The organism is uncultured Holdemanella sp. (genome assembly GCF_934754935.1).
Lineage (GTDB): Bacteria > Bacillota_I > Bacilli_A > Erysipelotrichales > Erysipelotrichaceae > Holdemanella.
Genome location: NZ_CAKVJB010000011.1, coordinates 1 through 57,671 on the forward strand (window position 1 = coordinate 1; position 57,671 = coordinate 57,671).

The window sequence follows — 57,671 nt, forward strand, 5'->3', positions numbered from 1 at the left end:
GACATACATTGACTACTTGTAATAATCACAAAGCAACTCAACACATTTACGCTTCAATTCCATTTGTGGATGTACGTAGATGTTCATTGTGATTGACACGTTGGAGTGGCCAAGTAATTCACTTAATGATTTGTAATCACATCCACATTCAATACATCTTGTTGCGAATGTATGCCTTAATGCATGGAATTTGAGATGTGGTAGTTCAAGCTCTTTAAGAAGTCGATTGTAATACAATCTGTACTTATTCGGCTCTATTGGTTTATCTCGATTTGTTAATACGTAGTTATCTTCTTCGCCTTGAAGAAGGATTGCATAGTGCATTATCCATGTATTCAATGGAATCATTCGAGCACTGGAACGTGATTTAGGTGGTGTTATTGAAAGATGGCTACCATCTTCTTTTGTGTATGTTCGTATCATGGTTTTGTTTATGTTCAACAATTTAGTCTGTACATTTATATCAGACCACTTCAAAGCGCACAATTCACCTATGCGTATTCCTGTATGGATGCATAAAAGGATTCCAAAGTTTTTACAATTAATCTCAGATTGGAGGTGATTAATCAATGTTATTTGATTTTCTTTTTCAAAAATCTCTACCGCCTTAGAAGGATGGTATGGTAGTTGAATATCGACTTTGAATGGAAGTGTAAATTTTAAAACCTGAATAATGTCTTTGGCATATTTGAATGATATACCACCTTTTCCGTCTTTACGGCCATTTTCAAGTTTTTGAAGAATAAACTCCTGCAGAATATCGTTGTTTAACTCCTCAGTCTGATAATTGCCTAGTTTTGGCATAATGTGATTGTGGATCACATTACAATAATTCGTGTAAGTACTGTATTTTAGATAGATTTTCTTTTCCTTTAACCAGGAAATTAATTTGTCAGAATATAGCATTTTTTGTTTTACCTCGCTTTTCATATTAATAGGAGGATTTTATATGACGAAGGTTCATGAAATCAATTTAAACACAAAGTTGTGGAATTTCTTTACAGAACATGACTTTATTATTCTAGATTTAACAGATAAAGATATTAATGAACAAGATTATGTATTGTTCAAACAAGTGTCATTAGACGAAGGAAAAGAAACCGATACAGGTTTGTTTAGAATGACACAAATCAGAAGCATCACTACAAATGATGGATTTAAAGAAGGTTATGTGATGCTTAATTTAACTAAACTTTAGAAAAATCGACCTTGTGAAGTCGTTAAACTCACACATGGTACACAGACTGCAGCTTAGCTCGTTCAGGCAGTCTTTTTTTGTATGCAAAAAGGAGGAAGTAAAATGAATTTTGCAGAATTAAGTCAATATTTTGTGTTAGTGGTAGTGGTAGCTTGTTTGATCGTGGGTTACATTTTGAAAACATCGTTTGAAAGCTTTCCGAACAAGTATATTCCTACTGTATTAGCTTTCGTTGGATTGGTGCTTAACTTAGCAGTAAGCGGCTTAACTATTGAAAATGCAGTGTATGGCGCATTGATGGGTTTAGCTAGTACAGGTATGCACCAAGCTTTTACTAGGTTTGTTGAAGGTAAAACAGAACAATAAAGGATGTGGCTTGCAAGATGGACTTCGTAATTACAAGCCAACAAATTGTATGGATTTGTGGATTTATCGCTTCAATATGGGGAGTGGTAAAAATTGTTAAAGAGTTAAAAAAGCCGAGTGATGATTTGCGTACAATGGTGCATCGTCATGATGAACTATTGCACAAAGATAATGAGCGATTAAATTCGCTTGAAAAGATTACACTTAATCAAGAAGGAATTAATCGCAAATTAGAAGAACACACTCGACTACTATCTGAGCATGACGATAGGCTAGACGATGATAAAGAAAGAAGTAATTTATTACTTAAAGCAAACATTGCAATTCTAAATGGTTTGTTGTCTGAATCAGATAAAGATAAATTAGTTGAAACTAGAAATGAAATTCAAGATTTTTTAGTTGATAAAAATTAGGAGGTATTAATGATGAATGTTGTAAAAAATTTAGTAAGTCCAAGTTTATATTATTGTAAATGTCCTTATGCGATGAATCCGACTCGAATTGTTGTTCATAACACTGCGAACGATGCGTCCGCTAGAAATGAAATCCAGTATATGATCAATAATCGAAATGAAGTTTCATATCATTATGCAGTGGATGATAAAGAAATTGTTCAAGGTATTCCTGAAAACAGAAACGCTTGGCATTCTGGTGATGGAGGTAATGGAGTAGGTAATAGACAAGGTATCGCTATCGAAATCTGTTACTCAAAGTCAGGTGGAGCAAGATTTGATGCTGCAGAAGTCTTAGCAGCTAAATTCATTGCTTCCAAATTAAAAGAAAAAGGATGGGGAATTGCTCAAGTTACTAAGCATCAAGACTACTCGAACAAATACTGTCCACATAGAACATTAGATAAAGGATGGCAGCGTTTTTTAAATATGATTCAAGCGGAATTAGGACAAACTACTCAAAGTTCACCAAGTACACCAAGCACTCCAAGCGCTTCAAGTGGTGAGAAGTACTCAGTTAGTACACCTATCTGTACAAATACATTAAGTGTAAATTGCAATGGTACAGGTAAAGTTTATAAAGGTGATTGGAATGGTACGATTGGAAGAGTAATCAAAGGTGCTAAATATCCGTATCGTGTTGATCGCAACGGTGTAGCGATTGGGTGGACAAATGATGCCGGTATTGATTCAGACCCTCATATTCCTGGAGGTAGTACTCAATCAACACCGACTGTATTAAACAGTGTTCCTTCTGATTTTACCAAAGAAAGTGCTACATTCTATCCAAATACAACATTAAAGATCAGAAAAGCACCTACAGAAAAAGGAATTGATACAGGATTGTATTACAGTCAAGGAATGTCTGTACGATACGATGGATATGTAAAACGTGAAGGATTCGTTTGGATCAGTTGGATTAGTGCATCAACAGGCGAACGCAGATGGATGAAAGCAGGCGTGTTAAATTCAAAAGGATATAACACTAATCCATACGGAAGATTCGTTTAAGACTTAATAAAAAAAAGTGTCAAATTTATAAAATAAGACACAGAATTGTACATAATGTACAGAAAATGATTCAAAATATCGAAAAATGACACAAAACCTAAAAACTATTTTTAATGACTACTTGAGCCTATGCATTTGTGCGTAGGTTCTTTTTTTTGTTGTGTTGTGAAATTATAATAAAATTGAGATATAAACTATGTCTTGATTATATCTTGAAAAAAATATATTTTATTAAAATACATTATATCTCATGAAACGTGCGCCTATATATAAAGCATGAATAACACTTATAAACGCAATATCTTTCTACGAAAAATTTACTAACTAAGCAAAATATGCTTTATATAAAGATAACATAGATGAGCACGTTTTTTGTTGACAATATGCAAAATGTCATTTAGAATACTTATGTAAATTGACCCAGGGTCGGAAGAAAGGTTACATCATAATGGTGTAGCCTTTTTCTTTACTCAAGTATTTAATCATAGTTGTGAATCGCTTTTTGTTTGTGCTATCGCGAAGAGCTTTTGTTTTCGGATTGTAGAAGCGGATTAGTATTTCTAAGCTATTACAATGCATTACGCAATTACGAACAGAGATTAGAGTAAAGAATTTCGAAATAAAATCCGGTGTTTTATCTACACTAAAGTCAATTCCAACTTTTTTACAATCCTTAAAGATTTTGTCTTGCTCTTTATATTCTAAGCCGCAATATACTGTCAGAGTTTGCCCTAAAGACATTCTGTCAAAGAAACAGTATACGTCATGATAGTTATTGATATTAGCTTTTATTTCATCAATGTGTCTATTCATGTGATTGATACGCTCTTCGTTATAATGATTATTATTAGGTATTCTCGTTCGAACTGCATCTAAAAAATTTAAGACGTTACTTTTTGATTCCAATGTGTATGAAGTTAGAACTCTGTAAGAAAATATTGATTTAAATACAGTTTCAAATAAGATGATATTTTTCGAAATGATTGGATATTTTTCTCGTTCACTTTTATATAATTCGTAATATTCACTAAATTCTACATCTCTTTCATACACATGATTTCCATCCACTTTAATTACTTCTTTTTTGCTGTTTAATTTTGCGAAGTGATGTTTATATGGTGAAATAACATTTATATAATTATACTTGAATAAAATATCTTTCGCACTTTTCTCGTCGATAATATTGAACCGAACTCTTTTATTACTTTTTAAATATTCAATCTGTTCTTCTAATGTTTTAGCAGATTTATACCTTGCCATCATGCTCCTCCTTTTTATAATCAAAAACCCGATATAATTACATACTAGAAATTACTTATTATCCGTATTAACTTTTTCATATTCCATTTGTGTTGCATTAAAAAAGCTATCAAGATTAACTCAGTAGCTTTCAATAAATAGGCTCTAAGGCCATAATTCAATTTTATCTAAATTGAAAAGTACTGAATTGTCAATTTTATTGCTTTTTCTTAACTTGTGTGAAAGCCTCTATGATACCTTTATCAATTTTATCCATAACACTATTAGTAGCCTTCATTCTTTTATAATCCATTTATGCAAAAGCATAAAAGAAAAGCCACTGAAATAAATCAGTGACTTCCTATATGGCGCAAAGGCCGTTGTGTAATAATCAATGGCGCTAAGGCCGTTGTTCATAAGAATATTAACATCTCACAACTCTATAGTCAAAAGATTTACTTTGTAAATAATTCTATTAATTTATTGTCAAGTATTGTCATGATTTCATCTGAAACTCTAATTTTCAAAATGGGATCATATTTGTTTATTGGTTTTTGATATATCCACTTTATTTCGACGAAGCTGAATTAGAAAAATTCTTATCGCAGCTTCTTAAACCGTCTATATGTTCGAATAATTCAGGTTTTATAGTCGCACCAAGCGGATCTAAAATAAAGTCAATCCCTTCACGTCTAGCAAGTTTTGAAGCTGAGACGAAATCACTATCACCAGAAATTAATATTATTTGATCTACCTGTTGTTTATATGAAAGGGAAGCAATATCTAAACCAATCTTCATGTCTACTCCTTTTTGGTCAATATTAAGGATTATATCTGTTTCAGATAAATCAAAAAAATTTAGAGTGCCATTACACAGCTTTTTGAAAGCTTTTTGGGACAGATTATAGTTTGCTTGTTGAACGGCAAGTTGTCCTAACCGAATCGCAAACTTACGTTTTTTCTTTAGTTCTTCAAAGAAGGCGTTTGTCCATTCATAAGTTGGAGATTTACCTAAATTTACATTTGATTTCGTAAATGGATTATATATTGTTTTATCAACAGGTTCACAGTCGTAATAGAATATTCTATATAGTGAATGATTTACTTTTTCTCCATTGATACGTTCAGTTAAATGTCTTCTGCAATATACATCTAATTCATCAGCTCTTTCTTTTGGAGTTAAGTTACCTAGACATGCATAAGCTCTTCTTCTGTAAAAACCACCATCAACAAGAATAGCTGTTTTAATTCCATCGTTATGATTCATTTTTTATATCCTTTCCAAATGAAAAAAGGCCTTAGTCACAACCTAATCCCTTATACTGGGGGTTCCGACTAAGACCGAGTTAACTGATTACTTAACATATCCGTTAAGGTAAACCTATCTTAGCAAAACCATAATTGGGTGTCAATGATTAATTTGTTAAATTAATCACATATATTTATACCTATTATTGTACGATTAGATTTAATATAAACATCTTATAAGCTATGCAATATATTTATATTATTGAATAAATATAAAGTGTTGCGTTCATTGTGATGTTTGCTTTGAAACTTTATATAAAAGAAATTTATCACCTATATTCTACTACAATATTTAACAGATAGATATTTTAAAATAAAGTGAATATTGAAGGTTAAATTCATCTAAATTAAATACGTATTACACAGTACTTGACAATCCAAGGTAGTGTGTATATTATAATAGCGAAGAGGTGATAAAATGCAACCAAGAGCTGTTATATATTGCTCAAAACATGGAGCTACAAAAGAATTAGCGCAATGTTTAGGTAAAAAATACAATCTTCCTGTGATTTCGATTGACCATATTTCTGGATACTCTTTCCAAAATATTCCAGTATATTTTTGTGGATGGATTCGCAATGGAAAAATTATGGGATTAAATAAAGCTTCTAAATTATTTATGTGTGTTCAAGTGATTGGTGTAGGTGCCATTGAATATAATGAGGCCTATGAAATGAAGTTAAAATATAAAAATAAGATTGTGAATCAAGATTTTAAATATATTCAATCAAGCCAAGGTTTATCATTGAACCTTTTAGAAAAGATGTACGTAGATGTGTTTCAACCATCTTTGATAGGAAAGAGTAAGGGTGTAGCGCATGAATACTCAATTTAAAAAAGGTGTCTTGGAATTGATTGTATTAAAGGCAATCGTGGCCGATGATCTATATGGATACCAACTTGTATCCAGAATCAATGAAGTGATACAAGTTAATGAAGGAACGATTTATCCTTTGTTGAAGCGTTTATCGAATGATCATTTATTAGAATCGTATTTAAAAGAATCAACAGAAGGTCCTCCAAGAAAGTATTATCATATCACAAGTCTAGGACTTGAAAGATATGAGACTTTATTAGAAGAATGGACAAGTTTTTCAGATAGTGTAAATACATATTTGAAGGGAGTGAAGTAAAGTGTTAAAAAGTGAGTTTTTAGAACTTTTGAATCAAAAATTATCATTGATCAATGATAAAGAAAGAGAAGATATTATCTTAGAATATGGAACATATATTGATGACAAGATCTCAAATGGCGTATCAGAAGAAGAGGCAGTAGCTGGTTTTGGAGATGTGGATGAATTGGCTAAAGAGATTTTATCGGCCTATAAAATCAACACAGATTCGATGGATCCATTATCAAGTAAGGCGGACAAAACAATCGATAAGGTTTACGCAAAGGTGGAGGAATTATTTTCTAAATTAGGTGATTTTTCGATGAACCAAATTTTCCATGTTATATTTGATGCCTTTGTGCTTGTTTTGATTTTGTGGATTGGAAAATTAATCGTGGTTGATGTGTTATGTCGATTAATCTTATCTATACTATTCTCTTTCTTTGTAGGATACCATATGATTACAGAATTTATGTTAGGCTTATGTCGCCTTCTATATTTATGTTTAGCTATCTATTTCTTTGTGAAAGTCATGTCAAAAAGAATTCAAAGATATCGTTTCAATAACCAAAATGTAGGTGTGATGGATGATATTAAGGAAACTTGGAATGACAATATCAAATCGAATGATTTGCCGCCAACACCAGATCGCCCATTATATCATGAAAGAAAGCCACATCATTTTGAGTCGGATGTATTAAAGGTGATACTGGTATTTGCCATGATTCCAGTCGCATGCATACTCATTGGTAGTGGTATTGGTTTAGTAGTCATGATTTATGTAAGTATGATGTATGCCACAACAAGTGCAGGACTTTATTGCATGGATATTGCCTTTGTACTAGGAAGCTTGGCTATTCTATTGATGTTATTTCGCGCTTGGCCAAAGAAGGTGGATACAAATGCGTAAATTAGGTGTATTACTTGTCGTTTCTATTTTATTGTTCGTATTTGGAGCTGGAACCTTTGTATATGAATTAAGTCAAATCAGTCCCAATCAAATTGATGTATCACAAGAAACACAGACAATGACAACTTCAATGCCAAATGCTTGTAAACTATACACAAAGACGTATTTAAGTTCCATTGGAGATGTGCATGTCGTTGTGGATGAAATGGTTGAAGATGATAAGCTACAAGATGATGCGTTGGTTATCACATACCCCAAAATGCTTCATGTGGTACAGGATGAGGATCAATTGGATATACAGATGGATGATTACGAGATGTCAAAGGATTTTCAAACCATCTTTAATACGTTTCGAACAAAATCCTATGATGAATATTTTGCGAAGAATAATGAGATTCATGTAAGTGTTCGTTATGGTAAGGCTTTAAAAGATAAAATCACATTGGTCGATGACTACTATTAAGGAACAGTACATACTGTTTCTTTTTGATTCTTAACAAGTGTGATAAAATATTGTTATGGTGAAAAATAATAAAGACTGGAGTCGTTTATTGAAAATGATTCTTGTGGAAGATAAAAAGAAATCCAATACACTTAAGGTGTTTAAAAAGAGTAAAGTGACTAACACACCTTTACATAGAAGACAGGATGTGAAAAGATGAGTGATACAAATACGATGTCAACAAGTGCAAGATTTGCCCAGATTGTATCTATATTAAGAAAACATCACATTCAAAAGGGAATGGATCCAGTAAAGTTTCGTATGATCTTAGAAGATTTAGGACCAACATTTGTCAAGATTGGCCAAATTATGTCAACAAGACAAGATCTATTTTCCCAACGCTATTGTAAAGAATTGATGAAACTTCGCTCTCACGTAACACCTATGCCATTTTCAATGGTTGAACAAATTATTCAAGATACATATGGTGATTTATTTCATGAAGAATTTGAGAGTATTGATGAAATATGTTTAGGCTCTGCATCGATTGCGCAAGTACATGCCGCAACTTTAAAGACAAAAGAAAGAGTTGTATTAAAGGTTCAACGACCAAATATCTATGAATGGATGGAACGAGATGTAGCATTATTAAGAAAAGCTGTAAAAATATTGAATCTATCCGACATTGTTTCAAGTGTTGTTGATCTAGATATGGTTATCGATGAATTTTGGTACACGGCCAAACAAGAAATGGATTTTACAAATGAAGCACAGTTTGCGGAGCGTTTCAAAAATGAATATAAAGACTGTAAGTTTATTGATGCACCTAAAATATATGATGAATATACACGAAAAAATATTCTCGTAATGGAATATGTGGAAGGTGTAGAAATTACAGATTCAAAAAAATTAGATGAACTCGGCTATGATCGAAGTGAAATTGCCGATAAATTGGCATTTAATTATATTTCACAAATCATTGAGAATGGTTTCTTTCATGCGGATCCACATTCAGGAAATTTAAGGATACGTGATAATCAAATCGTATGGATCGATTTTGGGATGATGGGAATCTTAGATGCGAACGAAAGAGAAACGATGAAATCAGCGGTTCGTGCCATCGCACTAAAGGATACACAGAAATTAGTCGATTGCATCTTAATGATTGGAGATTGTAAGAAAGAAATTGATTATTCTGCATTTTGTAACGACATGGACAAATTTGTGAATCAATATCTGAGTGTTCCTTATGCAGAAATTGATATCGCAAAACTAGTACAAGACATGTTTTCAATATGCCATGCCTATTCTATTTCTTTGCCAAAAGGCATTAGTATGTTAGCTCGTTCGATGATGACAATTGAAGGTACATTAACAGCTTTAGATCCAAACATGAATACCATGAAAATTGCCTTGAGCCATAAGGCAAGTTTGACGCAAATTGATTGGCAGAAAGAGATCAAGTCTACAGCTAAGCGTAGTATTGATGCAGTATCACACGCCATTGATATTCCTGTACAGGCTAGTGATGTATTAAGAATGGTTCAAAGAGGACAGATCAAAGTGAATTTGAATTTAATGGGTTCACAAGCTCCACTAGCTAAAATCGATCAGATGGTCAATCGATTGATTGTATGCGTGTTGATTGCAGCCTTAGTTGTAGGTTCGAGCTTAATTTGCACAACAAAAATGAAACCGACCATTATGGGCATTCCTGCCATTGGCTTTATTGGATATATCATTGCGATTGGAATGAGTGTATGGTTATTTTTCAAAATGTTATTTTTACATAGAAGAAACAAATCGTTTTAAAAAGGGGATATGAGATGAAAAAAGGAAAAACAGTAGTGGCATCTTTATTAATAGTATTTGTCACTTTAGGACTGGATCAATGGACAAAGTGGGCCATTGAAAAGTCAATCGCATTAAATGATTCGGTAGAAATGATCAAACATTTCTTTTACTTAACATATGTTCGAAATACTGGAGCTGGATTTAGTATGTTTGCAGGGGCTGGAATGGGCTTTTTTGCAGCACTAACTATCATCGCCTTAGTAGCTATGGTCTATATGTTTTTTAAAACAAATGATTCACGCTATCAAATTTGTTTATCTTTAGTTTTCTCAGGAGCTATTGGTAACTTTATTGACCGCATGAGCCTAGGATATGTTCGAGACTTTTTTAGTTTCTATATTTTTGGGTATCCATTTCCCGTGTTTAATGTAGCGGACATTTGCATAACCGTAGGAATCGCATTAATATTAATCAGTATGTTTGTAGATGAAAAGAAGGAGCAAGTCAGATGGAAACAAGAATCCTAAAAATAGATGAAGATATAAAATTGGATCGTTTAGATAAAGTATTAGCTGAAAAATTAGATTTTTCTCGTAAAAGAATTAAAGACTTATTAGATGAAGAACATGTTTTGGTCAATCATAAGGTAATGAAAGCAAGTTATAAAGTTTGTGTAGGCGATGAAATTGAAGTTTCCATTCCTGAACTCGATTCAACCGAAGTATTACCCGAACCAATTGATTTAGATATTGTATATGAGGATCATGATATCATTGTGATCAATAAACCAAAAGGTATGGTGGTACATCCAGCTCCAGGACATTATTCTGGAACTTTAGTCAATGCGTTACTTTATCATTGTAAAGATTTGAGTGGTATCAATGGTGTGATGCGACCAGGCATTGTACATCGTATTGATAAAGATACGTCTGGCTTACTTGTAGTTGCCAAAAATGACAAGGCACATGAGGCTTTGAGTCAACAACTTCAAGATAAAACATGTCATCGAGAATATGTGGCCATTGTACATAAACCATTTACACATGAATATGGTACGATTCACGCGCCAATTGGTCGTGATGAAAAAGATCGTCAGAAAATGGCGGTTACCGCAAACAATTCTAAGGATGCGATCACGCATTTTAATGTATTAGAAAACTTTAGTAAGTTTGCGTATATCAAATGTCAATTGGAAACTGGAAGAACTCACCAAATTCGTGTACATATGCAATATATTGAGCATCCAATTGCCGGAGATTCAAAATATGGTCCTAGAAAAACGATCCAGGCTAATGGACAATTATTGCATGCATGCGCCTTGGAATTTGTGCATCCAACAACACATGAAAAGATGCGTTTTGAAGTACCGTTGGAACCAACATTTGAAAAAGTATTAAATGAACTTAGAGAAGGTGAAGAATAATGCGTGATGATGTATTAAGTTGGGATCAGTATTTTATGGGGATGGCCCATTTGAGTGCTATGCGTTCAAAAGATCCAAATACGCGTGTAGGAGCTTGTATTGTCAATCCACAAAAAAGAGTGGTTGGACTAGGCTATAATGGTTTTCCTTATGGATGTGAAGATGATGAATTTCCTTGGGATCGAGATGGCAAGTTTCTAGAAACAAAATATCCTTATGTGGTACATGCCGAATTGAATGCGATCTTAAATAGTATTCAAGATTTACATGGATGTACACTTTATGTTTCTTTATTTCCATGTAATGAATGTGCGAAAGCCATTATTCAAGCTGGTATTACTTGTGTTGTATATGAAAGCGACAAGTATGATGGTACCGAAGGAAATATTGCCAGTAAACGCATGTTTCATGATGCGGGTGTAAAATTAATTCAACTTCCTTATGATATTGAGGTTGAAACAAAAATCAATAATCGTTAAGGAGTAACATTGGTTACTTCTTTTTTGCGTTTCGCGTTTTGTCAGTATATAATAAAAGTCAGAAATCTGAAAAGGAAATACGTATGAAAAAACAAATAAATCAGTTGTTGCCAACACTTTTAGTTATGATATTGATATTGGCATTAACTGTGACAACTTATAATATAAGTTTAAAACAAGAAGAAAAAGAATGTTACAACCGATTAGATAATGCGAGTGAATCCATCATTCAAAGTGTTCGAAATCGCATGAATGATGATTTGAATTATTTGCGTTTGATTGGGAAAGACTTTTCCAATGAAGATCATTTGCCTACATATGAAGAATACACCAGTCGATTAAGTACTTTTCAAAATGTATCTTTGTTTGAGCGCGTCGATTTATTGATGCAAAATAATACGATGTATACAATGCATAAAGATGTGCAACAAATTCAATCCAATGATTTTTTGACATTGAATGCAGATGCCGAATATATGGATCTAGTACATACAGATCCACTCACAAATAAAAAAAGTGTAAATTATTATGTGCCTATCCAACAAAATGATTCTGTAGTTGCGTATTTAGTGGGTGTGATTCAATGTGATACATTAGATGAGCAGTTCTATACGCAAATATATAATGGAAGGACACAGAATCTCATTATTGATACAACGGATGGTCAGGTTGTGATGGATAATCATGATGTTCTAGATTATGACACTTTTTCGACGAACGGCTGTAAATTATTATCGCCTAAGCAAGATGTAATTAAACAAATTAGTTCTTTAAAATCAGGGGTTGTGGCATTTGAACAAGAAGGTATTAAGAAATATCTGATTTATAAACCCATTAAAGTATACAATTGGGAACTCATAGTTATTGTGGATGAAGATGTGGCCTTTGCGAGTGCATTGACATTGAAAAAGAATTATTTGGTTATGGTCATTTGTGAAGTAGTGATTCTTCTACTATATTGTTGGTTCTATATCACAAAAGTTCGAAAAATTTCTAAAAAATCAAATGAATTTGAAAAAGACTTGAATGTTTCGCATACTTTGATTCAATGTGTTCGCAAGTTATCAAATGGCACAAATCAAAAGAATGCGATTGATGATATCTTGAAAATTATTTGTGAATTCTATCAAGCTGAAAGATGTTACGTATTAGATTTGGATTTTGAACACAAACAAGCTAACGGCATTTATGAATATGGAAATAGACATGATGATATTCATATTGATAAGATGGTCCGTTTATGTTTAGAACATATGGATCTAGTAAATCAATTTTTCGAACATCAAAAATCCTATTATATTGAAGATGTAACACAAGAAATCCCTTCTACAAGTCCAATTTATTCAAGTTTTGTTTCGCAAAAAATACAGAGTATTATCGTTGTACCATTTGTGGATGGTCAACAAATTAAAGGTGTTTTTGCGGTAGACAATCCTAAACAAAACTACTACCAAAAAGACTTTTTAGAATCTTTGTGTTTCTTTATTGAGATAGCTATGGCTCGTGAAAAAGAAAAGAAACATTTAGAGAATTTAAGTTATGTGGATTCTTTGACATATGCCCAAAATCGCAATCACTTTAATGAATATATTGAAAAAAATAGGCGTAAAGAACTTCATTTGGTTGGAGTCATTTATTTGGATTTAAATGGATTAAAAGAAATCAATGATAAAATGGGACATCTTGCAGGAGATACATTGATTATTAGTGCTTCTTATGTACTACAAGAAATCTTTGCGGATAACTCCTATCGTATTGGTGGCGATGAATTTGTGGTGATTGAACAAGATGTTTTAGAATCTGAATTTTATTCTAAATATGATAAATTACTTGCCCGTATGAAAGAACTCGAAATCAGTATTGCGACAGGATATGTATGGAAAGAAAATTGTTCAAATTTAACTGAAATTCTTCAAGAAGCCGATCAAAAGATGTATGAAGATAAAAAGCGCTATTATTCCATAGCGCAAAATGATCGAAGAAGGCGTTAGACACCGATTTTTTGAGTGTTTTTAAAATGAAGCTTTGCCACTTGGTAAAGCTTTTCTTTTCCAAATTTTTTCACAAATTCTTTTCCACAAGCATCTACTTTACTGCCAGCACCCTTTTCAAATTTAAAATCATATTTTTCTTCCATAAGATCCCAAGTTTCTAAAAAAGCATTTCTTGCAAGAATACTTGCACAAGCTACCGCAAGATATTTATTTTCGGCTTTGGTTTCAAACGTAATGCCACGAATGACTTCAGGAAAACCTTGTAGATAGCGATAGTAGCTCTTTTCTTGGACAAATTGATCGATGACAATCTGTTTTGGAAGTATATATCCTTTATGTACTAAGTTTACATAGGCCTGATTGTGTAAACGACACTTCATGTCCACCATGTTACAAGAATCGTGCATATCGTTATATTTTGAATTGGGTACAATTAAAATACTATGTGGACACACTTCTTTAATGATAGGCGCAAGCTTTCTAATTTTTGTATCATCCACTTGTTTAGAATCTTGTATACCTAAATGAGCTAATTTTTCTCTTGCCTCTTTTGTGACGATACAACTAGCCACTACAACAGGGCCAAAATAGTCGCCCGTACCTACTTCATCGCTTCCGGCTTGGTCTTGTGCTTCTTTTTGATTTTGTGTCTTTTCTTCTGGTTCTAACCAAGAAAGATCAGCTCCCTGAAATACAACTTTGCCACTTGTATAAGCTGTAATTGTACACTCTTTAGTCTTAATTTGATAATACGTATATTGAGGTGTACTTTCTTTTAATATAAAAGAAGATAATCGATTTTTTAATTGAAAGATTTCTTCTTTTGTCATATTTTTTGTCAATGTTGCCATTTTAATCACCTTATTTAGTTTACCATATATTTTGTGATAAAATAGGTGAGAACGGAGTATTTTATGAAACGAAATTTTAGAGATGAACTAAATCAGGCAATTGATTTCTCAAGTGTATTAACTCAGATTTGTGCGTTTTCAAGTTTTTCTTGTTCTAAAGAAAAAGTTTTAAATGCGTTGCCTCAATTTAATAAATTAGAAATACAAGAACAATTAAATTATGCCAAAGAAGCCATCCAGTTTGAACAAAAAGGTGGCTTACTGAATTTATCAGGAGCTAATGATATTTCTTTGCCAGTTTCAAAAGCCGAAAAACAGATGACATTAACAAGTAAAGAGTTGATTTCCATCTATCATTTTTTAACGGCTGTTAAGCAGGCAAAATTGAGTCTGGATTCTTCTGAATTTATAGAATTAACCAATCTAGCCCAATCGATGGATGGATGTACACGGTTAATGGATTCGATTATTTCCAAAATCGATTTAACGGGTAGTGTTAAAGAAGATGCCACACCTGCCTTAAAGAGTATGCATAAGGCTTTGGTAGATACGCGTTTGGCTTTGCAGGCTAAATCGAGACAGTTTTTAAAGAAGAATAGTTCAAAATTAATGGAAAATATGACGACGAGCGTATCTGGTCGTGTTGTTGTATTGGTGCGTGCTCAAGATAAAAATGCCTTTGGAGGTATGATTCATGGCCAATCGAGTTCGGGTCTTGCCTATTATGTAGAGCCATCTAGCTTTGTATCAGACAATAATGAAATTTCATCATTATTGATTCGTATTGAAGAAGAGAAGAAAAGAATTTGTAAAGAATTGTCATTACAGGTCAAGAAACATGCGTTGGCATTAACTTCAGCTTTAGAAACTTTAACAATCATTGATGTAGCTTTCACAAAGGCAAAATGGGCCATTCGTTATGATGGTTGTATTCCTTCTTTACAATCTAGGGATCATTCCTTGTATTTAGAACATGCCAAACATCCGTTGATTGATGAAAAGAAAGTGGTTTGTAACACATATGAATTAAATGATCAACAAGCTTGTCTTATGATTTCTGGTCCGAATATGGGTGGTAAAACTGTAACCTTAAAGACGATTGGTCTATTTGTGGCATTAGCTCATGCGGCATTTCCAGTACTTTGTCATAAGGCAATCTTGCCATTTTATCAATCGATGTATTTTGATATTGGAGATCATCAGTCGATTGAAAACAATTTGTCAACTTTCTCAAGTCATATTTCTAGACTTTCTCATATTTGTCAAAAGAGTGATGAGAATAGTTTTATCTTATTGGATGAAATTGGAAATGGTACAGATCCATTAGAAGGTGCGAGTCTTGCGGTTGCGATATTGGAATATTTGATTTTAAAAAAGAGTACGATCATTACTTCAACGCACTATTCGCAAGTCAAAACATATGGAAAAGCGAATGAACATGTCTTGGTGTCGAGTGTTGAATTTGATCCAGACACATTAAAGCCGACCTATAAATATATTCCGGGTGTATCGGGTGCAAGTTATGCGTTTCATATTGCCAGAGAATATCATTTGGAAGAATCGATTTTAAAAAGAGCTGATTTTTTAAAGAATGAAAATGAAAAGCAGACGGAAAAAGAATTAGAGAAATTAGAGAAACTTCAAAATGATGTATTGAAACAAAAGGAGCGTTTTAATGCGTTGATTGAGGATGCGCATCGTGTTCAAAAAGAGGCTTATGAAAAGGAAAAAGAAATCGAAAAGCGTAAGGCAGAATTGGATGCTTCATATCAAGAACAGTTAAATGAGATGCTTGAAAAGAAAAAGGCACAGGCCAAAGAAATTTTAACTGTACTTCGTAAACAGAAGACGGGTAAGCAGCATGAACAGATTGAAAAGATGCATGAGTTGGATCTTTTAAGTGAGCATGTAGTAGAAGAAGAACAGGAAAAGAAAGAATTCAAAGTGGGGGATTATGTAAAGATCACGGGTTTGAATTCGCATGGTGAAATTGTAGATATTCGAAGAAACGAGGCGACTGTTTTAACGAATGGAATGAAGATGAAGGTCAAACTTTCGAAGTTGGAGCCTATGCATAAACCGCAAATCAAAAAGACAAGTTATAAAGCGCATGTAGAAAGTGTATCGAGTCGCTTTCCATTAGAGTTGAATCTAATTGGTATGCGTGTGGAAGAAGGAATTGCGGCATTAGATAAGTATTTAGACCAAGCTGTTGTGAAACATATTAAACAAGTTCGTATTATTCATGGTATGGGTACGGGTGCTTTAAGAACAGCGGTTTGGAAGGATTTAAAGAAACAGCCAAATGTTTCAAAATTTACAAGTGCAGGTCCGAGTGAAGGTGGACTTGGAGCAACGATTGTCATATTAAAGTAGGGGATAAAATGAGTATTTCTAAGCATTTACAAGATAAATTGGCTTTACTTCCGGATGCACCTGGTTGTTACATCATGAAGGATGAGAATCAGAATATTTTGTATGTAGGAAAGGCAAAAGTATTAAAGAATCGTGTGCGTTCTTATTTTCATGGTACGCATAATAATAAGACGACGCGTCTTGTTTCGCATATTCGTGATTTTGAATTTATTGTGACGGGCAGTGAAAAAGAAGCTTTACTATTAGAAATCAATTTAATTAAGAAGCATACACCTCCATATAATATTATGTTTATGGATGATAAGACGTATCCATATATTGAAATCACAAAGGAAAATAATTTTGTGGTTCGTACAACGCGTAATATTAAAAGTAAAAAGAGTGAATATTATGGGCCTTATCCAAGTAGTCAATCGGCTTATGAAATTGTGAGGTTGATCAATCAAATCTTTTGTGTAAGAAAGTGTCGTCATATTCCGGATAGTCCTTGTTTGTACTATCATATGCATCAGTGTTTAGGGCCTTGTATAAATGAAATTGATCCTAAGGAAAATGAGAAAACGCGCAAGAAAATTAAGAAGTTTTTGCAGGGAGACACCAAAGAGGTGATGGATTCTTTGCAGGCAAAAATGCTGGATGCGAGTGAAAACTTGCAGTTTGAAAAGGCGCAGGAAATCTATAATACGATTCAGGCTTTAGAGCATGTGATTGAAAAGCAGACGATTGATTTTAAAGATCGTGCGAATCGTGATGTGTTTGGATATTATGTGGATTCTGGTTATATTTCATTTCAGGGTTTCTTTATTCGACAAGGAAAATTGTTGGAAAGAAATATGTCGATTACGCCTTTATATGAGGATGAGATGGATGCCTTTACTAGTTTTATCATGCAGTATTACGAAAAGAATGTAGTGCCAAAAGAAATCTTGGTGCCAGAAGGTACACCGGTTGATGTTTTAAAAGAGGCTTTAAATACGAATGTGCATATTCCAATTCGTGGTGAAAAGAAAAAATTAATTGATATGGTGTATAAGAATGCGAAAGAGGCGCATGAACAGAAGTTTCAATTGGTATTTCGTAAGGATAATGAGCTTAAAAAGGCCAATGATATGTTGTCAAACATATTTAATGCCGATATTCATACGGTGGAGATGTTTGATAACTCGCATATTCAGGGAACTTTTAATGTGAGTGGTTTGGTTGTCTTTAAGGATGGAATTCCAGATAAGAGTTCGTATCGTCATTATAAACTCGATGGCTATCGCAGTGATGTGGATAGTATGAAGGAAGTTATTTATCGCAGGTATTTTAGGTTGTTGAAAGAGCATTTACCGATGCCAGATTTATTGTTGGTGGATGGTGGTGCCGCTCAAATTTCAGCGGCTAAAGAAATTATAGATATGTTGCAGTTGGATCTAAGAATTGCTGGTTTGGTTAAGGATGATAAGCATGCGACACGTGCTTTGATGGATGTGAATTTAAATGAAATTCCAATTGATTCTAAGTCAAGCTTATTCTTTTTGTTGACGCGTATGCAGGATGAGGTGCATCGTTTTGCAATTGCGTATCATAGAAAGCTTAGAGATCAGTCGATGACAAAATCGATATTGGATACGGTGAGTGGGATTGGTCCTAAGCGTAAAAAGGAATTGTTGAAGCATTTTAAGAGTATGAAGCAGATGCGACTCGCAAGCATAGACCAGCTTAGTGAAGTGATTCCTGAAGATGTGGCTAAGATTCTTTATGCTCGTTTGCATGAGGAATGATAGTTTAGTATAATGTTTTGCGTGAGGTACTTATTTTGATTAGTAAAAAAGAAATGCGCGCACGTGTTTTATTGATCGTGGTTTGTTTTGCGGTAGGATGTGTTTGTCTTTACCAGATGGATAAGTCATATGATCCGTTAGCCAGGTATCCTTATACAACGGACAAGAATCGTGATGTGATTTTGAAATATTTAGATAGTAATGATATTGATTACTTAATCAATCAGCATATCACGCCTGATAAGTTTATGGATTTTATTGAGCTGGATGGTTTTAGTTTAAAGAACACGTTGTATTATAAAGAGGCAAAAGACACGCAGGATGCGGATAATGAATATATTGTCAATTTCGTGAATCGTTTTCGTAAGAATTTTTCGTATGATTCTTTAAAGGAATTGTTGTCTCACTATTCCTATATTGATTTAACGACATATTATGAAAATGAGGCTGTCTTATATTCGGATTTGCGTTTGGTGGCAGATCCTACAAATCCATATGTTGTCTTAAATCAGGAGAATACAGTATATAAATATGCACCGGAAAATTTAGTGGATTTTAATGGTGTATATGTTCAAAGTGCCATGGTTGATAACTTATCGAGTATGTTAGATAGTTATGCTTCGGTTATGGATGGCCAAGATCATTTGAGTGTTTCAAGTGGTTATATGAATTATGAACAAGTCTTAGATCAATATGTCAATGCTTCAAAAGAATTTGCGGGTGTTGATAATTATATGTATGGAGCTGGTAAAAATGAGCAGCAACTAGGGTATACAATTGTCTTGGATGGTCAGGATGAGTGGTTAAATCTTTGTAAGCAGCATCTAAATGAGGATATGGACTATACGCAAGTGGAAGAAGAATTGTCAAAAGAAAATAAGAGTCGTGTAGAATGGATCTTAGAAAATGCGTATCGCTATGGTTTTGTAGTGCGATATGGTAAGGGCCATGAAAAGAAGACGGGGCATTGGTATCAGCCGTTTGTACTTCGATATGTGGGTATAGAGAGTGCTAAGATCATGCATGATAGTGATAAGAGTATGGAACAAATGTCGTTTCAAGATGAATTGAATTAGGGGTAATTTATGAAAATTGTGGTTGTGAGTGATTCTCATGGAAGAAATGATATATTAAATACGATTCGTGAAAAACATCCGGATGCTGGATTGTTTATTCATTGTGGTGATTTAGAGAGTGATCCTATGTTTTATCCGGGCTATATCTTTGTTCGTGGAAACAATGATTATTTTGGCCGTTTTGAGGATGAAAGAATCATTCCGATTGGTAAGCATCAAATTTATGTTACACATTCGCATCGCTTCTCGTATTTTTCAAGGAGTGAACAGCTTTCAAATAGGGCAAAAGAATTGAATTGTGATATTGTATGTTTTGGGCATACGCACGTAGCTTATTTGGATGAAGTAAATGGTGTAACTTTATTGAATCCTGGATCTTTATCGCATTCAAGGGATGGAAGACCTTGTAGTTATGCGATTTTAGATATAGATGAAAATGAAATTCGGGTTGAATTTAAGTTTGAGCCTGAATGGTAAGAAAGAAGGAAATTTATGTACAAAATTAGTGAGCTTTATGATTTAGATCATACTTTAGCTAAGGATTATTTAACGCAGTTTGAATATCCTTGGCAAGCCTTGGCTGGAATCAAAGAATTGATTTTAGAATTAGGGAAAAACTTGGGTGAAGATTATGTGGAAGTAAAAGAGCATGTATGGGTTCATAAAAGTGCTCATGTATTTGAAAGTGCTTATTTAGGAGCTCCATGTATTATTGGTCCTGAGACGGAAGTGCGTCATTGTGCCTTTGTTCGTGGTAGTGCTTTGGTTGGGGCAAATTGTGTTGTTGGAAATAGTGTTGAATTAAAAAACTGTATCTTATTTGACAATGTAGAAACACCTCACTATAACTATGTTGGAGATAGTATTTTAGGTTATCATTCTCACTTGGGTGCTGGTGGTATCACAAGTAATTTAAAGAGTGCTCGTGATAATATCATCTTAAGAAGAAAAGATGAAAATTATAATGTGGTTGAAGAATTTGAAACGGGATTAAGAAAAATCGGTGCTTTCATGGGTGACTATGTAGAGGTTGGATGTAATTCTGTACTTTGTCCAGGAACGATTATTGGTCCTCATACAAATGTATATCCATTATCGCGTGTGCGTGGTCAGATTGCGGCAAATTCGATTTTCAAAGATGCTTCTCACATTGCTTTAAAAGATTAATCTTACGGACTTGTAATTTTACAAGTTCTTTTTAGTATGTTAATGTTTAGGTATGAAAAAGTTAGTTAAGTTTATATTTAAATTGTTGTTGATTCTAATTATTGGCTTTGTCGGAGTCTTTTTTGGCAAGGGGTATTGGAATTATTTACAACTTACAGAAGTAAAATCCGTCGATGAGGCAGTCAATGAAGTGATGTCGAGTCCTTATTATGTGGATTATGATGATATATCACCAGATTTGATTCGGGCAACGATTGCGATTGAGGATCGTCGTTTTTATGATCATGGTGGTTTTGATTATATTGGCTTGGTTCGTGCGGCTGTTTCTCAATTTGATGAAGATCTATTAACGAGTGGTGGTTCTACAATTACGCAGCAACTTGCCAAAAACTTGTATGGGATGTTTGAAAGTTCATGGGATCGTAAGAGTACAGAGTTCTTTGTGGCGCGTTATTTGGAGAAGCATTATTCAAAAAATGACATTGTTACTTTATATGTGAATGTGATCAATTATGGAAATAACTATACAGGTATTTATGAGGCAAGTATGGGTTATTTGGATACTCTTCCAGAGGATTTAACGATTGCGCAAGCTTCTTTATTGGCGGGTATTCCGCAATCTCCAAATAATTATGAATTGGTGAATCATTTTTCCCAGGCCAAACAGAAACAATATGCCGTACTAAAGGCAATGGCACAGTGTGGGTATATTTCTGAGAGTGATATTGAAACATATTATAATGCATCTGTTTAAATGGATGCATTTTTTATTTATTTTCTGAATGATAGAACATTTACAAAAATTTATCATATGATATACTTATGATAGTAAAAGAAAAAAATGCCATCATAAAACGGAGGTGAATCTCTTGATTGATGAATCTGAAATTAATGAGTATTTAGGTGAGGCAAAAAAACTGATTTTGGATGGTAAGTTTAGAATACCTTTAAATTCGAATCGATTAACAAATTTGTCATTATTTGATAAATGAGGAAAGTGTTAAATCAATATTGTTGAATTTAACGGTATATGACTTTTGTGAGAAGGTTCAAAATAAACACGCAAATTTTAATCATGAATGGCTATATTTTTTTGGAAAGGAATTTAATTTGATGAAAATAGTGAAAAGGTTCCATTGTATATTAAGTTTAATAAGCTTTTGATTGTGGTATCTTTTCATAAACAAAAATATCCACTGGTTTATTATTTTCAATAAAAGAAGGAGATAATTGTAGTATGCAAAGAGAAACTGATTTTTGTGTTGAGTGTAGAGAGATGACGTCTTATTCACTACAAAAAAGAAGTGTCATAAAAAATATTCGTGGAGAAGATTTAACTTTTGAGATTACTTGTGCTGTTTGTGATACATGTGGTGGATTTATGAGTGTTCCTGGTATTATCGATTTAAATGTTCACGAAATAGATGAGCAGTATCGAAAGTTAAAAGATTTAGTTTCAATAGAAGATATTCATACTTTGATGGAATTGTATAATATTGGAAAAGCTCCATTATCCATTGTGTTGGGGTTTGGTGAAATAACGATTACGCGATATTTGTTGGGGCAAGTGCCTTCAAAAGAGTATTCAAATATCATACGCAATGCGTTGTCGTCTCCGGTATATATGGAACAAAAGTTGTTGGAAAATAAAGATAAAGTTGCATTAGCTGCTTTTAAAAAATCGATGAATAGAGTAAGTGAGTTAAAAAACATGTTTATTATTTCAAATAAGATGATTGGTGTCATTTCGTATATATTTGAAAAATTAGATGAGGTAACTCCCTTAATGCTTCAGAAATTATTATATTATATACAGGGGTTGTCGTTTGTGTTAAATGGTAGAGAAATGTTTGAAGAAAATTGCGAGGCTTGGGTACACGGACCGGTTTATAAAGATGTGTATAATATATTTAAGCAGTTTGGTTTTAATGTGATTGATGATCCGAAATTTATTATGTTTGAAGGATATAAAAAATATTTAGATGATGAAGATAGATATATTATAGATTTAGTTGTAAATACATTTGGTCAATATGGTGGTAAGACTTTGGAAAAAGCGACACATAAAGAAAGTCCTTGGGTAATAGCTCGTAATGGTTATGGTGATGATATACCTTCTAATGAAGTGATCACAAAGGATTCTATTAAAAATTACTTTGTTAAAGTATGTAATGAGTATGATATTTCAAAAGAAGAAGATATTCATAAGTATATTTTAAAAATGAGTGATATTATTTAATGCATCTGTTTAAATGGATGCATTTTTTTCATCTTTTCTAGAATTTGTTGAAAAAATTACGTATAAGAGTATGTAGGTAATCTGGCGGTCTATATCTATTGCACCTAGTTGATTAAATATTCAAATCCTTCTTTGTCGTAAAAGACTAAGATGAAATTGTTTCTTGTCCTATGACACAAAAGTGATAATTCTTTTAAACATCAAACCAACTGAATTCAAAGATTTTTATAATTAATCATTGTTTAGTAAAGTGGTCAAACTACAAGGAAATATACAAATCGACATTATGATATTTATAACTCTAGGTGAACGGTTAAATGCCTACTAGAAAGAGGTGCTCATGCGTAGCGCAAATTTATTAAATGATTTCGCCTTTAAATATGTTTTTGGCGAAGATTGTAAAGAGGCGAATGATGCCTTAAAATCATTACTCACGGTATTTTTAGAAAGGAAGGTGAATAGTGTTGTTGTAAAGAATTCAGAAATAGTAAAAGGCTATAGTAAAATGAAGAGTCCACGCTTAGACTTATTAGTTGAATTTAATGATCGAACGATGGTAGATTTAGAGATGCAGTTAAGACAAACAAAAGATAATTTGCCAATTCGCTTTAGTTATTATTTGGCTAGACTTCATGGTTCTCAACAATTAGAAGGAAAATACTACAAACAATTAAAGGAAACAATCGTCTTAGTGTTTTTTAATGTGAATTTAATTGATAATAATAGAATGTGCAACACATTCACATTAAGGAATGAAGAAGGATTATCTTTTGTTGAAGAAAGTCAGAATCGTATGAAGTTACGTACAATTGAGTTCGAATAAAGAATAAATGCTAGAAGTGCTTTATATAAAGTGTATTCTAGCTTTTTTAATACCTTGAGGTACGAAAAGGTACTCATTTTATTATTTCTCTTGTTCAAATATATGCCAGATGATCCATGATAAAATAGAATTATCTTAAGAAGGAGTATAGCCTATGTTGATGTATTTTGAATTTAATGAAGATAAATTGAAACAGAATAGTTTAACTACCGAGCAATGCTTTAGTGTAATTGATAAAGTCATGAATGAGTATGGTGTATATGCAAATCAACCAGGAACATATATAGCATCAGATGAAAGTGGATTTAATGCATTTAGTATATTGAAATGTAATCTACCAAAAACAAAATAGTTTCTAAAAGTAATTGAGAAATGGTTCTGGTTTGATGACGAAGATGATATTGACTGGAATGATAAAGGAGCGGATTGTATTCATTCTATTCAAAAGTATGGAGTGTAATTGATCATACGATATAAATAAAAACCTGCAAATGAAGACAACAAGGTGGTTGTCATTTTCACTTGCAGGAGTTATATTACACCGATTATCCGTTATGTTGAACCGACTCAAGTGTCATTTTAAACCAGTATGATTGCTAGGGGTGCACCTAATTAGCTGTCAATTGCACACCACTCTAGTAGTTTCATGTCCACAATGTGGGCAACGTATTCGTGTCAATCAAAATCAATGCTTTTATATTTTAGTTTTACTCATTTATTTTTTGGATAATGTTGGATGTTGCATATAGAATATTTCTTTTTGATGATCTATTTCTGCTTTTAATTGTTCTTTTGAAGGAAGGTAAGTTAGGTATTTAGACATAAAAAGTCTATCATTATCATGAAGGATAGAATATCTAGCAATATCTTCATCTGTTTCAGAACAAAGTAGTATTCCAAGCGTTGGATTATCTCCTTCTTTGCATTTTAAATCGTCATACATTCGAACATACATATCAATTTGACCAACATCTTGATGTGTGATTTTCCCCATTTTTAAATCAATGAGAACATAGCATTTTAATTCGATATTGTAGAAAACAAGATCAATATAGTAGTCTTCAGTTTCAGTTACAATATGTTGTTGTCTAGCAACAAATGCAAATCCTTTTCCCATTTCCATTAAGAAATCTCTGATATGTGTCAAAATAGCTGATTCCAAATCATTTTCAAGATAAGAATCTTCATTTTTGAATCCCAAAAATTCTGCAACAATTGGACTTTTTAATAATTCAAACTGATTCTTTTGATTTTCTGAATTCTTCAGAAGCATTTCGTTAACAACATCATTTTTCTTTGGAGATTGCATTAATCGATAGAAATATTGTGTACTAATATTTCTGTCTAATGTTCGAGAACTCCATCCCTCATTTGAGGCTTCATTCATATACCATAATCTTGCGTTTTCATCAGAAACACGTAATAAACTTCTAAAATGCGTCCAAGTTAAATTGTGAACGCATGCGTTCACAATTCGTTCGTCAGGATAAGCAATATAAAATTTGCGGAAATATTGGAGGTTTCTCTTTGAAAAACTTTTTCCGTATTCTTTTGTAAGTTCATCAGCTAAAGCATCAATCAGAGCTTGCCCATATTGTGCTCTTTCATTTCCGTTTTGTTCTTGCTCAACAATACGTTTACCCACATGCCAATATGTTAGTATCATTGCTTTATTGGTAGCATTGTATGCTATTTTTTGGCCAGAAGAAATGATATCTTTAATATCAGTGATTATAGCTTGATAATTCATGATTTTACTTTCCATATGAATTTTAACCTCGCTTTCATTTGATTCTTTTATATTTTAGAATTCAATTGTTTTATCGATATAAGAACCATATCATATTTATATTAACTTTTCATGAATTTCGAATTATTTCATTAGAAATTTTCTACGTAAGTACTACAATTCTTTTGTTGTGTAGTAATGCAAAAACAAACCAAGTGCTTCGATATGATCATTCATATTTAAATACATAGAATTGATGAATCAAATGCTCGAAATTGAGCAAAACAATATTTTAAATGTATGTATTGTTAGAATGAAATGGTTTGTTCTCAATATGTACTCACAGTGACTCCAAAATGAGTACAGAATATATACAAAAGATTTGGAATTTAAATAATACAGGAAATAATTGTATAAATGGCCATATGATGTATATGTTGCATTGATTTAAAAACACACAAAATCGAGATGGCAAAATTAGATGTAAATAAACCACTTGAAGACATGAATGAACAGGAGAAAATGATTTATTATTTTTTGAATTGCCACAAGGGAATGGATGATAGTAAAATTAAGGTGATGATAGAGAAGGATGGGGTGATTCAAATGTTAGAGAAGCGTGTAGAAACCATATCGGATGATGGTTGGAAAAAAATAATAGAAGATTTTCAAAAACTGCATGAAAATGAAGAACGAATGGAACGGCAACTTGAACTTGAAGAACTTCAAAGAGCAAAAGAAGAGGTTCGAAAAGCACAAGAAGAAACTCGAAAAGCACAAGAAGAAGTTGAAAAGAAATCAGAAGAAGCTCATAAACAAGTAGAAGAAGCTCATAAACAAGTTGAGCAGAAGGATCAAGAAATAAAACAGATGATTCAATTGATGCTTGCGAATGGAATGAGTTTAGAATTTATTTCTAAGTCATTGTCGAAGAGTGAAGATGAAATTAGGGATTTATTGAGATAGCCACTTTTTAGTGGCTTTTTTAAAAAATCTCTTGCATGGTATTCTAACTTTTGGTATAATAGTCAAGCAATGCCCGGGTGGTGAAATTGGTAGACGCAGTGGACTCAAAATCCACCGGTAGCGATACCGTGCCGGTTCGAGTCCGGCCCTGGGCACCATTTTTAAAATTGAATATTTGTTTTTTGCCCGGGTGGTGAAATTGGTAGACGCAGTGGACTCAAAATCCACCGGTAGCGATACCGTGCCGGTTCGAGTCCGGCCCTGGGCACCATTTTGAATTGTTGGATCAAGTTTTTCGGGCTTGGTCCTTTTTATATGATATAATTTTTTATAATTGGAGGATGACAGAATGAAAGTATTAGTTGGATTAAGTGGTGGAGTTGATTCTGCGGTTGCAGCTTATTTATTAAAAAAACAAGGGTATGATGTAACATGTTGTTTTATGCGTAACTGGGATAGTTTTGCGAATAATGATATTGCGGGAAATCCTACAATTAAAGATGATACTTGTCCTCAGGAACAGGATTATTTAGATGCACTTGCGGTTGCCAATCATTTGGATCTTCCTTTACAGCGTGTCGATTTTATTGAGGAATATTGGGATAATGTATTTAAAACTTTTTTAAGTGAATATGAAAAGGGGCGTACGCCAAATCCGGATATTTTGTGTAATAAATATATTAAATTTGATTCATTTTTTGAATATGCTATGAAACAAGGGTTTGATAAGGTGGCTACAGGACATTATGCTTCAAATGCTGAAGAGAATGGTTTTACGTATTTAACGCGTGCTAAAGATCAAAATAAGGATCAGACTTATTTTTTGTGTCAGGTTGAAAAGAGTAAGGTTGCCAAAACAATTTTTCCTTTGGCAAATCTTGAAAAGCCTGAGATTCGTCAGATTGCGTCTGAATTAAATTTAGAGTCTGTTGCCACAAAAAAGGATAGTACGGGTATTTGTTTCATTGGCGAAAGAAACTTTAGACAATTTTTATCGAACTATCTTCCTAGTAAAGATGGAGATATTGTGGATGTAAATACTGGTAAAGTGATTGCTCGTCATGTGGGTGTTTTATATTATACGATTGGACAAAGAAAGGGTTTAAATATTGATCATGAAAAGGGTCCTTGGTTTGTAGTGGGTAAAGATGTTGTAAAGAATATTCTTTATGTATGTCGTACAGATCAAAGAGATTTATTATATTCAGATTCTTGTATTGTGAAGGGGATTAACTGGATCTTGCCTAGTTTAGATGAGATTCCTACAAAGTGTACTTGTAAGTTTAGATATCGTCAAAAGGATCAGGATATTGAAATTGAAAGATTGGATGATACAAGTGTACTTGTGAAGTATCCACAAACAATTGCGTCTGTCACTGAGGGTCAGGAAGCTGTATTCTATGATGGTGATAAGTGCATTGGTGGTGGTGTCATTGAAGAAGTGTTTAAGGATGGCAAGAATTTAAATCAATTGATTATGGAGACGGCCAATGGACATCGAGGCTAAGCTTGAATATATCATATTTGAAAATAAGGCGAATCATTATGTGGTGGCTGGCTTTTCAGAGTTAAAGACGTATCATCATTTCACGGGGGCTGGTCGTATTGAAGATCCTGTTGAAGATCAGGAATATGTGCTTGAGGGTGAGTATATGACGCATCCTAAGTATGGGGAGCAATTTCGTGTGGATATGGCTAAAAAGAAGTTGCCAGATAATTCGGATGCGATCATTCATTTTCTTTGTGGAGAAAATTTTCCTACGATTGGAAAAAAGACGGCGGAAAGTATTTATGAAGTATTGGGTGAGAATTGTTTAGAGAAGATTCATAAGGATCCTGCAATTCTAAATAGAGTGCCAAATCTTTCTGAAAAAAAGATTGCGATCATTAAAAAGGGAATTCAGGAATTCACGGGTTTTAATGAGGCATATGCCAAACTATTGAAGTATGGGTTGAGTCCTAGACAAATTCAGATGTTATTGGATACGTATGATAATGTTCTAGAAGTGATTGAAGAGGATTGTTTCAAACCATATTATGAGGTATATGGTTTTGGTTATAAGACAGCTTGTAAGATGGCAAGTGCCATTGGTTTATCGAATGAGGATCCTAGAAGATTGGATGCCTATATTTATGAGTTGGCTAGACAACTCTCTATGGCAACGGGAAATACGTATATTACGTTTGCGACGATTTTTTCAAATGTGCAAGGTGTAAGTGAAGAATTGATTCATGATAGTATTGATCGTTTGGTGGCCATGCAGTATTTGTATGTGGAAAATATGCGTATTTATCCTTTTACCTTGCATGAAGATGAGGTAGTGATTGCCAAAGAATTGAAGAATCATTTGTTTGAAGTAGAACGTGTGGATGTGCAAGAACGTATCCAAAAGGTAGAATTTTCTTTAGCTATTACATATGATCAGGAACAAAAGGATGCGATTCAATTGTTTTTTGATCGTTCTTTTATGATTTTAACGGGTGGTCCAGGTACTGGTAAGACAACAACGGTAAAGGGAATCTTGGAAATATGTAAAGAAGTGTATCCGGATAGTAAGATTCAGCTTTGTGCACCAACGGGAAGGGCTTCAAAAAGATTGGCACAATTGTCGAATTGTGATTCAAGAACGATTCATTCTTTGTTGCAGTGGAATTTGGATGACAATTCCTTTGGTAAGAATGAAGAGGATCCTTTGGATGTAGACTTCATTATTGTGGATGAGTTTAGTATGGTGGATACGCATTTATTTGCCCAATTATTAAAGGCTTTGCCAGATCGTTGTCGTATTCTTTTGATTGGGGATGAAGATCAGTTGGAGAGTGTGGGTCCAGGTAAGGTTTTGGAGGATCTAATCAAATCCAATGTGATTGATACTGTGCATTTAAAGAAGATTTTTAGACAGTCAAATGGTTCTGGTATTGTGACTTTGGCAAAAGAGATTCGTGAAGAAACAACTTGTCATTATGAGGATGGGGTTGAATTTATTGAGCGAACAACACCTAAGATCATGGATGCGCTTATTGATTATGTAAAGGATATGGATCTAGATTCTATGCAGATCTTGGCGCCTATGTATAAGGGTGTAGCTGGTATTGATGAGATCAATCGTCAGATGCAGGCTTTGTTTAATCCAAAGAGTCCACAAAAGAATCAGATGAAGGTTGGAACAACGGTATTTAGAGAAAATGATAAGGTCATGTTACTAAAGAATCTTCCGGATGAAGATGTCTATAATGGGGATATTGGTACGATTGTTGAAATCAATTCGAAAAAGAATGTAATTTCAGTGGATTTCACAAATAATATTGTCGATTTTTCAACTGATTTTCTTTATTATTTGAAACATGCGTGGTGTATCAGTGTTCATAAATCACAGGGTAATGAATATCAGACGGTATTTTGTATAGTGGATGTGAATGCGAAAAATATGTTGGAGAAGCGTTTGTTGTATACAGCGATTTCTCGTGCCAAAAAACAATTGTATATTATAGGGAATAAACAATTATTTGAGACACAAGTAAAGCTAAAACAGAAAAGGATGCGTCAAACGACGTTGCAGGAAATGATTGGAAAGATGAGAACTAAAATGTATGAAGCAGAAACAATCTTGGATGGTTTAGAAGATGCAAAATCTGGAAATACTGTAGATGGAGACACTGCAATTTCTAATATTAAGAGCAAGTATGGCATCTAAATTTGGATGTTGACTGATCAAAAGAGCGGAATCTGATTTAGATGGGATTGTCTAGTACATCACAGTTGATCTTGCAAATCCACAGGCTGCATCCGACTTCGAAGATAAGTTGCAGAAGGCTATTTAAGAAGTAAGTGCTTTTCCTGAAAGTGGTTCTCTTGTTGACAATGAATTTTTATATATTAAGAAATTGGTTGGAAATTATATCTTCTGGATGCAGGAGAAAATATAATCTACATTCTTCGTATTGTATATGGTAAACGGAATATGGATGAAATTCTTAAAAACGTAAGCATCAGTCATGAGTTGATTGGTGCTTTTATTAGGTGAATCTTCATAACAGGTAGAATTAAAGGGATTACTGTTGAAATCAATTGTATTGATAAAGCGCTAAAGTGTGTAAAAAATACATATAGGGGATCTTGTCTATTATGTGCGCCCATATGGTGTATTTGTTTCTGAAGTGGATTATGTAAAGCAGAAGTATTGTTTTGAATTTGTATATTTATATATGATAAATTAATTTATGATAAACTCGTTTATACTATTTGTTTACTAGGTATTAAGATAAGAAAAAGCTGACAAGTATGTGGGAATTGTCAGCTTAAGTTGGTTACAAGCCAAGGATTAGTACTCAGCCAATTTCATTATAGCATCTAAAAATAAAAAAATGGAGAACTAGCTATGTTTAGTTTTTGGGAAGGGCTAGTCCTCACGTCGAAAAGTGTTAGATGTAAAAGATTGGGCATCTTTAATTTTTATCTAACGGATAAATTATAACATAGCTTAAAATGAACACAATAGTAAAATATAACTAAAAGTATTAAAAATACATTAAACAGGACTAAAATATATTAATAAAAAATAACTGAATATAACCTTGAAATTATTTCTTTATTTTGTCGTGACAAATGAAGTTAGTGTTGTTATTATAGTTGTAAGGGTTTACATGAAATTCGGGGTATAATATGAAATTTTTTAAGCGTCAAAAGAAGAATAATATGGAGTTGGATGAAGTATATAGGTTGCTTGGAGGATACTATAGGTGTTCTGCAGATGAGGGATATCCTTTTTTGTTTGTGAGCGATGATTTTTTAAATACTTTACATTGGACGCAAAAAGAAATTGAAACTGAATTTGATAATAAATTGATTCATATGTTACATCCTGAAGATAGAAGTCGTCTAGAAAAGAACAGAGATTCGATGTTGGATCAAAATAATGTGGGTTCTTGTCAAAATGTGATTTTTCGTTTGAAAGGTAAGGATGGGTATCATTGGGTATCGGATTCGTATTCGGCTTTAAAACAAGATGCGGCTTTATTCTTTCAGGGGAATATTACGGATGTTACGAGTTTTATGTTGGATAAAGAAAAAAGGGCAGAGGAGCGTAACCAAATGCTGACTGCACTTACAATGGAATATTCGACGGTCATCATGGGTGATTTGATGGAGAATGTTGTGGTTGTCGTTAAGCATGATGGGCATATGTATGATCATAGTGGGCTTGATGATTTTTCAAGTGAGGATAAGAAGAATTATACGCATAGTTTGCATGATTTCTATAATCGTGTGTTAGTCAAAGAATCATGCCCTGACTTTTTAGATATTTTATCTCCCATTCCTTTTATGAATGCGTTAATGAAAAATGAAATTGTAGAATTACAGTATCAGATTTATCCAAATTCAAATGGCAATGAATCATTATATGCGAGAGCAATTCGTTTATATGATGAAAAGCATCATTTTCGTTTTATGATGGGATTTCGTCCTATGGATGAGGTTCGTAAAAAGGAGAATGTTTTAGAACTTCAAAGAGAAATTATTGAAGGTATCAGTAAAGATTATTTTTCTGTACTTTTAGTGGATTTAGGTAATGGACAAATTTATTCGTATCGTGAAGCGGGTAGTAATGGTAAGCGTATTGCGGATTTTTGTAGGAGTTATCATGATCGTTGGACTGAACTTTTGCCGGCTTATGCCACACAATTGGTTTCGGATGCTTCAAGAGAGGATTTTTTAGAAGAACTTTCTTTTGAAAAATTGAAGTCTTGTAATGAAGATTATTCTTTTACTTATGAATATATGTCGGATGAAGGCATTTTGTATTATCAGGCTCATGTTTCTTATGTTAAGAAAAAGGATCGTACTAGAGCAGTTGTGATTGGTACAAGAAATATTGATGATTTAATTAAGAAGGAGCGTCTTCAAAAGGAACGATTAAAGGAAGCTTATATTCGTGCAGAAAATGCGAATAAGGCCAAGACGGATTTCTTAAATAGCATGTCACACGATATTCGTACGCCTATGAATGTGATTCTTGGATATAATCAATTGATGAAAAGGCAGCTTACAGATCCTGTTTTGATGGATTATCAAAAGAAAATCGAGCAGTCGGGTAATTTATTACTTTCCATTATTAATGATGTATTGAATATGGCGCGTATTGAAAGTGGTAAGAGTGTACTATCTGAAAGTAGTGAGTCCATTGTTGATATGGTTGAAGAAGTAACGAATGTCTTTGGGGCCATGGCCTTGGAAAAGGAGATCGTATTAGATACAAAGATAGATATTGTTCATAAACAAGTGTTGTGTGATAGTACGAAGGTAAAGGAAATTTTAGTGAATTTGATTGGTAATGCCATTAAATATACGCATAGTGGTGGTCGTGTCAGTGTTGATGTAAAAGAACTTGAAAGTTCAAAAGATGGGTATGGTACATATCAAATTAAAATCATAGATACGGGTATTGGAATGAGTGAGAGTTTTATTCCAACTCTATTTGAAGCATTTACTCGTGAAGCTTCAGCTAATATTATTGGTACAGGGCTTGGTATGCCTATCGTAAAAAAACTAGTAGATATGATGGGTGGTACGATTGATGTTGAAAGTAAGCTTGGTGAGGGTAGTACTTTTACAATTACAATTGATCATAAGCTTGTAGAAGAAGAAAGAAGTGAAACAAGACAAAAGGATCTAATGAATTCAGAATATTCTTTAAAAGGTAAGCATGTATTACTAGCGGAGGATAATGAATTGAATGCAGAATTTGCGAAGATTATATTAGAGGATTGTGGCTTACATGTAGATTTGGCAAGAGATGGTTTGGAGTGTGTTGGTAAAGTGGTTCAAAAACCGGTTGGTTCGTATGACTTTATTTTAATGGATATTCAAATGCCAAATATGAATGGGTATTTAGCTACACAAAAAATTAGAACGATTCCAGAAAAGAATACTATTCCAATTATTGCGATGAGTGCCAATGCGTTTGATGAAGATAAAAAGCAGGCACTGAATGCGGGTATGGATGGATATATTTCTAAGCCAATTGATATGGATAAGCTTCAAAGTCAAATTATAGAGATATTAAAAGAGAAAGCGGGCAGTTAAAATGTCCGCTTTGATTATAAAAAAAGAGTTGAACATAAGTTTGTGGGGGCTTAAGTCAACTCTTTAATAGGAAACTGGATATGCAAATTACATGTGATCCAGCAATGAATAGTATATCACTATATGTTTTATAATGTTTGCTTCACAATATGATACAATAAAAATGATAACAGGAGTGAGTAAGATGAGTTGTGATGGTGTCATACAATATTTAGAGGAAATTCAAATTCCCATTCAAATAAAAGATCGACATACATGTTTAGATTTGAATGAGAGGGATATGTATATTTTAAAGAGGGGCATTGTCAAAGTGAGTTTGATCATGCAGGATGAGCGTGAATTTAATATCACTTTTTTACAAGGTCCGGATGTGGTGAGCTTGTATTGTGATTGTTTGACACAATTTAGAGATTGTCATCCAAAGATTCGTGTTGAGAGTGAAAAAGCTGAATTTTATTGTATTTCAAAAGATAAATTCTATGAGCGAACTAAAGAAGATGCCAAACTTCAACATTATGTAAATACATATTATCGTAAGCGACTAAAACATGCGGTTACAAGAGAACAAGTGATGATCATGAATTCAAAGGCAGGTGCAGTATGTTCTTGGTTATATCGCTTGGCAAGTTTATTTGGCATTCAAACACAGAAGGGTATATTCATTGATTTACAGGTCACAAATGAGGATATTGCGAATTTTTGTGGAATCACAACGCGTAATAGTGTAAATCGAGTGATTCGTGGTTTAAAAGAAAAGAATGTCATTCAAGTCATAAATAATCGTATTATTGTTTTAGATATGGTCTATTTAAAGCAATTTACAGAGTAGGGTAGCATTAGGCTATCCTTTTTTTATGTTAAGGAAATGTTAAGATATTCTGGCTTTGGTTATATATAAAGGAGAAATATGAGTAAATACTTAGTTTGTACAAATTAACAATGCGATTTGTACTTTTTAATCGACTTTATATAAAGGAGAATTAAACGTCTATAACCAAAAATGTTAAAATATGTGATAAATAAAGGAAATTACCGTATGTTAAAGCGCTAAATTAGTTAACCAGTGAACAAAAGTTATAAAATGCGGCTTGAAAACGTTTACAGGAAAGAGTATATTGATAAGCGAAAAATTCGTTATTGTTAGGTTGTTTATAACGGAAAGGTTAGATTAGCTTAAGATAAAGGAGAAATGAATATATCAACCAATTAACATAAGATGATGTATGTTTATCTTAACATAATCTTAATATGTGGATAGAGATATGGATAAAAGGGATTTAAGACATTTAAAGCGAAGAGAATTGATCGACTTGATTGATAAGATGCAGACAGAAAATGATCTTGTATCCAATGAAGAGGTCAAGGAAGAGCTAAATCGTTTAAAAGAGAGAGAGAAGTATTTAAAGCATTTACGTAAGACTTTGAGTGTACTTGTGGTTGTGGCTGCCATTTCTGTATTGGTCGCAACACTGTGGATGCCAGTATTAAAAATCTATGGTTCGAGTATGGATCCAACTTTAGAAAATGGGCAAATAGTGGTGTCTGTAAAGACAAAGAAATTAAAGTCGGGAGATATTGTAGCATTTTGGCAAGGCAATAAGTTGTTGGTAAAACGAGTTATTGCAGGTCCTGGTCAAAAGGTAGATATAGATGTGAATGGAAAGGTGTCTGTGGATGGTAAAGCTATTACTGAAACATATGTAAATAGTGAGTCATTAGGAAATACAGACATTGACTTTCCACATCAAGTCGAAGATTCTCGTTGGTTTTGTATGGGAGATAACCGAGAGAGTTCGATTGATTCTAGAAGTGCTGCGATAGGGGATATTTCCAAAGAACAAATTGAGGGTAAAGTTTTATTTTCAGTTTGGCCTTTGAACAAAATAGGTATTGTGAAATAAACAGAAAGTAGGTGTGATTGTGCAAGAGTATTTAAGGCGTTTATTAAAAGACAAAGCGCGCTTAAGAAAATGGAAAAGAGTCATGATAGCACTTTCTTGTATTGTGGTTGTTTGTACAGTATATGCATTATCTTTACCAGCTCAAACATTCGCATGTGACAAGGAAGAACATACACATACTGAAGAGTGTTATGATGAAAACAATCAATTGATTTGCGACAAGGAAGAACATACTCATAATGAGGATTGTAACAAACAAGAAGAAGTAGCAAATGATGAGCCAGAAGTAATAAATAATGATGAACAAGTATCTCAAGTAAGTGAAGAAGAGTCCACAACGACTACTACAAATACAGAAACAACAACAGAACCGTTTGATTTAAGTTCAGAAGCAAATAAAGGTAAGATTACTGATGTTCAATTTACTTATAAAAAAGATGGTGTGAAACATGTAGTTAAACCAAATGAGAATGTTAATGTGAGTACACAAGATAATTTGAATATGACTTACAAATTATGGTTTCAAGATATTTCCGCAAAGACTTTGAAAGATTGTGGTGGTATCATCAAGTATCAGCTTCCTGATGGATTTAAAATTAGAAATACGATACAAACAAATATTGAAGGAGATAATAATATTCTTGGAACTATGGTTGTTAATACAGATGGTTTGGTTACGATTACTTATGACTCAACATCTTTGCCTGGTTTAAGTGATAATCAAACACTTACTGGTAGTTTTGAAGTAGATGCTCAAATTGATATGGATAAGATTGATTCAAGTACTGGTAAAGTAACAATCACAACACCAAAGGGAAATATTACATTAAATTATGGTCTAGATTATAAAGAACATTATGGAAGTGTTAGTGTAGATAAGAAGTGCGAAAAAGAAAAGACTAGCGATTATATAAAATATACGATTACATTAACTGCGGGTGATGATGGTTGTCAAAATGTATATGTAGTGGATCAATTTACACAGAATAAAGAATTAGTAAAATATGAAGAAATTAATCTTACTGAAACTCCACTTAATGATAGAGAGAATATGCTGCAGCCTTATGAAACTAGAAAAACTGCGATTAAAGGTACGATTTATAAAACAAATGCACCTAGTTCAGATCAGGAAATTCCAGGTGCAGTAACAAGTATTACTAATCCTGAAAGTTTTGTTTGGAAGATTGCGAAGATGGATCCTAATGAAGTTCGAACATTGACTTATTATGTCAAACTAATTGATACAACAGATGATTTATATAATAAACAATACGATATCGTAAATAACGCTCAGGCTTATACGAGAAAAGATGATAGTTCAAAAGTTTATAGTAAGGGCAATAAAGTATCTACATTTAAACCGACTATCATTATAGATACGAATGTTATGAAAAAAAATATCATAACACAGAATGGAAATGATTATATAAAAGAAGATGGCAATTATCTAGTCAATTATCAAATCGAATTTAATTATGGTTCAGAGAATAATAATTGTTCTATAAAAGAATTTCAATTTAGAGATAGTTTAGATAGTAGCGATATTTATACAGATTCTAAAATGCTTCCATATATTTCTTTTGTAGAAGATTCTGTTGTCTTACATGTAAAAAAAGCAGGGGAAACAGAATATACAGATTATAGTGGTAGTCATATAACGGTTGGTTGGGCAAAAGGAGATGATAATTATTCAACATATAAAGAGGATTCTACGCGTTTTAAAGTATATAAGTTAAACAATCAACTGATCACAATTAATCCTGGTGATTCTTATTATGTAACTTATACTTTAAAAATCAAACCTGAAGTATATGCAGCCATGCAGTCGAATAGTGTAACTATAAAGAATCGTTACTTTTCGTATAGTAGGGATAAAGAATTAAATAAAGTATTTAACGATAAGTTAAATTTACATGAACGTAAATGGGTAGAAAAGAGTGTAGCTAAACCAACAACAGCAGAAGAGACTGTTGATATGGATGGCACAAAATATAATAATCAATTAAAAGTAGATACAAGTGCTGAACAATCATTTAAAGTGCCTGCAGGAAGTTACAAATATACAGTTAATATCAATAAGACGGATGAAAATAAGACAGATGGAAATTTTAATATAACGAATGTTACATTAAAAGATACATTTGACAAGGATACATTGGACAAGGATGTAATGAAGTATGTCGGTTATATGAAAATAACGGCTTATGATACTGATGATAAAGTGGTTGGAACTAAATGGATCAATATTGATAAGCAAAAAAGTTTTAGTTTAAAACTATCTGATATTGGTTGGGAAGATAATTGTTATTCATATACGTTCGAGTATTATGCAACTCCTAATGGTTTGAGTTCTCTTACAAGTGCAAAAGTAAATAATACATTTACTTTAAATGGAGATGTGAAAAAAGGGGTGAATGGTACATCATTTACTTTTACGAATGTAAACTCATCTAAAGAAGTTACGCTTGAGGGTTCTTATAATTTAAAAGTAAATAAACAAGCATGGTATTATGAGAAGCCTAAACAAAATGCGACTGATTGGCAAAATGGTATGCATTATTGGGTGATAGAAGTTAATGGTTCTAAGATTAGAGCAGGTACACAAATCAAGGATGAAATTAATGATGCCTTAGTAAAAGATGAAATAAGTTCTTATTTGCATAAAGATTCTTTGGTGGGTGTCTATAAGGGAGATCTTAAGAATTTAAGTGATTATAAAAAAATAGAGGATTTGCCAGTAAATTTAAAAATTGGTAATGATTATTATAAAGCTGACTATACAAATAATAAGGGATTTACTGGTGGTAATAATTATAGCGAATTGGTTTTAACTACAGAGAAAGATTTCAACTTACAAGATAATGAAAAAATATATATTGTAGTAAGAACTGAACCTCAAGAATTGCCTTCAGAATTACCTAAAGACTATCGTGCTACATTTAAGTATAAAAATGAAGTAGAGATAAAACACAAGGGTGATGCAGACTTTACTAAAGTTAATGATGCGACTCAAGAACTTTATGGTGGTAATTATATTTTAAAAGAGTTGGGCCAAACTTTTGAATATAAGAATGGTAAATATCAAACAATTTATGCAGATAAAGATAACTATCTTCCTGAAAAGAGAGTTTGTTTAGATAAACTTAATGGTGATGGTATATATGCGTCATGGGCTTTTAAGGTCAATTATGGTGGTGACTTAGAAGGGGATTATAGAGTATTAGAAACGATTCCTGATGGTATGGAACTTTCATACATCCGTATTAAGTGGACAGGTAAATCTGCAAAAAATATTACTTCACGGACAATTACAGATTTAGGTGATTGGGAAAAACATACAATAACTGCACCAGATGATGATAATTCAAATATAGAAACCACTTATTATGTGAAAGGTAAACAAGCTTTAATTCAACTTGGTGAATTTAAAGGAATACATGGAAGAGATGATTATTCAGTAGATGTTCAAGTCGTATGTAGAGTTACAGATCCAGACGTATTGCTTGGTGGAGAAACAAAAACCTTTAATAATAAGGTAATGTTGCAGAGTCCAGATGGTACAAAGGATTATGTTTCGGCAAATGCAAGTGCAGAAATATCCAATATAAAAATATTAGACAAAACAAATATTCATAATGATAAGAGTCCGAAAATTGATTATACAATTACGGCAAACGAATATGGGCAAACATTATTAAAGAATACGACAGATAAACTTACATTAGTGGATGAAATGAGTTCAAATCTTGTATTAGATCCTGATTCAATTAAAGCTAAAAATATTAAAGATGATAAGGATGTTAAAATAGAGAAAAAATATGATCCAAAAACAAATATACTTGAAATTCAAATTCCAGATGGTACACCAGTAAGAATTACTTATACTTGTAAAGTAAAGGTTGCACCAGACACTGAAACACAAGTTTCAAATAATGTATATTGGAAGAATTATTCGCAAAAAGGTGGCGTCAATGATGTGATTGAAAAATTCAGTTATGATTTGAATGCGAGCGGAACTATAGGAATTGAAACACATCCTCAATTAAAAATCGTAAAACATGATAATACATTAAAACCATTAAACGGAGCTGAGTTTGAAATTCATGAATGTAAATTGGAGAATAAAGAAATAAAACATACTTCTAAAAATCCAATTACAGTTACTTCAGGTGCTGATGGTACAGTAATAATACCAACAGATAAATTTCAAATGGATTTTAATACTATCTATGAAGTTAAAGAAACTAAAACAGTAGATGGATATATTTTGGATAATACTCCATATTACATTATGCGAGCAAAGAAAGAATCTAATGATAAATATTCAGAATATGTAAAACAATACGATGAGTATCAGAAAAATAGAGATGAGCATTATCTTATTGCGTATTTAAAAGATGATTTTAATGTGACTTTATATAATGCACAAAAAGGTATCACTGTTAAAAAGGCATTTACAAACAATGCTGCTGAAACAGAACAAAGTCCAGTGAGTGGTACTTATAGATTTGGATTGTATGATAATGAAAATGGTGAAGGAAAAGCTTTAGAAATTATAGAAATCAAATATGATCCTGGTGATAAAGATGTTAAGTCTGCAAAATTCAAGAATCAAAAACTAAACACGGATTATTATGTTTTTGAATTGGATCAAAATGATCAACCGATTAAAGCTTCTGATGGTGAAGCTACAATAAATTCAATGCAATATAAAGTAGTTTATGACAATAATGGAAATCCTACAAATAGTGCAAAAGTCGGTGATACGGTTACTGTTACAAACAAGAGTCGTACAAAGATATTACCTTCTACAGGTAGTATAGGGACCCTGATTTACAGGTTATTAGGAGCAACGTTGGTGGTTGCAAGTTTAATATGCCTGTCAAATATAAATAAAAACAATAGAAAAGAAAAAAGGAGAAAGAGATGAAACTAATTAAAAAGATTGCAGCCATTATGTTTGCGTTCATGATGGTATTCTCATTAAGTACAAACGTAAAAGCAGATGATTCAAATGAAGGAACACAAAGTACTGTAGGAAGTATTACTATTAATAATGCTGTTCCAGAACATGAATATAAAGTTTATAAGATTTTAGTTTTGGAAAGTTACAACAATACAAATCAAGCTTATTCATATAAAGTAACTGATACATGGAGAGGATTTCTAGAAGATTCAAATCTAGGAGGTAAATATTTTACTGAGGATACCAATAAATATGTAACCTGGAAAAACGATGTTAGTCAAGACGATGCAAAAAAGCGTGAATTTGTTACAGATGCAAATTCCTATAGTGAAACATTAGCTAAACCAGATTATAGTAAGGTTTGTGAGAAAAATAAAACAAGTGTTACAATCAGTGATTTAACTCCTGGATATTATTTTATTAAATCTGCAACAGGTGCTCTTTGCATGATTGATACTGCTAGGCCTAATGCAACAGTTGATGAAAAAAATAGTGTTCCGACAATTAGTAAAGTCATCGACAATGGTAAACGTCCTACTGCAGGTCGTGATTACAATTCAGTTAATATAGGGGATGTTTTTAGTTATCAGATTGATATTAATGTAGGAGAAGGAGCCCAAAACTATAAATTAGTAGATACATTGGATAAGGGATTAGATTTGCAAAATTCCGAATTAAATGGAAAAAATGCAGGTTTTCTTATAACTGCTACAAATTATACTAAAAAACAATTAGATGAAAATGTTGATTACGAAGTAAATATTGATTCTGCGACAAATAAATTTACAATAACTTTTTTACCAGATTGTCTAAATAATTGTAATAAAAATACTGTCATTCATGTTATGTATTCAGTAAGAGTAAATAAAAATGCTATGATCGATACAGAAATGTTAAATGATGCAGTTTTAGAATATGGTACAAATTCAAAAACTGAACATGCAATCACAGAAACATATACTCACGGCTTTAAAGTTTATAAATATACAACTACAGGCGGAGAAAAAGGATTAAAAGGAGCAAAATTCAAATTATACACATTATCAGAAACAGGGGAAAAGAAGTATTATAAATTTTCTAAAAGTACAGATGGAAGTGAGTACAAAAATTCTGGAGCGACAGGAGAAGAAATATTAGTATCTCCTGATGGTGGTAAATTTAATATAGTAGGATTAAAAGAAGGTACGTATTTTCTTGAAGAAATAGAAGCTCCTAAAGGTTATAATAAATTAGCGAAAGCTGTTAAGGTTGAAATTACTTTGAATGCAGATAAATCAAAGACTGTAAAGGTTGATGGAACTGAAAGAGAAGATTATGAAGCACAAGTAATAAACAACACAGGTGATTTGTTACCATCTACTGGTGGTATGGGTACAACACTAATCTACTTAATTGGTGGTGCACTAGTACTAGGATCAGGATTTATATTGGCTAATAAGAAAAGAGCGAAAGCTAAATAGTTTTATTGATTGATTTATTATGTTGTATGGGGGGAATTTATTTTCCCCTTCCATACAACAATAGGGAGAGGGTTGTAAGATGAGAAAACATATGTCAACTATAATTGCGATACTTGTTTTTATTACAGGCTTGTCCTTATTGTTGTATCCTACGGTTAGTAATTATTGGAATTCTTTACATCAGAGTCGTGTTGTGGCGAATTATTCGGATACGATGGCTAAGTTATCTAAACAGGATAAGCAGGCTGAGATTGATTGGGCTGTTGAATATAATTCTAGGTTAATCAATAATGGTGGTCGTTTTACTCCAAGTGATTCTGAGCTCAGTGAATATAAGAGTTTATTAAATGCGGATGGTACGGGTATGATGGGCTACATCACGATTCCTAAGATTGGTGTGAAGTTAGCTATTTATCATACGGTAGATGAGTCTGTATTGCAGGTGGGTGTTGGTCATTTAGAGGGTTCGAGTCTTCCTGTTGGTGGTAGTGGTACGCATTGTGTTCTATCTAGTCATAGAGGTCTTCCTAGTGCCAAATTATTTACGGAGTTGGATCGTATGAAAAAGGGAGATGTATTTTATCTTCATGTATATGATAAGGTCTTAGCGTATCAGGTGGATAATATTGCGATTGTAGAACCGAATGATTATGGTTTATTAGAAATTGAAGAAGGTAAGGATTTATGTACTTTATTTACTTGTACGCCTTATGGTATTAATACGCATCGATTACTTGTTCGTGGTCATCGTGTAGAGAATGTGATGGATGAAAAGAATTTAACGGCCGATGCGGCTAAGGTAAATCCTTTGGTTGTAGCTAGTATTATTGGTTTGATTCTATATGGGATTGGTTATGTTGTATATCGAATTAAAAAGAGGGGAGTGTAGGTGATGAAAAGAATATTATATTTTGTGTTTTTAACTTTATTGTGTTGTCTTTTACCTATGACTCTATTTGCGGATTCTGATTTCATGCATTTAACTGTTACTTGTCCAGTATCGAATATGCAAGTATCTTTATATCGAGTGGCGGATGAGAATTATAATTTAGTTGATGCATTTTCTGATTATTCTATTGATTTAAAACAAGATGTACAAGGAGCTGCCAATGCCTTAGAGAATCGTATTTTAATGGATAATATTCAGGCGGATGTTTCTGGTTTTTCTGACAGTTTGTGTAAGGCTAGCTTTTCAGGTTTAGAATCCGGTATTTATTTGGTGGTAGGAAAAGAAGTTTTTCAGGATGGAGTATTTTATATGCCACAAGTATCTTTAGTATCTTTAAGTGGTGATTTAAGTGTGGATTTAAAATATGAGACAAGTGATAAGCCAAGTCGTATACATGTATTGAAAGTATGGAAAAGGGATAGTAAGAAGTCTCGTCCTAAATCGATTGAAGTATGTTTATTAAGGTCAGATGGTATAGTGGTGGATAGAGTGGTATTAAATTCAGATAATCAATGGTCAACTACTTGGGATAATCTTTCGACTTTATATACATATCGTGTCATGGAAACGAGTGTTCCTTCTGGCTATAAAGAGAGTTGTTCTAGAGAAAAAGATACGATTGTTTTGACGAATACGGGTAATTATACGGATAAGGTTGAAAAGAAGGATGATAAACTTCCAAATTCTGGTCAATTGTGGTGGCCAGTTCCTGTATTATTATTTGTGGGTCTTGTGTTGTTTGGTTTAGGACGCCATTTGAAAAATGAAGAATAGATTATCTAGAATATTATCGTGTATAGGGATTGTTTTAGTTGTTTGTTCTATTTCTTTATGTGCTTATAATGTATATGATTCGTTTCGATCTTATTTTGTTTCTCAACAAAAGATGAATGAGTATCATGTTGTAAAGACAAGTGTTGGTTCTATACCGGATTATGTATTAAATCCGGATATGGATATGCCAGAAGTGGATGTGAATGGAATGTCTTGTATTGGTACTTTAGAAATTCCAAGTTTAGATTTGAATCTTTGTGTTACAAGTACATTTAGTGATGATAATATGAAACAACTTCCTTGCAGGTATTATGGGAGTGTTTATAAGAAGAATATGGTGATTGTAGCCCATAATTATTGGTTTCATTTTGGTAGGTTGAATACATTAAAAAGTGGGGATGAAGTAATTTTTACGGATGCTTCTGGAAACCAGTTTAAATATAGTGTTGACGCAATGGATGTAGTAGGACCAGAAAGTGTATCTGAAGTAACCAATGGCAAGTGGCCACTTACTTTAGTGACTTGTACTTTGGATAGTCAAAATAGAATTGTTGTGAGGTGTAAGTAGGATGCTTATTTTGTCAGAGGTAAGGGGGAACTGCGTAAAATTTATTTGCATTTTTCAAAAAGTGTGGTATATTAATTATGACGAAGGAGTGCACTGTGGCGCTCAACCTGGAGGGATACGTCCTTCCAGTTTTTTTATACAATATAAAAAATCTGCATGAAGCAGATTTTAATCGTCCGAAATTATCGATATTATTAATTTTATAATTCTAATTTTTTTAATGTTGTAATCATTTTCTTCTATTGATGGAAAATTTAAACTGCTATCACAAAAACCTATTTTATCAGATACGATTTTTAATGTTTTTATTGCCTCAATCATTTTGGAATTTTCAATTCTCTTCTCTTTTATTGTGTTAATAAAAAATGGAATTATGGGTTCATAATGATTTGTTACATTGCGAATTCTTCTCAATAATTCTAATTGACCTGAGAAATCAAAAATATCTTTAACACGTATTTTATTAATTTCTATATTTTTCATCTTAGACAGTATCCATCTTTGAGACCCACTATCTAACATCATATAAAGAATATGCAATTCTCCTAATGTTAAAGCATTAGCAATAACCCAAAAGGGAACTTTATGTTGTAATTTGATATAGTGCGAAATCAAGGTGTTACGTGATTCGTCGCTAATACCTAATCCTATGTTATATATTTTTTCTAACAAGCATGTTCTGGATTCTATTGGGTATTCTGAATATAAATATTTACTTTTCTGGATAATGTTATAAAAGTTAGCACAAAATCTAGGAAGATTTTCTCTTGCTGGATTATTCAAAAAAGCATTTATTTCTTCTAAGTACTTAATACAATATATATCTTTAGATAGCCCGGTCAAACAATTTTCATTATATAATGAGCAAATGCGACTTACTAGTAAATTTTTAAATTTTCTTTCAAAATTACCAATATATTCAAAAAATATTGTAGACATAGAATCATCTAATTTTGCAATTTCTTCAATAGAATCAATTAATGTGTCATGACCATACTGATGAAGTTTGGCTTTTATACCGTTTTTTTCAACGGTAATATGTCCAGTCGCAAAAAATTCTTTATATGGGTTTATTATCGAAATATAATTTCTGTTTTCTAAAATATATTTTTGATTTTCTAACACTATTATTTTCTTATTTTCTTTTAAATATTTGATTTGCTCATCTATCGTCTTATATGTTTTATATGCTAAATTTTCATCGTTAAACTCATCCATTTGATTACTCCTGTTTTTATATTAAATATTTTATCATGCAATTAGTTAGATTACGATATAAAGCCTTTCCTAAAAAGCAAAAAAAGAGATGTCCTATTTGTGCACATCTCTAAATTAACAATATTTTCTTAATTAAATGACATTGATATAAAACCTGGTTCGAAATATGTATTCAAAGACTCATCTAACTAATCGTTGTTTTGGAATAAGGTGTGGTAAGGACCTCCTAAAAGTAGTCAAGCTACAGGTTTAAAATATACAAATCCACATTCACATATTCAATTTTACAAATTAACAAAACCGTCTTCAACCACGGTTATTAAAGGTTGAAAGAAAGGAGAAGTATGTTGTAAATGACCAGCTAGATGGGTCAATTACAATATACCAAGTAAAAAATATGATATTATATCACGGAACAACTTTAAGTAGAGGAAAGGAGATAATTAAAGATCATTGTATTAAACATGATATATCAAGAGTATATACAAATACAGGAAAATTAGATTGTGATACAACTAATGGATATGTTTATTTAACGCCTAATATAGAAACTGCATATTTTTATGGGAACTTAAACTCGCTTCGTTCTGAAACAAAAGATGATTTAAAATATGTTTATATATTTAAAGTGGAAATCAATGAAGATAAATTATTGCCAGATTATGATGATTTAAAAATCAAAAAAATTAAAAGTAAAGATGTAACTTGGAAAGAAAGTATCGCAATTTGCAAATCTGCAAGAGTGGATGAAGATGTTAATGTGAATAAAGCTGAGTATTTAATGCTTCCAAATACTATGAATTTTAAAGAAACAAAAGATAATCTTAACTTAGTTCGTGAACTGAGCAAATCTGAAGTACAAAGTTTAGATGCTAATGTTGTTTTGAAAGAAATTTTAAGTAAATGGAGTTGGCAAAAATTATAGTTTGTTTATAGTCGTAATTTACGAACATAAATGATAACTAAAAAATGTAAAATTTTGAGCATTTAGAAATATTCAAATTTGATTATATTGATATCTTCCATAATTACTTTAAAATCTGATGGATTAATTGATTTTGCTTTTAAGACTTCAAATGGTAATATATACCCAAAAAAAATCTATATCTGATACTGGATTAGAAAATATTTCTACAGTTGAATTTGAAGGTCGTACAAATAAATAATTTACGATTAAATAATAAAGTCATCTTTTGTGATTTACATACATACATACATTCATTCATTAATTAATTAATTATCTGGTTTTTATGGATTATGTAAAAACATTGGAATTTTAGATATAATAAGAAAGTGTATTATGGGGTGATTGAATATGTTAAAAAGGTTTACCGTACGCAACTACAAGAATTTTAAAGATGAGATTTCGCTTGATTTTAGTAAAATTGGTGAATATTCATTTAATGAGGATTGTCTTTCGATGAGGTTGATTTATGGTCGTAATACGACGGGAAAGACAAATTTTGGTAGGGCACTTCTTGATATTAAATCTTTATTGTGTGGTATGCAAAATAGTGGCTTGATCAATGAGGCTGGCGCGGCAAAGTTTAAATATGAGTTTAAATTTAACAATGATGAAGTTGTTTATAAGTATTCTAGATTTGCGAATACAGAGTTATGTGATGAAGAATTATCAATAAATGGTAAAGCTATTTTTAAGTGTGATTTTAAAAATAATAAATTTGATTTTCAGGGTTTAGATAGAATGAATACAAACCTTTATTTCATGAATGATAATCATACTTTATCTTTTCTAAGATGGTTCATTCATAATTCAGCTTTTAGCGATGATTCTGTTTTGATTCAATTATTTGAATATGTACGTAAAATGGGCATGATTACTGTGGGACATGATTTGTTGTATTCTAATAGAAATTTTCTTGAGGATTTAAAAAATCCAGTTTATCTACAAAGCTTTGAAGATTTTTTGAATTTAATGGGGATTGAATGTAAATTGATTTTACAAGAATTGCCAGATGGTCAGGCTGAATTATATTTTTCTCAAAATAAGTTAGTTCCATTCTATAGTACTGCATCAAGTGGAACGTTGGCATTGACAAGTCTTTATCAAAAAATAGTGTCTAATCCTTCATTGATCTATTTAGATGATTTTGATGCTTTTTATCATTATGAAATGGCAGAAAAATTAATTTGTTATTTCAAAAATAAATACCCAGAATGTCAATTGATTATGACATCCCATAATACGAATTTAATGACAAATAAAATTATGCGTCCAGACTGTTTATGTCTTTTATCAAGTAGAGGTACATTAACGGCTTTTTGTGATGCGACTGAAAGAGAGTTGCGTGAAGGGCACAATTTAGAAAAGATGTATATTAGTGGAGAATTTGAAAAGTATGAATGATTTGTCTTTTGGCTTTGACAATGTGTTCATTGGTTGTAGTCAATATGCTTATTGTGTTCATTACAACCATTTGTTGCACTAGTTTTTATACATGATTTGTATTATACTTGAGATGATTCCATATGGGAATTCATTTTTTTTGGAGGAGTTATGAAAATTATTGTAGTGGGTGATGGAAAAGTTGGATTTGCGATTGCGAAACAATTAAACCAGGAAGGTCATGATATTACAGTGGTTGAAAATAAATCGAGTGTTCTATCGAGTACCATGAATCAGTTGGATATTGTTGGTGTACAGGGAAATGGTGCGAGTTTAGATACTTTAATGGAAGCTCGTGTTTCATCTTCGGATTTGTTGATTGCGGCTACATCAACGGATGAGGTTAATATTATTTGTTGTTTATTGGCAAAAAAATTGGGTGCAAGACATACGATTGCACGTATTCGTAATCCGGAATACAACAATACCGTTCGTTTGATTAAGGATGAATTGGGGTTGAGTATGAGTATCAATCCGGAGCAGGCAGCGGCTCGTGAAATTTTGCGTGCCATTCGTTTCTCAAATTCCATTAGGGTTTCTTCTTTTGCAAAAGGAAGAATTGAACTTGCGGAAGTGAAGATTACAGAGAATTCGCCACTTTCAAATATGCGTATTTGCGACATCAATCGTCGTATGAAAAGTGAAGTATTATTTGTGGCAATTCAACGTAATGGTGAAGTGATTATCCCAAATGGTAATACAGTAATCTATGAAAATGATCGTGTCACATTAACGGGTTCGACTACTCAGCTTGAAAAGTTCTTTATTAAAGTTGGCATTTTAAGTAATCGTACTGTAAATGAAGTAATGATTGTTGGTGGTGGAAGAATCACATACTATTTGACAAATATGTTGTTAGAGCTTGGTATGGATGTAAAGATCATCGAAATCAATAAAGAAAAGTGTGTGAATTTGGTTGAAAAATTCCCTCATGCTACAGTCATCAATGGGGATGGAACGGATCATGAATTATTATTGAGTGAATCTTTAGAAGAAATGGATGCGTTTATTGCACTGACAGATAATGATGAGGAGAATGTCATTATTTCAATGTTTGCCCAGTCTCATGGTGTTACACATGTACTTCCTAAGGTAAATCGTGTTTCTTTAGGCTTCTTGTTGGATAAGCTAGGGCTTGAGAATTCGATTACGCCTAAGTTTATTACGGCCAATCAAATTGTACAGTATGTTCGTGCTATGCAAAATTCTGTGGGTTCGAATGTTGAATCTTTGATCAAACTTGTAAATGATATGGTAGAGGCATTGGAATTTAGAGTGCGTGACAATTGTCGTTTTATTGATGTGCCCATTAAGGATCTAAATATTCGTAAGGGTATCATCATTGCGTATGTAACGCATAAGGGCGTTTCAAAAGTCGCAACCGGAGATACGCGTATTCAATTGTCAGATACAGTTATTATTATTAGTAAAGTTGCAGGATTGAGGGATATTAATGATTTACTATCTTAAGCACAATTTACATAAATTAAACTGGGCTATGATTGGTAACGTATTGGGTATGGTTTTAATTGCGCAAGCTTGCCTAATGGTTTTACCAGTCATTGTGGATTTGATCTATCATGAAGGATTGTATGATTCTTATTTAATTGTGATTGGAATCTGTCTAGTTTTAGGATATGCATTAACGCGTACGCGTACAAGAATGAATAACTATTTTGCGAAAGATGGAATGATTGCGGTAGGCCTTGCGTGGATCGTTGTATCTTTCTTTGGTGGTTTGCCATTTTATTTGTCGGGTGAAATCCCTTCTTTTGTGGATTGTTTCTTTGAAGCCGTTAGTGGATTTACAACAACCGGATCGAGTATTTTAACGGAAGTTGAGAATTTGAAGCATGCCACACTCTTCTGGCGTAGCTTTACCCACTGGATTGGTGGTATGGGTATCTTAGTCTTTATTTTGGCTTTACTTCCAAAATCGAATGATCGTGATATGCATATTATGCGTGCAGAAGCGCCAGGTCCTACGATTGGTAAGCTTGTGCCTCGTATGCGTCAATCGGCTATGATTTTATATACCATGTATATGGGTCTTACTGTCATTCAGGTGATTTTACTTTTAATTGGTAAGATGCCACTATTTGATGCGCTTTGTAACACATTTGGTACGGCTGGTACCGGTGGTTTTGCGATTAAGAATACAAGTATTGGTGCCTACCACAATTCATATTATGAAATTATCATTACGATTTTTATGATTTTGTTTGGTGTCAACTTCAATATGTATTACTTCCTTTTAATTAAAGATTTTAAACAAGTCTTTAAAAATGAAGAGTTACGTGCCTATTTAGGTGTAATTGTATTCTCTATTGTTTGTATCACATTGAATATTCTTTCTATGTACAACTTTGATGTATTGAAATCCATTCGTCTAGCTAGTTTTCAAGTGGGTTCAATCATTACGACAACGGGATATTCAAGTTGTGATTATAGTGTATGGCCACAATTTAGTAAGATGATTCTATTCTTATTAACCGTATGTGGTGCGAGTGCTGGTTCTACTGGTGGTGGTGTAAAAATTAGTCGTCTATTGATCATTGTAAAGAAGATCAAGTTGGATATTCAAAAGTTATTGCATCCTCAAAAAGTAGAGGCGATCACAATGGATGGTAAAGTTGTGGATGCTGAGGTTGTCAATCAGATCATGGCTTATTTCTGTTGTTTTATCATTATTGTAGGAATCCTATTATTCTTGGTTTCCTTTAATAATTTTGATTTTGAAACAACGATCACATCCGTTATGACATGTATTGGAAATGTGGGTCCTGGATTTGGTTTGTGTGGTCCAATGGGCAACTTCTCCATGTTTTCTGACTTTAGTAAGATCGTACTATCTTTTGCGATGTTGATTGGTCGTTTGGAGATTTATCCAATTATTATTTTCTTGTCTCCAGTACTTGGAATTCGCAATGTTTCTAAATCATTTCATAAGCGCAAAAAAAGAAAATTTAATTAAAGAATAATCATTTGTCTGGCAATGTTATTCAGTCAAAATAACGGCTTAATCAAGAGTTTATGATTCATTGCGTCTTCTTTTTTGGGAATATTTGAAGTATAAGATTAAATAGAGATGTATATAAAACTTGGCAAATGAAAAGAGCCCATACAAATCATTTGATTTGGTGGGCTCTTTTTCTAAGTAATAGCTAGTTTCAATTTCTCAACGTAGACGATACGACTTTTTGATATCTTGCATACTGAATTCATTTTCATCTAAATTTGTTACAATGCATTCATATGTATCCTTTGTAATTTTAAAACGAACCAATCGACATTCAAAATCATAGAATGGAGTATCACCAAAATAATCAAATCGCTGATTTTGTGGCACAAACTTATAGATTTCTGGATGTGCTTTTATTTCATTCGTCTGTTTTCTAGTCAATGTGCGTTTGACTTGCACATCAAATTCGTTATCTGAAAATGGTCCAAAACTACGTAATATACCAGTGGAATAAATATTCTTGACTCGGACCAGATACTTATTTCCAGAATATTTAATCTTCTCAAAGGGATTGATGGATTCATATCCTCTGTCTGCAATGAATATAGCTTTGCTGTCTTTATAGCGTTCTTAATGCATCACGTTCATCCTGTACAGCCTGTCCTTGTAAAATAACATCATCATAGGTGTATTCTAAAATATCATAGCTTGTATTCAGATGGTAGGCAGAGAATGGCTTGTCCGAATTATTGGCATTTTGGATTGTTGTTTTCTTATTCTTGATTTCAGAAGTAATAGGTAATGTAGAACCATCTACAGCTAAAAGATGGTATCCATTATATAACTTAGGCTTTCTTGTTCTGCCATTAAATAAATTGAATAAAATACGAAAAGTATCAGGTTGAATCTTATCTCTTGCCTGTATAAAAGAAGATACAGTTGGCGTATCAAGATTGTATCCAAGCAGTTTATACAGTTCATCTTTTAATGAACCGCCTTCTAATAACAAAACATTCATCAAGGTGTTCCCAAACAGGTGTTTCCTTTTGCAAGTAAAGTCTTTATCTGGCTTGACAACAAATAAAAAAGAGGATTCATCTAATTGATATATGCATTGTTTTAATATCTTTTTCATGTGTATAAATTTGTTCATAAGTATGCTCCTGTAATCGTATATTTATAAACAAATAACATATTTTTGAATCAGAGTGAGGGGGAACTACGTAAAATTTATTTGCATTTTTCAAAAAGTGTGATATATTAATTATGACGAAGGTTGGCCCATTGGCTGACAGGGAGAGTGGATACGTCCATTCTCTTTTTTTTTATTTAGGATAAAAGAGCAACTTTATAACTTGTTGCTCTTCTGCATAACTTGTTGAACTTTTTTCAAAACAGCTACCTTTTTCTTGTTGTAATCTGTAACTGGAATATATGGCATAATAATAATTATTGGCTCAGAGTAAGTAGCAAGGAATTCTATTGTTTTTATAATTTGTGAATCTTTAAGATGCTTTTCTTTTATATTGTTTAATAAAAACGGGATAAGTGGTTCGTAATGATTAATCACATTCCTTATTCTTCGAATATTTTCTACATAGCCCATAAAGGTGGATACATTTTTTTCTTTAATTTTTGTGATATCAACATTCATAAGTTTTGCACAGATTTGTTTTTGTGTTGACATGTCTAACATCGAAAACAAAACGTTTAGCTCCCCGAGGGTTAAAGCGTTAGGAATAACCCATAAAGGTAGCATCTTTTGAGAATTGTAATAATGCTGTAAAAGTATATTTTTTGATGAACTCTTATCTCCAGTACCTATATCATACAATTTTTTTAATATCATAAATCGATTTTCCAAAACAAATTCATTATACACATAACCTTTTTTAGACAAGGAATTTGGAAAATTTGTTGCAAATTTAGGAAAAACAACTACATTTCTCTGTATTGCATCTATTAAATATGGTTTATTTAAACAAGTATATGTACTACCGTTATTAAGTGTTAGTTCAATTGTGTATTGGTTTATAAATTTTTCGATTTCAGTGATATACTCTAAGCATTTTAAAGATTCATTTGGCATTTGAGAATTATGAACATACAATTCACAAATTGCATTAATTAATACATTTTTAAATTTCCTTTCAAATTGCCCAATGGTTCTAAAAAAATAGTCAGAAATTTTATCATCATATTTAACAACACTAAGTATATTTTGTATAGGTATTTCCGATTCATAAATATGAATTTTCTTCATATACCCTTCAATATTTTTAACAATCTGATTAGTTGCAAAAAATTCTTTATATGGATTGATTACAGATATATAATTTCTATCCTCTAATATATATCGATCATTTTCGTTTATTATGATTTTTTTAAACATTTTCAAATACTCAATTTGTTCATCAATGTTTTTATATAGTTTACATACTTCTTCATTAAATTCGTCCATTTGAATACTTCCATTTCTATATTACATATTTTATCATGATTCTGTCTAGATTTCGATATAGAGCAAAGATTATAAAAAATGTGGTCATCTCTACAGCAAGCTATGGAGTTTTCGCCACTTAAATATAACTTGTTTGTTCAAATGATACAATAAAGATTTTTTGGCTTTTAAAAGTTCCATGAATTGAAATAGTAAATTCCAGTTCAAGAGTACTCAATTGTGTATTTTCTAAAAAGTATATTTCAAGTGAAGATATTATTTTCTACATGAGTATTTATAATACAGCACCAAAATAATTAGCAAATATCATTCTTGATGAAATATATGATCAAACTGGTATCATTACAATAGTTGGAATTGAAACCTATTTCTAACTAAGGTTACATTAGATGTTACTGCAAAAGATTGTATGGAATTTTTACATAAGACTTACTTAAACAGCTTATAGGGCATCATCAACCAATTACAGATGTTTGAATGATAGGACCTTGAACTGCTGATAGATTAGCAACGCTTGGGATCAAAGAAGCTCATTTATTTGGGTGTTTTTCTATACAAACGTTTTTTCGAGGTGTATTATAAAACCATAAAAAAACGAAGGGATGATTTATTATGAGAATTTTTGATTATATTGACACGATTGAAAAGCCTACGATTGACAATATTCGAGTGATTTATAAGGCTATTAATGTGAAGTATGATGAACTCATAGACATGGCGGTTGAACCGAATAGTAAAAATTATAATAAGTGGATGCAGACACTAGGTTGTTTAAAGGCATCTGAAAATTTGCTTATAGATTGCATCACAAATAATAAGATTACAGATATGGAATGGCTTCAATTGAAGTGTGATATTTATAAGTATCAAGTCAAATATGGTGGCTTGAAATATTTGAATGTAGAAGCATAGATATTGGATATGTGTTGAGCATATCCTTTTTTAATTGGAAATAAAAAAACCTGGATTTCCAGGCTTTAGTTTAATTTATCTTGTACGATTTTCTTAACCATTGGATAAGCGACAAGTGCAATCACAATACCGGCTACTCCTTGTACTACGTTTGCAGGAATTTCACTGGCTGCAACGATCCAGCTTCCTTTTAACATATATTTGGCAATGAAGTATCCAAAGACCATAATGACAGATCCTAATACGTAGCTTGAGATTTGTTTCGGTTTAGAGTAGTTTTTCATAAGTAGGGATACAACGATTCCTTCTAGTCCTTTAATAACTAGGGTGAAGAAGAAGTAGTGTCCATATCCTCCGGCTACGTCGGCTAATGCACTTCCAAGTCCTCCAATCAAAAAGCTTTCAAATGGATTTAAAAAGCTTGCGAATAATAGGATGAATCCATCGCCTAAATTGAAGTATCCATCGAGTGCGTTTGGTACTTTGATAAACATGGTTGCCACAAAGACAAGTGCCATGCCAAGTCCTGTTAATACGATTTCATAGGTTTGTTTATTTTTCATCATCATTTCCTTCTTTCTTACAACTTATTGACTATTATACTTGTTTCTGTATTTAAAAAAATATACAATTATAAAAAATAAATAGGGGACAGTCTATGAAGAAATATGAAGTGATTTATAATACATATAGGGAGTCAATTCTTTCTGGAATCTTAAAGTATGGAGATCGTGTCGATTCGATTCGTGAATGCGTGAAGAAGATGAATGTGTCTAAGACAACGGTGGAGGCTGCTTATAATAAGCTTGTGTTGGATGGGTTTATTTCGAGTAAGGAAAAGGTTGGGTATGTTGTGAGTATGAATCCGGAAAGGGTTTTATTGCATCATGAGATCTTGGATTATTCTTCAAGTCACAAAGAAAAGGTGTATGATTATGATTTTCGAATTCAGTCGGTTTCGATTGATTCGTTTGAAACGTCGATTTGGAAAAGATATATGAAGGATGTATTGAATGATAAGAAGTTAATGTCAAGTTATGGCTTAGCTCAGGGTGAGTATGGTTTAAGACAGGCTTTGTGTAAGTATGTATATCAAAATCGCAATATATTATGTTTTCCGGAGCAGATGGTAATTGGTTCAAACTATCAGTCTTTGTTGTATATATTTTGTGGAATGTTGGATAAACAAAAAGTGATTGGTTTGTCGACTTTGGTGGATGAACAGGCTAAACAAGTATTTTTAAGTTATGGATTTCGTGTGGAATATTTAGATCCGAATCATTTTATTGAGGATATTCAAAGATTGAATATTGATGTTGTCTATGTGAATACGACTTGTTTTACGTATGATAGACAGTCTATGTGTGAGAAAGTGAGAAGGAAATTAGTTGAATTATCGAATATATTGATTTTGGAAGATGATTATAATGGGGAATTGGTATATGCTTCTAAGATCAAGACGAGTCTATGTTCGATGAGTTCAAATGTAATTTATTTTTCTTCTTTTTCAAGGCTTTTACTTCCAAGTCTTCGTATTGGATATATGATTTTAAATGAGGAGTATACAAAGAAGTATAGTGCTTCTTTCTTTGGTCCTACGGCTAGTAAATTAGAGCAGGTGGCTTTCAGTCAGTATATTGTGGATGGGTATTTGCAGAAGCATTTAAGAAAATTGGTGCGTGAATATAAGGAGAAGCATTTGTATTTAAAGAAGGTATTGGATACTTATCTTTCTTGTTCTTATATTTTGGATGAAACGTATATGGCGTATTGGATCAAACTGGATGTGGATATGGATCGCTTGAAGGCTTTGTGTGAATCAAATTTAATGGGAGTGAGTTATTCAAGTAGTGGGATTGGCTTATCTTTTGCGAGTATGGATAAAGAATTGATGCGAGAAGGTGTGATTCGTCTTGCAGAATTGGTGAAAGAGTGTTAAAATTTTATCGATTCGACAGTGAAGAAGATAAGTAGAAAGTAAGTTTGGTGTTTAGAGAGAGGGCGTTTGGTGAAAGCCTTTCAAAAATTTATTTTTGAAGCTACTTTGGAGTTGAAACGTAGTCGGCGTTAACGAGTGAATTGAGGGCATTTTCTATGTTGGAAAATGAACTAGGATGGTACCGCGTAATTATACGTTCCTAGAAATAGGAGCGTTTTTTTATTGGAGGAAAAAAGATGAAACAATTAACTGGTAATCAGATTCGTCAGATGTTCTTGGATTATTTCAAATCGAAAGGGCATATGATTGAGCCGGGCGCAAGTTTGATTCCGCACAATGACCCAACATTATTGTGGATCAATGCGGGTGTTGCGGCTTTGAAGAAATATTTTGATGGTAGTGAAAAACCGGCTTCAAATCGTATTGCGAATGCGCAGAAGTCAATTCGTACAAATGATATTGAAAATGTAGGTCGTACAGCTCGTCACCACACATTCTTTGAAATGTTAGGAAACTTCTCAATTGGAGATTATTTTAAGGATGAAGCTATTCAGTTCGCATGGGAATTTTTAACAAGCGAAGAATGGATGGGTATTGATAAGGAAAAATTGTATGTGTCTGTATATACAGATGATACGCGTGCTTATGAAGTATGGACTACAATTTGTGGTGTAGATCCGAGTCATATTTTAAAGACTGATGACAACTTCTGGGAAATTGGTAAGGGACCTGGTGGACCTGACAGTGAAATTTTCTTTGATCGTGGAGAAAAATATGATCCTGAGGGATTGGGAGAAAAATTATTCTTTGATGAAATGGAAAATGATCGTTATGTAGAAGTATGGAATGTCGTATTCTCTCAATATGATTGTGATCCTAGTATTGATCGTAAAGAGTATAAGGAACTTCCTCAGAAGAATATTGATACGGGTATGGGTCTTGAGCGTTTGGTTGCCTTAGTTCAGGATGGTGAAACAAACTTCGATACCGATTTATTCTTACCTATTATTCGTGCTACAGAAGCAATGGCAAAACATCCTTATGAAGGTGAATATAAGATGGCTTATCGTGTTATTGCGGACCACGTTCGTACAGTAACTTTCGCATTGAGTGATGGAGCTAACTTCTCAAATAGTGGTCGTGGTTATGTACTTCGTCGTGTACTTCGTCGTGCGGTTCGTTATGGTTTAAAATTAGGTTTGGATGAACCATTCTTATATAAATTAGTTCCTGTTGTTGCGGATTTAATGAAGGATTTCTATCCATACTTACAAGAGCATGTTGAGTTCAATCAAAAATTGATTAAGGTTGAAGAAGAAACTTTCAAGAAGACTTTAAAGGTTGGTCAA

Annotated in this window: 51 protein-coding genes, 2 tRNA genes and 1 other annotated feature (1 of these 54 running past the window's edge); of the genes, 43 read left to right on the forward strand and 10 right to left on the reverse strand. The window is 32.7% G+C overall.

The features are described from left to right. Positions 1 to 12 precede the first annotated feature (12 nt). Complete coding sequence (locus tag Q0E86_RS04190) at positions 13 to 930, reverse strand: tyrosine-type recombinase/integrase (RefSeq protein WP_367117377.1); 918 nt, start codon at positions 928 to 930, stop codon at positions 13 to 15. 19 nt (positions 931 to 949) lie between these two features. On the opposite strand from Q0E86_RS04190, the gene Q0E86_RS04195 reads away from it, so the two are divergent. The 4 genes from Q0E86_RS04195 to Q0E86_RS04210 all read left to right on the forward strand — a co-directional run bounded on the left by Q0E86_RS04195 (position 950) and on the right by Q0E86_RS04210 (position 3,027). Continuing rightward, positions 950 to 1,198, forward strand: a complete 249-nt coding sequence (locus tag Q0E86_RS04195; protein ID WP_295754726.1) for a hypothetical protein — start codon at positions 950 to 952, stop codon at positions 1,196 to 1,198. A 102-nt stretch (positions 1,199 to 1,300) separates the two neighbouring features. After that, positions 1,301 to 1,564, forward strand: a complete 264-nt coding sequence (locus Q0E86_RS04200; RefSeq protein WP_295754728.1) for a phage holin family protein — start codon at positions 1,301 to 1,303, stop codon at positions 1,562 to 1,564. 17 nt (positions 1,565 to 1,581) lie between these two features. Continuing rightward, on the forward strand, positions 1,582 to 1,977 hold the full coding sequence (locus tag Q0E86_RS04205) for a hypothetical protein (RefSeq protein ID WP_295754730.1): 396 nt from the start codon (positions 1,582 to 1,584) through the stop codon (positions 1,975 to 1,977). A gap of 9 nt (positions 1,978 to 1,986) precedes the next feature. Further along, positions 1,987 to 3,027, forward strand: a complete 1,041-nt coding sequence (locus Q0E86_RS04210) for an N-acetylmuramoyl-L-alanine amidase (RefSeq protein ID WP_295754732.1) — start codon at positions 1,987 to 1,989, stop codon at positions 3,025 to 3,027. A 438-nt stretch (positions 3,028 to 3,465) separates the two neighbouring features. Here the strand turns inward: Q0E86_RS04210 and Q0E86_RS04215 are convergent, their stop codons facing one another. Then, entirely contained in the window at positions 3,466 to 4,287 is an 822-nt protein-coding gene (locus Q0E86_RS04215) for an Abi family protein (protein WP_295754734.1), read from the reverse strand. Between the two features lie 547 nt (positions 4,288 to 4,834). Continuing rightward, complete coding sequence (locus Q0E86_RS04220; protein WP_288536008.1) at positions 4,835 to 5,533, reverse strand: NYN domain-containing protein; 699 nt, start codon at positions 5,531 to 5,533, stop codon at positions 4,835 to 4,837. Between the two features lie 459 nt (positions 5,534 to 5,992). On the opposite strand from Q0E86_RS04220, the gene Q0E86_RS04225 reads away from it, so the two are divergent. From Q0E86_RS04225 to Q0E86_RS04265, 9 genes are all read left to right on the forward strand, one after another. After that, the gene (locus Q0E86_RS04225) at positions 5,993 to 6,409 is read left to right on the forward strand and encodes a hypothetical protein (protein WP_295754735.1); all 417 of its coding nucleotides are present in this window, start codon (positions 5,993 to 5,995) and stop codon (positions 6,407 to 6,409) included. Beyond that, entirely contained in the window at positions 6,393 to 6,707 is a 315-nt protein-coding gene (locus Q0E86_RS04230) for a PadR family transcriptional regulator (RefSeq protein WP_288536003.1), read from the forward strand. Before Q0E86_RS04225 ends, Q0E86_RS04230 begins: the two co-directional genes overlap by 17 nt. Position 6,708: 1 nt before the next feature. Beyond that, entirely contained in the window at positions 6,709 to 7,596 is an 888-nt protein-coding gene (locus Q0E86_RS04235) for a DUF1700 domain-containing protein (RefSeq protein WP_295754737.1), read from the forward strand. Next, positions 7,589 to 8,059 carry a hypothetical protein gene (locus Q0E86_RS04240; protein WP_288536001.1) on the forward strand — a complete coding sequence of 157 codons (471 nt, stop codon included), beginning with the start codon at positions 7,589 to 7,591 and terminating at the stop codon, positions 8,057 to 8,059. The genes Q0E86_RS04235 and Q0E86_RS04240 overlap by 8 nt, the downstream gene beginning before the upstream one ends. 195 nt (positions 8,060 to 8,254) lie before the next feature. After that, positions 8,255 to 9,850 (forward strand): AarF/ABC1/UbiB kinase family protein, encoded by a 1,596-nt coding sequence (locus tag Q0E86_RS04245; RefSeq protein WP_295754739.1) that lies wholly within the window; start codon positions 8,255 to 8,257, stop codon positions 9,848 to 9,850. 14 nt (positions 9,851 to 9,864) lie between these two features. Further along, positions 9,865 to 10,359: a signal peptidase II gene (gene lspA / locus Q0E86_RS04250; protein ID WP_288518945.1), complete on the forward strand. Its 495-nt coding sequence runs from the start codon at positions 9,865 to 9,867 to the stop codon at positions 10,357 to 10,359. Beyond that, entirely contained in the window at positions 10,341 to 11,255 is a 915-nt protein-coding gene (locus Q0E86_RS04255) for an RluA family pseudouridine synthase (protein WP_295754741.1), read from the forward strand. The genes lspA and Q0E86_RS04255 overlap by 19 nt, the downstream gene beginning before the upstream one ends. Next, complete coding sequence (locus Q0E86_RS04260; protein WP_295754829.1) at positions 11,252 to 11,734, forward strand: dCMP deaminase family protein; 483 nt, start codon at positions 11,252 to 11,254, stop codon at positions 11,732 to 11,734. The genes Q0E86_RS04255 and Q0E86_RS04260 overlap by 4 nt, the downstream gene beginning before the upstream one ends. 83 nt (positions 11,735 to 11,817) lie before the next feature. After that, entirely contained in the window at positions 11,818 to 13,725 is a 1,908-nt protein-coding gene (locus tag Q0E86_RS04265) for a diguanylate cyclase domain-containing protein (RefSeq protein ID WP_295754742.1), read from the forward strand. Here the strand turns inward: Q0E86_RS04265 and rnhC are convergent. Further along, a complete protein-coding gene (gene rnhC / locus Q0E86_RS04270) occupies positions 13,722 to 14,579 on the reverse strand; it encodes a ribonuclease HIII (RefSeq protein WP_295754744.1) in 858 nt (285 codons plus the stop codon). The genes Q0E86_RS04265 and rnhC overlap by 4 nt on opposite strands. Positions 14,580 to 14,642: 63 nt before the next feature. Between rnhC and Q0E86_RS04275 the strand changes: the two genes are divergently transcribed. The 10 genes from Q0E86_RS04275 (at position 14,643) to Q0E86_RS04320 (ending at position 24,378) form a co-directional block, all read left to right on the forward strand. After that, positions 14,643 to 16,955: an endonuclease MutS2 gene (locus Q0E86_RS04275; RefSeq protein ID WP_295754745.1), complete on the forward strand. Its 2,313-nt coding sequence runs from the start codon at positions 14,643 to 14,645 to the stop codon at positions 16,953 to 16,955. Positions 16,956 to 16,963: 8 nt separating this feature from the next. After that, positions 16,964 to 18,721: an excinuclease ABC subunit UvrC gene (uvrC, locus tag Q0E86_RS04280; protein WP_295754747.1), complete on the forward strand. Its 1,758-nt coding sequence runs from the start codon at positions 16,964 to 16,966 to the stop codon at positions 18,719 to 18,721. 35 nt (positions 18,722 to 18,756) lie between these two features. Then, the gene (locus Q0E86_RS04285) at positions 18,757 to 19,797 is read left to right on the forward strand and encodes a M15 family metallopeptidase (protein WP_295754749.1); all 1,041 of its coding nucleotides are present in this window, start codon (positions 18,757 to 18,759) and stop codon (positions 19,795 to 19,797) included. A gap of 9 nt (positions 19,798 to 19,806) precedes the next feature. Further along, complete coding sequence (locus Q0E86_RS04290) at positions 19,807 to 20,274, forward strand: metallophosphoesterase (protein WP_288518956.1); 468 nt, start codon at positions 19,807 to 19,809, stop codon at positions 20,272 to 20,274. A gap of 15 nt (positions 20,275 to 20,289) precedes the next feature. Beyond that, the gene (locus Q0E86_RS04295) at positions 20,290 to 20,964 is read left to right on the forward strand and encodes a UDP-N-acetylglucosamine pyrophosphorylase (protein ID WP_295754751.1); all 675 of its coding nucleotides are present in this window, start codon (positions 20,290 to 20,292) and stop codon (positions 20,962 to 20,964) included. Positions 20,965 to 21,016: 52 nt separating this feature from the next. Then, on the forward strand, positions 21,017 to 21,718 hold the full coding sequence (locus tag Q0E86_RS04300) for a biosynthetic peptidoglycan transglycosylase (RefSeq protein WP_295754752.1): 702 nt from the start codon (positions 21,017 to 21,019) through the stop codon (positions 21,716 to 21,718). A 115-nt stretch (positions 21,719 to 21,833) separates the two neighbouring features. Next, complete coding sequence (locus tag Q0E86_RS04305) at positions 21,834 to 21,956, forward strand: hypothetical protein (RefSeq protein WP_295754754.1); 123 nt, start codon at positions 21,834 to 21,836, stop codon at positions 21,954 to 21,956. Positions 21,957 to 22,201: 245 nt separating this feature from the next. Next, positions 22,202 to 23,203, forward strand: a complete 1,002-nt coding sequence (locus tag Q0E86_RS04310; RefSeq protein ID WP_295754756.1) for a type II toxin-antitoxin system antitoxin SocA domain-containing protein — start codon at positions 22,202 to 22,204, stop codon at positions 23,201 to 23,203. Positions 23,204 to 23,543: 340 nt separating this feature from the next. Then, positions 23,544 to 24,026: an Rpn family recombination-promoting nuclease/putative transposase gene (locus Q0E86_RS04315; protein ID WP_295754758.1), complete on the forward strand. Its 483-nt coding sequence runs from the start codon at positions 23,544 to 23,546 to the stop codon at positions 24,024 to 24,026. Between the two features lie 154 nt (positions 24,027 to 24,180). Continuing rightward, a complete protein-coding gene (locus Q0E86_RS04320; protein ID WP_295754759.1) occupies positions 24,181 to 24,378 on the forward strand; it encodes a hypothetical protein in 198 nt (65 codons plus the stop codon). A 363-nt stretch (positions 24,379 to 24,741) separates the two neighbouring features. Here the strand turns inward: Q0E86_RS04320 and Q0E86_RS04325 are convergent, their stop codons facing one another. Then, positions 24,742 to 25,791 (reverse strand): YhcG family protein, encoded by a 1,050-nt coding sequence (locus Q0E86_RS04325; RefSeq protein ID WP_295754761.1) that lies wholly within the window; start codon positions 25,789 to 25,791, stop codon positions 24,742 to 24,744. 432 nt (positions 25,792 to 26,223) lie between these two features. On the opposite strand from Q0E86_RS04325, the gene Q0E86_RS04330 reads away from it, so the two are divergent. From Q0E86_RS04330 to Q0E86_RS04390, 13 genes are all read left to right on the forward strand, one after another. Then, positions 26,224 to 26,721, forward strand: coding sequence for a hypothetical protein (locus tag Q0E86_RS04330; protein WP_295754763.1), 498 nt, complete (start codon positions 26,224 to 26,226; stop codon positions 26,719 to 26,721). A gap of 71 nt (positions 26,722 to 26,792) precedes the next feature. Next, positions 26,793 to 26,879, forward strand: a tRNA-Leu gene (locus tag Q0E86_RS04335). A 26-nt stretch (positions 26,880 to 26,905) separates the two neighbouring features. Beyond that, positions 26,906 to 26,992, forward strand: a tRNA-Leu gene (locus Q0E86_RS04340). 78 nt (positions 26,993 to 27,070) lie between these two features. Next, entirely contained in the window at positions 27,071 to 28,228 is a 1,158-nt protein-coding gene (gene mnmA / locus Q0E86_RS04345; protein ID WP_288520965.1) for a tRNA 2-thiouridine(34) synthase MnmA, read from the forward strand. Beyond that, positions 28,212 to 30,416, forward strand: coding sequence for an ATP-dependent RecD-like DNA helicase (locus Q0E86_RS04350; protein WP_295754766.1), 2,205 nt, complete (start codon positions 28,212 to 28,214; stop codon positions 30,414 to 30,416). Before mnmA ends, Q0E86_RS04350 begins: the two co-directional genes overlap by 17 nt. A gap of 968 nt (positions 30,417 to 31,384) precedes the next feature. Further along, positions 31,385 to 33,805, forward strand: coding sequence for a PAS domain-containing hybrid sensor histidine kinase/response regulator (locus Q0E86_RS04355; RefSeq protein WP_295754767.1), 2,421 nt, complete (start codon positions 31,385 to 31,387; stop codon positions 33,803 to 33,805). Between the two features lie 184 nt (positions 33,806 to 33,989). Further along, complete coding sequence (locus Q0E86_RS04360) at positions 33,990 to 34,634, forward strand: Crp/Fnr family transcriptional regulator (RefSeq protein ID WP_295754769.1); 645 nt, start codon at positions 33,990 to 33,992, stop codon at positions 34,632 to 34,634. 433 nt (positions 34,635 to 35,067) lie between these two features. Then, positions 35,068 to 35,706, forward strand: coding sequence for a signal peptidase I (gene lepB / locus Q0E86_RS04365; protein WP_295754771.1), 639 nt, complete (start codon positions 35,068 to 35,070; stop codon positions 35,704 to 35,706). 19 nt (positions 35,707 to 35,725) lie between these two features. After that, entirely contained in the window at positions 35,726 to 40,636 is a 4,911-nt protein-coding gene (locus Q0E86_RS04370) for a prealbumin-like fold domain-containing protein (protein ID WP_295754774.1), read from the forward strand. Continuing rightward, the gene (locus tag Q0E86_RS04375; RefSeq protein WP_295754777.1) at positions 40,633 to 42,132 is read left to right on the forward strand and encodes a SpaH/EbpB family LPXTG-anchored major pilin; all 1,500 of its coding nucleotides are present in this window, start codon (positions 40,633 to 40,635) and stop codon (positions 42,130 to 42,132) included. Before Q0E86_RS04370 ends, Q0E86_RS04375 begins: the two co-directional genes overlap by 4 nt. A 79-nt stretch (positions 42,133 to 42,211) precedes the next feature. Next, positions 42,212 to 43,021 carry a class C sortase gene (locus Q0E86_RS04380; RefSeq protein ID WP_295754780.1) on the forward strand — a complete coding sequence of 270 codons (810 nt, stop codon included), beginning with the start codon at positions 42,212 to 42,214 and terminating at the stop codon, positions 43,019 to 43,021. 3 nt (positions 43,022 to 43,024) lie between these two features. Continuing rightward, entirely contained in the window at positions 43,025 to 43,855 is an 831-nt protein-coding gene (locus Q0E86_RS04385; RefSeq protein ID WP_295754784.1) for a Cna B-type domain-containing protein, read from the forward strand. Then, the gene (locus tag Q0E86_RS04390; protein WP_295754786.1) at positions 43,845 to 44,423 is read left to right on the forward strand and encodes a sortase; all 579 of its coding nucleotides are present in this window, start codon (positions 43,845 to 43,847) and stop codon (positions 44,421 to 44,423) included. The genes Q0E86_RS04385 and Q0E86_RS04390 overlap by 11 nt, the downstream gene beginning before the upstream one ends. A 168-nt stretch (positions 44,424 to 44,591) precedes the next feature. On the opposite strand, the gene Q0E86_RS04395 is transcribed toward Q0E86_RS04390, so the two are convergent. After that, positions 44,592 to 45,641 carry an Abi family protein gene (locus tag Q0E86_RS04395; protein WP_295754789.1) on the reverse strand — a complete coding sequence of 350 codons (1,050 nt, stop codon included), beginning with the start codon at positions 45,639 to 45,641 and terminating at the stop codon, positions 44,592 to 44,594. A gap of 397 nt (positions 45,642 to 46,038) precedes the next feature. Between Q0E86_RS04395 and Q0E86_RS04400 the strand changes: the two genes are divergently transcribed. From Q0E86_RS04400 to Q0E86_RS04415, 4 genes are all read left to right on the forward strand, one after another. After that, positions 46,039 to 46,566 (forward strand): hypothetical protein, encoded by a 528-nt coding sequence (locus Q0E86_RS04400; protein ID WP_295754792.1) that lies wholly within the window; start codon positions 46,039 to 46,041, stop codon positions 46,564 to 46,566. Between the two features lie 390 nt (positions 46,567 to 46,956). After that, on the forward strand, positions 46,957 to 48,009 hold the full coding sequence (locus Q0E86_RS04405) for an ATP/GTP-binding protein (protein ID WP_295754795.1): 1,053 nt from the start codon (positions 46,957 to 46,959) through the stop codon (positions 48,007 to 48,009). A 150-nt stretch (positions 48,010 to 48,159) separates the two neighbouring features. Further along, the gene (trkA, locus tag Q0E86_RS04410; RefSeq protein ID WP_295754798.1) at positions 48,160 to 49,518 is read left to right on the forward strand and encodes a Trk system potassium transporter TrkA; all 1,359 of its coding nucleotides are present in this window, start codon (positions 48,160 to 48,162) and stop codon (positions 49,516 to 49,518) included. Further along, positions 49,502 to 51,022: a TrkH family potassium uptake protein gene (locus tag Q0E86_RS04415; RefSeq protein WP_295754801.1), complete on the forward strand. Its 1,521-nt coding sequence runs from the start codon at positions 49,502 to 49,504 to the stop codon at positions 51,020 to 51,022. Before trkA ends, Q0E86_RS04415 begins: the two co-directional genes overlap by 17 nt. A gap of 204 nt (positions 51,023 to 51,226) precedes the next feature. On the opposite strand, the gene Q0E86_RS04420 is transcribed toward Q0E86_RS04415, so the two are convergent. The 3 genes from Q0E86_RS04420 to Q0E86_RS04430 form a co-directional block, all read right to left on the reverse strand. Further along, positions 51,227 to 51,616 carry a hypothetical protein gene (locus Q0E86_RS04420; protein ID WP_367117380.1) on the reverse strand — a complete coding sequence of 130 codons (390 nt, stop codon included), beginning with the start codon at positions 51,614 to 51,616 and terminating at the stop codon, positions 51,227 to 51,229. Between the two features lie 13 nt (positions 51,617 to 51,629). Then, on the reverse strand, positions 51,630 to 52,163 hold the full coding sequence (locus tag Q0E86_RS04425; protein WP_295754803.1) for a hypothetical protein: 534 nt from the start codon (positions 52,161 to 52,163) through the stop codon (positions 51,630 to 51,632). A 195-nt stretch (positions 52,164 to 52,358) separates the two neighbouring features. After that, entirely contained in the window at positions 52,359 to 53,471 is a 1,113-nt protein-coding gene (locus Q0E86_RS04430; RefSeq protein ID WP_295754805.1) for an Abi family protein, read from the reverse strand. A 612-nt stretch (positions 53,472 to 54,083) separates the two neighbouring features. Here Q0E86_RS04430 and Q0E86_RS04435 point away from each other — a divergent pair. Next, positions 54,084 to 54,383 (forward strand): hypothetical protein, encoded by a 300-nt coding sequence (locus Q0E86_RS04435; protein WP_295754808.1) that lies wholly within the window; start codon positions 54,084 to 54,086, stop codon positions 54,381 to 54,383. Positions 54,384 to 54,448: 65 nt separating this feature from the next. Here Q0E86_RS04435 and Q0E86_RS04440 read toward each other — a convergent pair whose 3' ends face one another. Further along, positions 54,449 to 54,946 (reverse strand): ECF transporter S component, encoded by a 498-nt coding sequence (locus tag Q0E86_RS04440; RefSeq protein ID WP_295754811.1) that lies wholly within the window; start codon positions 54,944 to 54,946, stop codon positions 54,449 to 54,451. Between the two features lie 95 nt (positions 54,947 to 55,041). Between Q0E86_RS04440 and Q0E86_RS04445 the strand changes: the two genes are divergently transcribed. Next, positions 55,042 to 56,322 (forward strand): PLP-dependent aminotransferase family protein, encoded by a 1,281-nt coding sequence (locus Q0E86_RS04445; RefSeq protein ID WP_295754814.1) that lies wholly within the window; start codon positions 55,042 to 55,044, stop codon positions 56,320 to 56,322. Between the two features lie 9 nt (positions 56,323 to 56,331). Further along, positions 56,332 to 56,526: a binding site (T-box leader), on the forward strand. 32 nt (positions 56,527 to 56,558) lie between these two features. Continuing rightward, positions 56,559 to 57,671: the 5' end (the start) of an alanine--tRNA ligase gene (gene alaS, locus Q0E86_RS04450; RefSeq protein WP_295754817.1), read on the forward strand. Its footprint extends 1,518 nt past the window's final position; the window shows 1,113 of its 2,631 coding nt (coding positions 1-1,113); it begins with the start codon at positions 56,559 to 56,561; its stop codon lies beyond the right edge, outside the window.

Coding starts and splice junctions, on each gene's coding strand:
- Q0E86_RS04315 (WP_295754758.1), top strand. CDS start 23,544: ATGCGTAGCGCAAATTTATTAAATGATTTCGCCTTTAAATATGTTTTT.
- Q0E86_RS04210 (WP_295754732.1), top strand. CDS start 1,987: ATGATGAATGTTGTAAAAAATTTAGTAAGTCCAAGTTTATATTATTGT.
- Q0E86_RS04360 (WP_295754769.1), top strand. CDS start 33,990: ATGAGTTGTGATGGTGTCATACAATATTTAGAGGAAATTCAAATTCCC.
- Q0E86_RS04200 (WP_295754728.1), top strand. CDS start 1,301: ATGAATTTTGCAGAATTAAGTCAATATTTTGTGTTAGTGGTAGTGGTA.
- rnhC (WP_295754744.1), bottom strand. CDS start 14,579: ATGGCAACATTGACAAAAAATATGACAAAAGAAGAAATCTTTCAATTA.
- Q0E86_RS04195 (WP_295754726.1), top strand. CDS start 950: ATGACGAAGGTTCATGAAATCAATTTAAACACAAAGTTGTGGAATTTC.
- Q0E86_RS04215 (WP_295754734.1), bottom strand. CDS start 4,287: ATGGCAAGGTATAAATCTGCTAAAACATTAGAAGAACAGATTGAATAT.
- Q0E86_RS04355 (WP_295754767.1), top strand. CDS start 31,385: ATGAAATTTTTTAAGCGTCAAAAGAAGAATAATATGGAGTTGGATGAA.
- Q0E86_RS04400 (WP_295754792.1), top strand. CDS start 46,039: ATGATATTATATCACGGAACAACTTTAAGTAGAGGAAAGGAGATAATT.
- Q0E86_RS04395 (WP_295754789.1), bottom strand. CDS start 45,641: ATGGATGAGTTTAACGATGAAAATTTAGCATATAAAACATATAAGACG.
- Q0E86_RS04380 (WP_295754780.1), top strand. CDS start 42,212: ATGAGAAAACATATGTCAACTATAATTGCGATACTTGTTTTTATTACA.
- Q0E86_RS04415 (WP_295754801.1), top strand. CDS start 49,502: ATGATTTACTATCTTAAGCACAATTTACATAAATTAAACTGGGCTATG.
- Q0E86_RS04220 (WP_288536008.1), bottom strand. CDS start 5,533: ATGAATCATAACGATGGAATTAAAACAGCTATTCTTGTTGATGGTGGT.
- Q0E86_RS04190 (WP_367117377.1), bottom strand. CDS start 930: ATGAAAAGCGAGGTAAAACAAAAAATGCTATATTCTGACAAATTAATT.
- Q0E86_RS04405 (WP_295754795.1), top strand. CDS start 46,957: ATGTTAAAAAGGTTTACCGTACGCAACTACAAGAATTTTAAAGATGAG.
- Q0E86_RS04290 (WP_288518956.1), top strand. CDS start 19,807: ATGAAAATTGTGGTTGTGAGTGATTCTCATGGAAGAAATGATATATTA.
- lspA (WP_288518945.1), top strand. CDS start 9,865: ATGAAAAAAGGAAAAACAGTAGTGGCATCTTTATTAATAGTATTTGTC.
- Q0E86_RS04385 (WP_295754784.1), top strand. CDS start 43,025: ATGAAAAGAATATTATATTTTGTGTTTTTAACTTTATTGTGTTGTCTT.
- Q0E86_RS04350 (WP_295754766.1), top strand. CDS start 28,212: ATGGACATCGAGGCTAAGCTTGAATATATCATATTTGAAAATAAGGCG.
- Q0E86_RS04245 (WP_295754739.1), top strand. CDS start 8,255: ATGAGTGATACAAATACGATGTCAACAAGTGCAAGATTTGCCCAGATT.
- Q0E86_RS04320 (WP_295754759.1), top strand. CDS start 24,181: ATGTTGATGTATTTTGAATTTAATGAAGATAAATTGAAACAGAATAGT.
- Q0E86_RS04275 (WP_295754745.1), top strand. CDS start 14,643: ATGAAACGAAATTTTAGAGATGAACTAAATCAGGCAATTGATTTCTCA.
- Q0E86_RS04225 (WP_295754735.1), top strand. CDS start 5,993: ATGCAACCAAGAGCTGTTATATATTGCTCAAAACATGGAGCTACAAAA.
- Q0E86_RS04430 (WP_295754805.1), bottom strand. CDS start 53,471: ATGGACGAATTTAATGAAGAAGTATGTAAACTATATAAAAACATTGAT.
- Q0E86_RS04310 (WP_295754756.1), top strand. CDS start 22,202: ATGCAAAGAGAAACTGATTTTTGTGTTGAGTGTAGAGAGATGACGTCT.
- Q0E86_RS04230 (WP_288536003.1), top strand. CDS start 6,393: ATGAATACTCAATTTAAAAAAGGTGTCTTGGAATTGATTGTATTAAAG.
- Q0E86_RS04325 (WP_295754761.1), bottom strand. CDS start 25,791: ATGGAAAGTAAAATCATGAATTATCAAGCTATAATCACTGATATTAAA.
- Q0E86_RS04265 (WP_295754742.1), top strand. CDS start 11,818: ATGAAAAAACAAATAAATCAGTTGTTGCCAACACTTTTAGTTATGATA.
- Q0E86_RS04425 (WP_295754803.1), bottom strand. CDS start 52,163: ATGAACAAATTTATACACATGAAAAAGATATTAAAACAATGCATATAT.
- Q0E86_RS04295 (WP_295754751.1), top strand. CDS start 20,290: ATGTACAAAATTAGTGAGCTTTATGATTTAGATCATACTTTAGCTAAG.
- Q0E86_RS04255 (WP_295754741.1), top strand. CDS start 10,341: ATGGAAACAAGAATCCTAAAAATAGATGAAGATATAAAATTGGATCGT.
- mnmA (WP_288520965.1), top strand. CDS start 27,071: ATGAAAGTATTAGTTGGATTAAGTGGTGGAGTTGATTCTGCGGTTGCA.
- trkA (WP_295754798.1), top strand. CDS start 48,160: ATGAAAATTATTGTAGTGGGTGATGGAAAAGTTGGATTTGCGATTGCG.
- Q0E86_RS04205 (WP_295754730.1), top strand. CDS start 1,582: ATGGACTTCGTAATTACAAGCCAACAAATTGTATGGATTTGTGGATTT.
- Q0E86_RS04240 (WP_288536001.1), top strand. CDS start 7,589: ATGCGTAAATTAGGTGTATTACTTGTCGTTTCTATTTTATTGTTCGTA.
- Q0E86_RS04440 (WP_295754811.1), bottom strand. CDS start 54,946: ATGAAAAATAAACAAACCTATGAAATCGTATTAACAGGACTTGGCATG.
- Q0E86_RS04390 (WP_295754786.1), top strand. CDS start 43,845: ATGAAGAATAGATTATCTAGAATATTATCGTGTATAGGGATTGTTTTA.
- uvrC (WP_295754747.1), top strand. CDS start 16,964: ATGAGTATTTCTAAGCATTTACAAGATAAATTGGCTTTACTTCCGGAT.
- Q0E86_RS04445 (WP_295754814.1), top strand. CDS start 55,042: ATGAAGAAATATGAAGTGATTTATAATACATATAGGGAGTCAATTCTT.
- Q0E86_RS04435 (WP_295754808.1), top strand. CDS start 54,084: ATGAGAATTTTTGATTATATTGACACGATTGAAAAGCCTACGATTGAC.
- Q0E86_RS04330 (WP_295754763.1), top strand. CDS start 26,224: ATGGCAAAATTAGATGTAAATAAACCACTTGAAGACATGAATGAACAG.
- lepB (WP_295754771.1), top strand. CDS start 35,068: ATGGATAAAAGGGATTTAAGACATTTAAAGCGAAGAGAATTGATCGAC.
- Q0E86_RS04300 (WP_295754752.1), top strand. CDS start 21,017: ATGAAAAAGTTAGTTAAGTTTATATTTAAATTGTTGTTGATTCTAATT.
- Q0E86_RS04375 (WP_295754777.1), top strand. CDS start 40,633: ATGAAACTAATTAAAAAGATTGCAGCCATTATGTTTGCGTTCATGATG.